A 57,671-nucleotide genomic window follows, 5' to 3' on the forward strand; every position below is an offset into this window, starting at 1 on the left:
AACATGCACATTCTCATTGGGATTATTGGAATTATTTTCTTCTTAGCACTCGCGTACTTATTTAGTTCAGATAGAAAGAATATTCGTTGGCAATATGTTGGACTATTATTAGTTATTCAATTAATTTTCGCCTTCATTTTATTAAAAACAAACATTGGTATTACAGTCATTGGTGGTATTGCTAATGGTTTTGGTTATTTGCTATCTAAAGCAGCAGAAGGCGTTAACTTCGTTTTCGGTGGTTTTAAATATGTAGATCCTAAAAATCCACCATTTTTCTTTAACGTTTTATTACCAATTGTATTTATTTCAGCATTAATTGGGATTCTACAATACACTAAAATTTTACCATTTATAATTAACGTATTAGGTTTCCTTATTTCAAAAATCAATGGTATGGGACGTTTGGAATCATACAATGCAGTAGCAGCAGCAATTTTAGGTCAATCTGAAGTGTTTATTTCTTTAAAACAACAACTTCCTTATATACCTAAACAACGTTTGTATACTTTAACAGCATCTGCAATGTCTACAGTATCTGCTTCAATTATAGGTGCTTATTTCACATTAATTGAACCGAAATACGTTGTAACAGCTGTTGTATTAAACTTATTCGGTGGTTTCATCATCGCTTCAATCATTAACCCTTATCAAGTTAATGAAGAGGATGATAAATTATTAGTAGCCGAAAGTGAAACGAAAAATCAATCTTTCTTTGAAATGCTTGGGGAGTATATTCTAGATGGATTTAAAGTGGCAGTCATTGTAGGTGCGATGCTTATCGGATACATCGCAATTATCGCGTTACTAAATGGCTTAGTAAGTGGTACTTTCAGTTTACTTTCACATGGCGCAATCAAATGGGATTTCCAAACTTTAATTGGATTTGTATTTGCTCCATTTGCATTCTTAGCAGGTGTCCCATGGAACGACGCAGTACAATCAGGTTCTGTTATGGCAACTAAATTATTATCAAATGAATTCGTTGCAATGCAGGCATTAGGTAAGTTAAATGGCATTTCAGAACACGCTAAAGGTGTTACTTCAGTATTCTTAGTATCATTTGCTAACTTTAGCTCGATTGGTATTATTTCTGGTGCTATTAAATCATTAAATGATAAAAAAGGTGACGTTGTTGCAAGATTCGGATTAAAATTATTATTCGGTGCGACATTAGTATCATTTATTTCAGCAGCAATTGCTGGATTCTTCATCTAATGAACAAAGGCAATGTATGAAAGAGCATTTAAACTCAATCATACATTGCCTTATTTTTATTTTTGAATCATATGGTTTATAAAATAATCAGTTACACGATAACCATCTGTTAATTCTGGATGAAATGATACACCTAAATATTCACCTTGTTTAACTGCAACGATTTTATCGCCAACTTTACTTAATATTTCAACATTGTCAGCTACCTTCGCAATTTGAGGTGCTCTAATAAAAACACCTTCTATATCCTTAGCTATGCCTTTGATATCTAATTCCGATTCAAAGCTATCGACTTGTCTACCAAACGAATTACGTTCAACTGTAATATCTAATTTATTTAAATAGCCTTCTTCACCTTCAACATCACTAGCCAATACGATTAAACCTGCACAAGTACCAAACATAGGTAAATCTGATTGCTGTAACTTTTCTTTAAAACCATATAAATCCATTAACCTTCTTAATGTTGTTGATTCGCCACCAGGTAAGATTAAACCATCGATATCATCTAGTTGTTCTACTTTTTTAATTGGGATACCTTCATGGCCACTTAATTCTATATGACGAATATGTTCACGAACTGCACCTTGAAGTGCTAATACACCTATTTTCATATATTACCAACCACGCTCTTGCATACGTTCTTCTAATGAAATTTGATTAATATCTAACCCTTTCATGGCTGTTCCTAATTCTGCAGCTAATTTACCAATTAGCTCATAATCTTGATAGTGTGTTGTAGCTTGAACAATTGCTTTAGCGAATTTTTCTGGATCTTCAGATTTAAAAATACCTGATCCAACAAATACGCCATCTGCACCTAATTCCATCATTAAAGCAGCGTCTTGAGGTGTTGCAACGCCACCTGCTGCAAAGTTAACAACCGGTAATCTACCATTATCTTTGATTTGTTTTAATACTTCATATGGTGCTCCAATATCTTTAGCAAATGTCATAATTTCATCATCATTCATAACAGTCAAACGACTGACTTCAGCATTAACTCTTCTCATATGTCTTACTGCTTCGACAATATTACCTGTTCCTGGTTCACCTTTAGTTCTTAACATAGCAGCACCCTCGCCAATACGACGAGCAGCTTCACCTAAATTACGACAACCACATACAAAAGGTACAGTGAATTGATCTTTGCGTAAATGATATTCTTCATCAGCAGGTGTTAATACTTCTGATTCATCAATATAATCCACACCCATTGCTTCTAATACACGTGCTTCTGTAATATGACCAATTCGTGCTTTAGCCATTACTGGAATAGATACAGCATTCATTACCTCTTCAACAATTTTAGGATTAGCACTACGTGCAACGCCACCTGCTGCACGGATGTCAGAAGGTACTCTTTCTAATGCCATAACTGCAACAGCACCAGCTTCTTCTGCAATTTTAGCTTGTTCTGCATTGACAACATCCATAATAACGCCGCCTTTTTGCATTTCAGCCATTCCTCGTTTAACTCTTTCAGATCCAACTATTTTAGACATAAATTCTACCCCTTTACTTCTTGATTAAATTTATTGTAAAGGATAAACTGATATTTAAAAAGGTTCAATTTATTTATTATAAAGGGGGTCAGATAAATGAGAGAGACACAATCACTCTATATTGATTTATACGAAAAATTAAAAAAGCAAATTATAGAAGGTCAGTATCAGTCAAATGACAGGTTTCCTTCAAAACGCCAATTAAGTGAACATTTATCTTTAAGCCAAACAACAATTGAGCATGCCTATCAATTGCTATTGGATGAAGGGTTTATTTACTCTAAACCCCGATCAGGTTATTACGTATCCGATATCGAATCATTACCTGTACTTCCCAAACAATATGTTTTGCCCACAACTACATACATCAATAATGACAATACGGAGATAGAGAAAACAAATTATAATTATTCTTTCAACTTATCTGAAATCGATGCAGAATATTTTCCCACACATTTATTTAGAAAATATGCAAAAGATGTATTTGAAGATAATCAGTTTGATCTGTTACAAAGAGGAGACAATCAAGGAGAATTTGAATTAAGACAACAAATTGCGCATTACTTATTCAATAGTAGAGGAGTAACATCTCATCCAGATCAAATCGTAATAGGGTCTTCAACAGAGCAATTATTAAATATGTTGACTGATATACTTGAAGATGCGTCATTTGCTATAGAAAAACCCAGTTATCCTCCGATTAAACAAGTATTAGATAAAAAGAAATTCAACTATTTACAAGTCCCAGTCGAGAAAAATGGAATACAAACTCATCCTATTTTATCATCAGAACATAACATTATTTATATTACACCTTCACACCAGTTTCCTACTGGCCATGTCATGAATCTAAAAAAAAGAACTCAACTCATCAATTGGGCTCAACAACAAGATAATAGATACATTATCGAAGATGACTATGATTCAGAATTTAGATATTTTGGTAAACCTATCCCTGCATTACAGAGTCTTGATTCCCAAGATAAAGTCATTTATTTAAGTACCTTTTCAAAATCTATTTATCCAAGTTGTAGGATCGCATATATTGTATTACCACCGAAATTGTTAGAACAATATCATCATTATCATTATAAAGAAGCCAATACAGCTCCAGTTCATATCCAAAGAATGATTGCACAGTTTATGAGTAGTGGTAGTTTTGAGCGTCATTTAAATAAAATGAGAAAAATTTATAAAGAAAAATTGCAATTTATTTTAAATGCTTTGTCACCATACGAAAATCAATTGAAAGTTGACGGTGCACTCACGGGCATGCATTTTACTCTAACTGTTTTAAACGGATTAAACATGGAAGAATGCTTACAACGCGCTAAAGAACATTCACTGAAATTACATCCATATGAATTTGAAGAAAACTCAAATTTGAATCCTCCAAAATTTATTATAGGTTTCGGTGGTATTCCTAAAAAACGATTAGCTTCTCATACGGAAGCACTCATCAATTCGTTAATTATAAAGTAACACTTCTTTTTCTTTTGAAAAAGTTAGTGTTACTTATGCAATTGACGCTAGTCTATTGTATTCATAATTAACTTGAGGAATATAATTAAAGATAAATGGATAAACTGACTCTTTCTTATTTTAAACATAAAAAAAGAGACCTTGCGGTCTCAATTAGATTGCCTGGCATGGGCTATTGATCTTAATAGCTCATGCTATTAAGTAAGTAAAACATGTGATTTTCAATCACTGTTTTGCTTTAGAACGTTAGTCTGCTACCTTCGACGCTAAGGACCTTTTTCAACTTGAGAGAAATACGCTTATACTTCTTCATTTTCATCTCTCACTTACTCACTTAGCTCGACTAAGCTCGTTGCACTCATTCTTCAATTCATCGTCTAAACGCATTTGCTCTGCGTTGACTTTCTTATTTTAAACATAAAAAAAAGAGACCTTGCGGTCTCAATGCGGCTCATCGCATCCTATTATTTGCCTGGCATGGGCTATTGATCTTAATAGCTCATGCTATTAAGTAAGTAAAACATGTGATTTTCAATCACTGTTTTACTTTAGAACATTAGTCTGCTACCTTCGGCGCTAAGGACCTTTTTCAACTTGAGGGAAATACGCTTATACTTCTTCATTTTCATCACTCACTTACTCACTTAGCTCGACTAAGCTCGTTGCACTCATTCTTCAATTCATCGTCTAAACGCATTTGCTCTGCGTTGACTTTCTTATTTTAAACATAAAAAAAGAGACCTTGCGGTCTCAATTAGATTGCCTGGCAACGTCCTACTCTAGCGGAACGTTAGTCCGACTACCATCGGCGCTAAGGAGCTTAACTTCTGTGTTCGGCATGGGAACAGGTGTGACCTCCTTGCCATTGTCACCAGACAAATGGAATGTATTATACATTCAAAACTAGATAGTAAGTAAAATGATTTTGCTTCGCAAAACATAAATTTTGATTAAGTCTTCGATCGATTAGTATTCGTCAGCTCCACGTGTCACCACGCTTCCACCTCGAACCTATTAACCTCATCATCTTTGAGGGATCTTATAACCGAAGTTGGGAAATCTCATCTTGAGGGGGGCTTCATGCTTAGATGCTTTCAGCACTTATCCCGTCCATACATAGCTACCCAGCTATGCCGTTGGCACGACAACTGGTACACCAGAGGTATGTCCATCCCGGTCCTCTCGTACTAAGGACAGCTCCTCTCAAATTTCCTACGCCCACGACGGATAGGGACCGAACTGTCTCACGACGTTCTGAACCCAGCTCGCGTACCGCTTTAATGGGCGAACAGCCCAACCCTTGGGACCGACTACAGCCCCAGGATGCGATGAGCCGACATCGAGGTGCCAAACCTCCCCGTCGATGTGAACTCTTGGGGGAGATAAGCCTGTTATCCCCGGGGTAGCTTTTATCCGTTGAGCGATGGCCCTTCCATGCGGAACCACCGGATCACTAAGTCCGTCTTTCGACCCTGCTCGACTTGTAAGTCTCGCAGTCAAGCTCCCTTATGCCTTTACACTCTATGAATGATTTCCAACCATTCTGAGGGAACCTTTGAGCGCCTCCGTTACCTTTTAGGAGGCGACCGCCCCAGTCAAACTGCCCACCTGACACTGTCTCCCACCACGATAAGTGGTGCGGGTTAGAAAGCCAACACAGCTAGGGTAGTATCCCACCAATGCCTCCACGTAAGCTAGCGCTCACGTTTCAAAGGCTCCTACCTATCCTGTACAAGCTGTGCCGAATTTCAATATCAGGCTACAGTAAAGCTCCACGGGGTCTTTCCGTCCTGTCGCGGGTAACCTGCATCTTCACAGGTACTATGATTTCACCGAGTCTCTCGTTGAGACAGTGCCCAAATCGTTACGCCTTTCGTGCGGGTCGGAACTTACCCGACAAGGAATTTCGCTACCTTAGGACCGTTATAGTTACGGCCGCCGTTTACTGGGGCTTCGATTCGTAGCTTCGCAGAAGCTAACTACTCCTCTTAACCTTCCAGCACCGGGCAGGCGTCAGCCCCTATACATCACCTTACGGTTTAGCAGAGACCTGTGTTTTTGATAAACAGTCGCTTGGGCCTATTCACTGCGGCTCTTCTGGGCGTTAACCCTAAAGAGCACCCCTTCTCCCGAAGTTACGGGGTCATTTTGCCGAGTTCCTTAACGAGAGTTCGCTCGCTCACCTTAGAATTCTCATCTTGACTACCTGTGTCGGTTTGCGGTACGGGCACCTGTTATCTATCTAGAGGCTTTTCTTGGCAGTGTGAAATCAACGACTCGAGGAAACAATTTCCTCTCCCCATCACAGCTTGACCTTATGAGTGCCGGATTTGCCTAACACTCAGTCTTACTGCTTGGACGTGCAATCCAATAGCACGCTTCGCCTATCCTACTGCGTCCCCCCATCGATTAAAACGATACTAGGTGGTACAGGAATATCAACCTGTTATCCATCGCCTACGCCTGTCGGCCTCAGCTTAGGACCCGACTAACCCAGAGCGGACGAGCCTTCCTCTGGAAACCTTAGTCAATCGGTGGACGGGATTCTCACCCGTCTTTCGCTACTCACACCGGCATTCTCACTTCTAAGCGCTCCACATGTCCTTGCGATCATGCTTCGACGCCCTTAGAACGCTCTCCTACCATTGTCCTACGGACAATCCACAGCTTCGGTAATATGTTTAGCCCCGGTACATTTTCGGCGCAGTGTCACTCGACTAGTGAGCTATTACGCACTCTTTAAATGATGGCTGCTTCTAAGCCAACATCCTAGTTGTCTGGGCAACGCCACATCCTTTTCCACTTAACATATATTTTGGGACCTTAGCTGGTGGTCTGGGCTGTTTCCCTTTCGAACACGGACCTTATCACCCATGTTCTGACTCCCAAGTTAAATTAATTGGCATTCGGAGTTTGTCTGAATTCGGTAACCCGAGAAGGGCCCCTCGTCCAAACAGTGCTCTACCTCCAATAATCATCACTTGAGGCTAGCCCTAAAGCTATTTCGGAGAGAACCAGCTATCTCCAAGTTCGATTGGAATTTCTCCGCTACCCTCAGTTCATCCGCTCACTTTTCAACGTAAGTCGGTTCGGTCCTCCATTCAGTGTTACCTGAACTTCAACCTGACCAAGGGTAGATCACCTGGTTTCGGGTCTACGACCAAATACTAAACGCCCTATTCAGACTCGCTTTCGCTACGGCTCCACATTAGCTGCTTAACCTTGCATCAAATCGTAACTCGCCGGTTCATTCTACAAAAGGCACGCCATCACCCATTAACGGGCTCTGACTACTTGTAAGCACACGGTTTCAAGTTCTCTTTCACTCCCCTTCCGGGGTACTTTTCACCTTTCCCTCACGGTACTGGTTCACTATCGGTCACTAGAGAGTATTTAGCCTTAGGAGATGGTCCTCCCAGATTCCGACGGAATTTCACGTGCTCCGTCGTACTCAGGATCCACTCAAGAGAGTATATATTTTCGACTACAGGATTATTACCTTCTTTGATTCAACTTTCCAGATGATTCGTCTAATATATACTTTTGTAACTCCGTATAGAGTGTCCTACAACCCCAACAAGCAAGCTTGTTGGTTTGGGCTCTTCCCGTTTCGCTCGCCGCTACTCAGGGAATCGATTTTTCTTTCTCTTCCTCCGGGTACTAAGATGTTTCAGTTCTCCGGGTCTGCCTTCTGATATGCTATGTATTCACATATCGATAACATGACATAACTCATGCTGGGTTTCCCCATTCGGAAATCTCTGGATCAACGCTTACTTACAGCTCCCCAAAGCATATCGTCGTTAGTAACGTCCTTCATCGGCTTCTAGTGCCAAGGCATCCACCGTGCGCCCTTAATAACTTAATCTATGTTTCCATCCTACAGGAAACGCGTTATTAATCTTGTGAGTGTTCTTTCGAACACTAGCGATTATTTCTTATGAATTCAAGCTTTAAAACTCTAATTCACTCGGTTTTGCTTGGTAAAATCTATTTTACTTACTTATCTAGTTTTCAATGTACAAATAAATGAATGGTGGGCCTAAGTGGACTCGAACCACCGACCTCACGCTTATCAGGCGTGCGCTCTAACCAGCTGAGCTATAGGCCCATCACGTTGAATGTTATATAAACATTCAAAACTGAATACAATATGTCAATGTTATTCCTTCATCTTCTACGAAGATGTTCCGAATATATCCTTAGAAAGGAGGTGATCCAGCCGCACCTTCCGATACGGCTACCTTGTTACGACTTCACCCCAATCATTTGTCCCACCTTCGACGGCTAGCTCCATAAATGGTTACTCCACCGGCTTCGGGTGTTACAAACTCTCGTGGTGTGACGGGCGGTGTGTACAAGACCCGGGAACGTATTCACCGTAGCATGCTGATCTACGATTACTAGCGATTCCAGCTTCATGTAGTCGAGTTGCAGACTACAATCCGAACTGAGAACAACTTTATGGGATTTGCTTGACCTCGCGGTTTAGCTGCCCTTTGTATTGTCCATTGTAGCACGTGTGTAGCCCAAATCATAAGGGGCATGATGATTTGACGTCATCCCCACCTTCCTCCGGTTTGTCACCGGCAGTCAACTTAGAGTGCCCAACTTAATGATGGCAACTAAGCTTAAGGGTTGCGCTCGTTGCGGGACTTAACCCAACATCTCACGACACGAGCTGACGACAACCATGCACCACCTGTCACTTTGTCCCCCGAAGGGGAAGACTCTATCTCTAGAGCGGTCAAAGGATGTCAAGATTTGGTAAGGTTCTTCGCGTTGCTTCGAATTAAACCACATGCTCCACCGCTTGTGCGGGTCCCCGTCAATTCCTTTGAGTTTCAACCTTGCGGTCGTACTCCCCAGGCGGAGTGCTTAATGCGTTAGCTGCAGCACTAAGGGGCGGAAACCCCCTAACACTTAGCACTCATCGTTTACGGCGTGGACTACCAGGGTATCTAATCCTGTTTGATCCCCACGCTTTCGCACATCAGCGTCAGTTACAGACCAGAAAGTCGCCTTCGCCACTGGTGTTCCTCCATATCTCTGCGCATTTCACCGCTACACATGGAATTCCACTTTCCTCTTCTGCACTCAAGTTTTCCAGTTTCCAATGACCCTCCACGGTTGAGCCGTGGGCTTTCACATCAGACTTAAAAAACCGCCTACGCGCGCTTTACGCCCAATAATTCCGGATAACGCTTGCCACCTACGTATTACCGCGGCTGCTGGCACGTAGTTAGCCGTGGCTTTCTGATCAGGTACCGTCAAGATGTGCACAGTTACTTACACATTTGTTCTTCCCTGATAACAGAGTTTTACGATCCGAAGACCTTCATCACTCACGCGGCGTTGCTCCGTCAGGCTTTCGCCCATTGCGGAAGATTCCCTACTGCTGCCTCCCGTAGGAGTCTGGACCGTGTCTCAGTTCCAGTGTGGCCGATCACCCTCTCAGGTCGGCTACGTATCGTTGCCTTGGTAAGCCGTTACCTTACCAACTAGCTAATACGGCGCGGATCCATCTATAAGTGACAGCAAAGCCGCCTTTCACTATTGAACCATGCGGTTCAATATGTTATCCGGTATTAGCTCCGGTTTCCCGAAGTTATCCCAGTCTTATAGGTAGGTTATCCACGTGTTACTCACCCGTCCGCCGCTAACGTCAAAGGAGCAAGCTCCTTATCTGTTCGCTCGACTTGCATGTATTAGGCACGCCGCCAGCGTTCATCCTGAGCCAGGATCAAACTCTCCATAAAAAATTATGATGTTTGATTAGCTCATAAAACTAAATTAATTGTTGTAACTTTCGTTACATTATTGGAATTAACGTTGACATATTGTCATTCAGTTTTCAATGTTCATTTCTTTTACCGACAAGAATTAATTATACGCCTTATCAACTCGAAAGTCAATAACTTTTTATAAATAATTTTTAATCGTATATACCTCACAAAAAAATGACCTCACGGCCAAATATAGGTATTGCCTGGCAACGTCCTACTCTAGCGGAACGTTAGTCCGACTACCATCGGCGCTAAGGAGCTTAACTTCTGTGTTCGGCATGGGAACAGGTGTGACCTCCTTGCCATTGTCACCAGACAAATGGAATGTATTATACATTCAAAACTAGATAGTAAGTAAAATGATTTTGCTTCGCAAAACATAAATTTTGATTAAGTCTTCGATCGATTAGTATTCGTCAGCTCCACGTGTCACCACGCTTCCACCTCGAACCTATTAACCTCATCATCTTTGAGGGATCTTATAACCGAAGTTGGGAAATCTCATCTTGAGGGGGGCTTCATGCTTAGATGCTTTCAGCACTTATCCCGTCCATACATAGCTACCCAGCTATGCCGTTGGCACGACAACTGGTACACCAGAGGTATGTCCATCCCGGTCCTCTCGTACTAAGGACAGCTCCTCTCAAATTTCCTACGCCCACGACGGATAGGGACCGAACTGTCTCACGACGTTCTGAACCCAGCTCGCGTACCGCTTTAATGGGCGAACAGCCCAACCCTTGGGACCGACTACAGCCCCAGGATGCGATGAGCCGACATCGAGGTGCCAAACCTCCCCGTCGATGTGAACTCTTGGGGGAGATAAGCCTGTTATCCCCGGGGTAGCTTTTATCCGTTGAGCGATGGCCCTTCCATGCGGAACCACCGGATCACTAAGTCCGTCTTTCGACCCTGCTCGACTTGTAAGTCTCGCAGTCAAGCTCCCTTATGCCTTTACACTCTATGAATGATTTCCAACCATTCTGAGGGAACCTTTGAGCGCCTCCGTTACCTTTTAGGAGGCGACCGCCCCAGTCAAACTGCCCACCTGACACTGTCTCCCACCACGATAAGTGGTGCGGGTTAGAAAGCCAACACAGCTAGGGTAGTATCCCACCAATGCCTCCACGTAAGCTAGCGCTCACGTTTCAAAGGCTCCTACCTATCCTGTACAAGCTGTGCCGAATTTCAATATCAGGCTACAGTAAAGCTCCACGGGGTCTTTCCGTCCTGTCGCGGGTAACCTGCATCTTCACAGGTACTATGATTTCACCGAGTCTCTCGTTGAGACAGTGCCCAAATCGTTACGCCTTTCGTGCGGGTCGGAACTTACCCGACAAGGAATTTCGCTACCTTAGGACCGTTATAGTTACGGCCGCCGTTTACTGGGGCTTCGATTCGTAGCTTCGCAGAAGCTAACTACTCCTCTTAACCTTCCAGCACCGGGCAGGCGTCAGCCCCTATACATCACCTTACGGTTTAGCAGAGACCTGTGTTTTTGATAAACAGTCGCTTGGGCCTATTCACTGCGGCTCTTCTGGGCGTTAACCCTAAAGAGCACCCCTTCTCCCGAAGTTACGGGGTCATTTTGCCGAGTTCCTTAACGAGAGTTCGCTCGCTCACCTTAGAATTCTCATCTTGACTACCTGTGTCGGTTTGCGGTACGGGCACCTGTTATCTATCTAGAGGCTTTTCTTGGCAGTGTGAAATCAACGACTCGAGGAAACAATTTCCTCTCCCCATCACAGCTTGACCTTATGAGTGCCGGATTTGCCTAACACTCAGTCTTACTGCTTGGACGTGCAATCCAATAGCACGCTTCGCCTATCCTACTGCGTCCCCCCATCGATTAAAACGATACTAGGTGGTACAGGAATATCAACCTGTTATCCATCGCCTACGCCTGTCGGCCTCAGCTTAGGACCCGACTAACCCAGAGCGGACGAGCCTTCCTCTGGAAACCTTAGTCAATCGGTGGACGGGATTCTCACCCGTCTTTCGCTACTCACACCGGCATTCTCACTTCTAAGCGCTCCACATGTCCTTGCGATCATGCTTCGACGCCCTTAGAACGCTCTCCTACCATTGTCCTACGGACAATCCACAGCTTCGGTAATATGTTTAGCCCCGGTACATTTTCGGCGCAGTGTCACTCGACTAGTGAGCTATTACGCACTCTTTAAATGATGGCTGCTTCTAAGCCAACATCCTAGTTGTCTGGGCAACGCCACATCCTTTTCCACTTAACATATATTTTGGGACCTTAGCTGGTGGTCTGGGCTGTTTCCCTTTCGAACACGGACCTTATCACCCATGTTCTGACTCCCAAGTTAAATTAATTGGCATTCGGAGTTTGTCTGAATTCGGTAACCCGAGAAGGGCCCCTCGTCCAAACAGTGCTCTACCTCCAATAATCATCACTTGAGGCTAGCCCTAAAGCTATTTCGGAGAGAACCAGCTATCTCCAAGTTCGATTGGAATTTCTCCGCTACCCTCAGTTCATCCGCTCACTTTTCAACGTAAGTCGGTTCGGTCCTCCATTCAGTGTTACCTGAACTTCAACCTGACCAAGGGTAGATCACCTGGTTTCGGGTCTACGACCAAATACTAAACGCCCTATTCAGACTCGCTTTCGCTACGGCTCCACATTAGCTGCTTAACCTTGCATCAAATCGTAACTCGCCGGTTCATTCTACAAAAGGCACGCCATCACCCATTAACGGGCTCTGACTACTTGTAAGCACACGGTTTCAAGTTCTCTTTCACTCCCCTTCCGGGGTACTTTTCACCTTTCCCTCACGGTACTGGTTCACTATCGGTCACTAGAGAGTATTTAGCCTTAGGAGATGGTCCTCCCAGATTCCGACGGAATTTCACGTGCTCCGTCGTACTCAGGATCCACTCAAGAGAGTATATATTTTCGACTACAGGATTATTACCTTCTTTGATTCAACTTTCCAGATGATTCGTCTAATATATACTTTTGTAACTCCGTATAGAGTGTCCTACAACCCCAACAAGCAAGCTTGTTGGTTTGGGCTCTTCCCGTTTCGCTCGCCGCTACTCAGGGAATCGATTTTTCTTTCTCTTCCTCCGGGTACTAAGATGTTTCAGTTCTCCGGGTCTGCCTTCTGATATGCTATGTATTCACATATCGATAACATGACATAACTCATGCTGGGTTTCCCCATTCGGAAATCTCTGGATCAACGCTTACTTACAGCTCCCCAAAGCATATCGTCGTTAGTAACGTCCTTCATCGGCTTCTAGTGCCAAGGCATCCACCGTGCGCCCTTAATAACTTAATCTATGTTTCCATCCTACAGGAAACGCGTTATTAATCTTGTGAGTGTTCTTTCGAACACTAGCGATTATTTCTTATGAATTCAAGCTTTAAAACTCTAATTCACTCGGTTTTGCTTGGTAAAATCTATTTTACTTACTTATCTAGTTTTCAATGTACAAGTTCTATTTCCAGTCAAGCGTTTGCATACTGTTTTGTTATCATTACTTTAAATACTCATTTACTCTAGTAAACTTCGCTTTAAAGTAACTCAACGCATTGTCTACGAATCGCTTTCTTTGAAAAAGAAGATATGTTGAATGTTATATAAACATTCAAAACTGAATACAATATGTCAATGTTATTCCTCATCTTCTACGAAGATGTTCCGAATATATCCTTAGAAAGGAGGTGATCCAGCCGCACCTTCCGATACGGCTACCTTGTTACGACTTCACCCCAATCATTTGTCCCACCTTCGACGGCTAGCTCCATAAATGGTTACTCCACCGGCTTCGGGTGTTACAAACTCTCGTGGTGTGACGGGCGGTGTGTACAAGACCCGGGAACGTATTCACCGTAGCATGCTGATCTACGATTACTAGCGATTCCAGCTTCATGTAGTCGAGTTGCAGACTACAATCCGAACTGAGAACAACTTTATGGGATTTGCTTGACCTCGCGGTTTAGCTGCCCTTTGTATTGTCCATTGTAGCACGTGTGTAGCCCAAATCATAAGGGGCATGATGATTTGACGTCATCCCCACCTTCCTCCGGTTTGTCACCGGCAGTCAACTTAGAGTGCCCAACTTAATGATGGCAACTAAGCTTAAGGGTTGCGCTCGTTGCGGGACTTAACCCAACATCTCACGACACGAGCTGACGACAACCATGCACCACCTGTCACTTTGTCCCCCGAAGGGGAAGACTCTATCTCTAGAGCGGTCAAAGGATGTCAAGATTTGGTAAGGTTCTTCGCGTTGCTTCGAATTAAACCACATGCTCCACCGCTTGTGCGGGTCCCCGTCAATTCCTTTGAGTTTCAACCTTGCGGTCGTACTCCCCAGGCGGAGTGCTTAATGCGTTAGCTGCAGCACTAAGGGGCGGAAACCCCCTAACACTTAGCACTCATCGTTTACGGCGTGGACTACCAGGGTATCTAATCCTGTTTGATCCCCACGCTTTCGCACATCAGCGTCAGTTACAGACCAGAAAGTCGCCTTCGCCACTGGTGTTCCTCCATATCTCTGCGCATTTCACCGCTACACATGGAATTCCACTTTCCTCTTCTGCACTCAAGTTTTCCAGTTTCCAATGACCCTCCACGGTTGAGCCGTGGGCTTTCACATCAGACTTAAAAAACCGCCTACGCGCGCTTTACGCCCAATAATTCCGGATAACGCTTGCCACCTACGTATTACCGCGGCTGCTGGCACGTAGTTAGCCGTGGCTTTCTGATCAGGTACCGTCAAGATGTGCACAGTTACTTACACATTTGTTCTTCCCTGATAACAGAGTTTTACGATCCGAAGACCTTCATCACTCACGCGGCGTTGCTCCGTCAGGCTTTCGCCCATTGCGGAAGATTCCCTACTGCTGCCTCCCGTAGGAGTCTGGACCGTGTCTCAGTTCCAGTGTGGCCGATCACCCTCTCAGGTCGGCTACGTATCGTTGCCTTGGTAAGCCGTTACCTTACCAACTAGCTAATACGGCGCGGATCCATCTATAAGTGACAGCAAAGCCGCCTTTCACTATTGAACCATGCGGTTCAATATGTTATCCGGTATTAGCTCCGGTTTCCCGAAGTTATCCCAGTCTTATAGGTAGGTTATCCACGTGTTACTCACCCGTCCGCCGCTAACGTCAAAGGAGCAAGCTCCTTATCTGTTCGCTCGACTTGCATGTATTAGGCACGCCGCCAGCGTTCATCCTGAGCCAGGATCAAACTCTCCATAAAAAATTATGATGTTTGATTAGCTCATAAAACTAAATTAATTGTTGTAACTTTCGTTACATTATTGGAATTAACGTTGACATATTGTCATTCAGTTTTCAATGTTCATTTAATGAAATAAATAATGGTGGAGACTAGCGGGATCGAACCGCTGACCTCCTGCGTGCAAAGCAGGCGCTCTCCCAGCTGAGCTAAGCCCCCATTTATTAAGAAGTCGGGAAGACAGGATTCGAACCTGCGACCCCTTGGTCCCAAACCAAGTGCTCTACCAAGCTGAGCTACTTCCCGTATGTAGTTATATTCTTTAAAAATGGCGCGCCCGATAGGAGTCGAACCCATAACCTCTTGATCCGTAGTCAAACGCTCTATCCAGTTGAGCTACGGGCGCTTATTAAAGATGGTGCCGAGGACCGGAATCGAACCGGTACGGTGATCTCTCACCGCAGGATTTTAAGTCCTGTGCGTCTGCCAGTTCCGCCACCCCGGCAAAATAATGGAGCAGAAGACGGGATTCGAACCCGCGACCCCGACCTTGGCAAGGTCGTATTCTACCGCTGAACTACTTCTGCATTATTTCGCTTAGAAAATTTAAATAAAATCGTAATGAGCCATAGAGGATTCGAACCTCTGACCCTCTGATTAAAAGTCAGATGCTCTACCAACTGAGCTAATGGCTCAAAAGATGGTGCCGGCCAGAGGACTTGAACCCCCAACCTACTGATTACAAGTCAGTTGCTCTACCAATTGAGCTAGGCCGGCTATTAAATGGTGGAGAATGACGGGTTCGAACCGCCGACCCTCTGCTTGTAAGGCAGATGCTCTCCCAGCTGAGCTAATTCTCCTGTTATCTATTGCCTGGCAACGTCCTACTCTAGCGGAACGTTAGTCCGACTACCATCGGCGCTAAAGAGCTTAACTTCTGTGTTCGGCATGGGAACAGGTGTGACCTCTTTGCTATTGCCACCAGACAAATTAACTTACTTTATTAATAATACACGTTTGTTAATGACTTTTCAATAGTTAATTTTACACTTTGTTAAAATTAATTTTACATTCTGTTAACTGAACTACGTGTTTTTGACGACTTTTATATATTACTTCATTAACTTAAGAAAGTCAATAGTTTGTTTTGATTTTTTTCGAAAGACGTAATTTCAATTCCTTCGCCTTTTCCACTTGATCTATTCTACCACACATCATTTTCCTTAACTATAGGTATTATTACTTTCTATCAGTAAATAAGTTACTTTTATTTATCAAAAGTAACATTAATTTAAGAGGAAAATTAATTTCATCTCACTTTTTCAACAATTAGATTACATAAAAACACCAATCACAATTGTGATTGGTGTTTCTCGATAAATTATTTTTGTCTCATATAAGGGAATAATAATACGTCTCTAATTGATGGTGAATCAGTTAATAACATAACTAATCTATCAATTCCGATTCCTAGACCACCTGTAGGAGGCATACCATATTCTAATGCTTCGATATAATCTTCGTCCATTTCATGCGCTTCGTCATTACCTTGCTCTTTTTCGACTAATTGAGCTTCAAAACGTTCTTTTTGATCGATAGGATCATTAAGCTCAGTAAAGGCATTAGCATGTTCTCTTCCTACGATAAACAATTCAAATCTATCTGTAAATCTAGGATCTTCTGGGTTTTTCTTAGCTAATGGTGATATATCAATTGGATGACCGTATATGAATGTTGGTTGGATTAATGTCTCTTCTACTTTTTGCTCAAAGAATTCATTTAAAATATGACCATATTTCATATTGTCAGTGATTTCAATTCCATGTTCTTTCGCTAGTGCTTTGGCTTCTTCATCAGATTTCACATTATAGAAATCTACACCTGTAGCTTCTTTCACAGCATCAACAATGTGCAATCTTTTCCATGATGATTCTAAATCAATCTCAGTTCCGTTATATTGAACCTTAGCTGATCCAAGTACTTCTTGAGCAATATGTCTAACCATTGATTCTGTTAAGTCCATAATATCATGGTAATCTGCATAAGCTTCATACAATTCAATCATTGTAAATTCAGGGTTATGTCGTGTAGATACACCTTCATTACGGAATACGCGACCAATTTCATATACTTTTTCTAATCCGCCTACGATTAAACGTTTTAAATGCAATTCGATAGCTATACGCATATACAAAGTAGCGTCTAGTGCATTATGGTGTGTCACAAATGGTCTAGCAGCAGCTCCTCCAGCAATTTGATGCATCATTGGTGTTTCTACTTCTAAGAAACCTTTTTGATTTAGATAATTACGCATTTCTTGAATGATTTTACTACGATTAATAAATGTTCGTGTACTATCTTGATTTGTGATTAAGTCTAAATAACGTTGACGATAACGTTGTTCTATATCTTGTAATCCGTGGAATTTATCTGGTAATGGTCTTAAAGCTTTAGTTAATAGTGTAAATGATTTTGCTTTAACTGATAATTCACCAGTATTAGTTTTAAACATTACACCTTCAACACCGACAATATCTCCTAGGTCGGCATGTTTCCACAAATCAAATTGTTCTTCTCCAATTTGATCTTTTCTAACATAAATTTGAATTTGTCCTGAAAGATCTTGCACATGTGCAAATCCTGCTTTACCCTTTCCACGTTTAGTCATAATACGACCTGCTATCGCAACATGACTTTCTTCTTCTTTTTCATGTAATTCTTCTTTTGAGAATTCGTCCCAAGCCGCTTTTAATTCAGCTGCTGAAGCAGAACGATCGTATCGTTGACCAAATGGATCAATTCCTAAATCTCTTAATTCTTGTAGTTTTTGTCGGCGTACCTGCATTTGGTCGTTCATTTCTTCTGACATAACTTTCTCTCCTTTTGCTTCTTGTTTTTCAATTATTTATTTTATACATTTTGTTAGAAATGTTTAGGTATATCAATCATTTCTCTTTGTTATCTTAGAGTCACTTTTATCTACTCTAAATATAGCGATGCCAAGAAGCGTGCTAAATCTTTTCATAACATCTATCTTCTCACCATATCATTTTACTAAACGGTAATGTTCTAATAAAGTATTTACTACTTTATCTTTAACTGTTAAAACTTAATCAATTTTCAAAAACAACTAGAATTAAATAATTTAAGTCACTATGTAGTGTCTCACATCATCAATCTCTTCGTTACTCATTAAGACATATATCTTTTAACAGTACTATCTGCTATTACTAAGTTTTCAATCAATTTTTGGGAACGGGGTTCAATGTGTTTCGATGCGATATCATTCAATGGAATAAGCACAAAAGCGCGTTCTGTCATTCTCGGGTGAGGAATGATTAAATTATCTTCTTCAATGATTTCATTTCCATACAGTAAAATATCTACATCTAGTGTTCTAGGCCCCCATCGAATCTTCCTTACACGGTGAAGTGCTTCTTCCGTTTCTAAACATCTCTTTAATAATTCCTGAGGATTTAATGTTGTCTCTATTTCTATACATAAATTAAGAAACTGTGGTTGATCAGTGTAACCAACTGGCTCTGTTTCATAGATAGGAGATATAGAGGTAACATCAATGTATTGGTATTGGTCAATAATTCGGATGGCTTGTTGTAATTGATGTGCTCTATCACCTATATTACTTCCTAAGCCTAAATATGCTTTAACCATTTAATTACGCTCCCTCACTATTTCTATACCTACCCCATCGTAATGTCCTGGTATTGGAGGATTTTCTTTAGTTATTCTAACTTTCGTTTCCATTACACGATTATAGTGTGAATTTATACGTTTGGCAATACGTTCTGCTAGACGTTCTAGTAAATTAGAGGGTTCTCCTTCAACAATCTCTTTAACATCTTCAAAGACTTCTCCATAATGTACCGTATCTTTCACATCGTCTGATTGACCAGCATCATGTAAATCTACTTTCAAAGTAATATCTACTATGAATATTTGACCTATTTCATTTTCTGCCGGCAATGCACCGTGATAACCATAAAATCGCATTCCATTAAGAAATATGATGTCGTTCATTTTCATTCTCCTTTAGAAAATCCATGCTTTGTGCAATACGTGAATTAAGTTTAACATTGTGTACTCTCACAGCTTGAACGCCCTTCATTATACCATAAGCAGTTGTTGCTGCTGTAGCTTCGTCCCTTTCAATGGCTTTTGAATCTCCACCCATCATTTCTTTAATGAATCTTTTACGACTAGTAGCCAATAAAATCGGATAATCTGTTGCAACTAACTCATCAAGTCGAGCCATCACTTCGTTTTCTTCATCTCTAGTTTTAGCAAACCCTATACCAGGATCTAGCCAAATTTTAGAATGTGGGATGCCTGCCATTTCAGCTTTATTAGCTTGTGCTAATAAGGTAACAAGCATTTCATCTACAACTGGCTTATCTCTTTCACCATCCCCATTATGCATTAGAACAATTTCTGCATCATATTGAGCAACTACTTTCAATATTTTAGGATCGTACAAACCAGCCCATTGATCATTAATCATTGTAGCGCCTAACTTCAAACAAGCTTCTGCTACTTCACTTCTATATGTATCAATTGATATTTGTACATTAAGCCCTATCAATGCTTCAACAACTGGTATAACTCTATCCAACTCTTCTTCTAGAGTAACTTCTTGATATCCAGGCCGAGTTGAAACACCACCTACATCAACTATATCAACACCTTCATCAATCATTTCTTTCGCTCGTGAAACTGCTTTTTCAACAGAATTATATTTCCCACCATCTGAAAATGAATCTGGCGTCACGTTAAGTATGCCCATAATTTTAGTTTTTGACATTTAATCACCTTTTCTATTTTGAAATATTTCATGCTTTTTCATATCACTTATAATGATATCACTACTTTCAATATAATTTCAGTGGTAAAAATTAAATAAACTACTCTAAATAATAGTAAAAATGAATTGGCTATACTCATACGTATGTAACCAATAAAAAAGCGAAGTCGATTTATACGACTTCGCTTTGGTAGCTTATATAATTAGTCATCAAATGAGTATAAAGGTGTAGATAAGTAACGTTCACCATTACTTGGTAATACTGTTACTACTGTTTTACCTTTACCTAATTCTTTAGCTTTTTGAATAGCTGCATGAATAGCGGCACCAGAAGAAATTCCTGATAAAATACCTTCTTCTTTTGCAACACGACGTGCCATTTCCATAGCAGTTTCATTGCCTACTTTAATAATACTATCGTAAATGTCTGTATTTAACGTATCCGGAACAAATCCAGCACCTAAACCTTGTAATTTATGTGGCCCTGGTTCTCCACCACTTAGAACTGGTGATGCTTCTGGTTCGATAGCAACTATTTCAATATCAGGGTATTGTTGTCTTAAAACTTTACCGACACCAGATAATGTGCCACCAGTACCTACGCCAGCTAAGAATGCATCGATTGTTTTACCTTCAAACTGTTCAACTAATTCTGGACCAGTTGTAAGTTCATGAACTTCAGGGTTTGCTGGGTTTTCGAATTGTTGAGGTTCAAAGTAACCATGCTCTTCTTTAAGTTCTTTGGCTTTTTTAATTGCACCCTTCATTGCTTCTGATCCAGGTGTTAATACTAATTCTGCACCATATGCTTTTAATAAGTTACGACGTTCTTGACTCATTGTTTCAGGCATAGTGAACACTGCTTTGTATCCTTTGGCTGCACATACAAATGCTAAACCAATACCTGTGTTACCACTTGTCGGCTCCACAATAGTATCTCCAGGTTTGATTTTACCTTCTTTTTCAGCTTTTTCAATCATAGCTAAAGCTATACGGTCTTTAACTGAACCACCTGGATTTTGATATTCTAATTTAACGTAAATATCTGCCGCATCTTCATCAACAACATTTCTCAATTTAACTACTGGTGTGTTTCCAATAATTTGCGTAATGTTTTCTACTGGTTTTTGTGCCATTCCAAACACTCCTTATAGATAGAATTAATAAAACTTAGTCTTTTTATCGGATATTTATATTCTATCAGAATTTTCTAAAAAAACAAATATATCCTACAAAATCTTGTGCATATTTATCGACATACATTTAATAAATTCCCTAATTTAATTTGTAATAAACTTCTGTTGAATTTATGCCATTGATTCTAATAATTGGTTAAGCTCAGCTTCACTATAATTATATTTATTTCCACAGAAGTGACAAACTGCTTCCGCACCATGATCTTCTTTAATCATATCTGTGATTTCTGCTTCCCCTAAACCTTTAATAGCATTCAAGAATTTTTCATGACTACAATTACATTCAAATTGTGCAGGTGAAGTTTCTAAAATTTGGACATGTTCTTCTCCAAGAATTTCATTTAAAATTCCTTCCGGTGTCAATCCTTGCTCAATGAGTTTAGATACTGGTGTCATTTGATTAATTGCTTCTTCTAATTTACTGATTGTTTCTTCTTTGGCACCAGGCATCACTTGGATAATGAATCCGCCTGCTGCTTTAATCGTATTATCTGGATTAACAAGTACTCCTAAACCAACAGAAGATGGTGTTTGTTCACTTGTCGCATAATAGTACGTAAAATCTTCTCCTAGTTCACCAGATACTATTGGACTTGAACCGGAAAAATAATCTTTCATTCCTACATCCTTAACTACTTGTATAGAACCTTCTGTCCCTACTGCTCGTCTAACATCTAATTTTCCTTGTTCGTTTAATGGAAAATGTGTTTGTGGATGATCCACATAAGCGCGTACATTACCTTTAGCATCTGCATCTGCGATAATTCTGCCAATAGGACCACGACCATCAACCGTTACAGTTAATTTCTGATCTCCCTTTAGCATTGCTCCCATCATTACAGTAGCAGTCATCGTTCTTCCCATTGCAGCTGAAGCTGTTGGCCACGTATAGTGTCTTGTTTGAGCTTCCTGTACTGATTCTGTTGTTAATGTTGCATATGCTCTAATTTCACCATCAAAGGCTAGTGCTTTAACAATATAGTCATGTGTCATTATTTAATTACTCCTTTTATATATCTTTACGATGCTTCGTTTCTTTTAATAAATATCATTTTCGAATAACTATTATACATCTGTTGTTTATTTTCATGAAATGATTTGTTTTTAGATAAATTTGGTTGTTTGTTTATACAAACATTATTTACAAAAATACACATTGCTTTATTTATACAAAAATATCTCCCTACTATATGTGTGATAGTAGGGAGATTAAACTATGTGCTTCTTTACTCTCTATGATTTGGATCGTTAGGATTATATGGTTTGTCTATATTCGGTGATTGTTCATGACCAGTTGGTTCATCTTCTGACTCATCTTCATTATGTTTGTCTTCACCTTTATGATCTAACGATTGCTCTTTACGAACATCTTCGTATGATTTGCCATATTTACCTTCATCAAATTCTGAATTAGTTTCTTTAACGACTTCAGCTGAATCGTAGTCAACCTCAGGTAATTTACCTTCATGGAATAATGATTGGATTTGTTCAGCAACCAATGTTTCTTCTGTAAGTAAAGTTTTAGCAATAAGTTTTAATTGTTCTTGATGCTCTAATAAGATTTCTTTACAACGCTCATATTGTTCTTTAACGATACGTTGTACTTCTTTATCAATTTCGTAAGCGATTTGGCCAGAATAGTTAGGTTCACCTTGCATGTCTTTACCTAAGAATACTTGACCGCCACCGCTACTAGAGAATTGTAATGGTCCAAGCTTTTTACTCATACCATATTCAGTAACCATAGAACGTGCAATTTGAGTTGCTCTTTCAAAGTCGTTAGAAGCTCCAGTTGATACTTCACCAAAGTTAATATCTTCTGAAACTCGACCACCTAATAAACCACAGATTTTGTCTAATAGTTCTGGTTCAGTCATTAAGAAACGATCTTGTTTAGGTAGCATCATTGCATAACCGCCAGCTTGTCCTCTTGGAACAATTGTTACTTTGTGTACAACTTCTGCTTCATCAAGCACCATACCGATAATTGTATGACCTGCTTCATGGTGTGCAACAATGTTTCGTTCTTTATCAGAGATGACACGTGATTTTTTAGCAGGACCAGCAATAACTCGGTCTGTTGCTTCCTCGATATCACGCATATCAATTTTGTTCTTACCTTCACGAGCTGCGATTAACGATGCTTCATTTAATAAGTTTTCTAAATCCGCACCAGAGAATCCTGGTGTTCTTTGAGAAATAGCTTTTAAATCAACAGTTTCATCAAGTGGTTTGTTTTTCGCATGAACATGTAAAATTGCTTCACGACCTTTAACATCTGGACGACCTACTTGAATTTGTCTATCGAAACGACCTGGACGTAATAACGCTGGGTCTAAAATATCAGGACGGTTTGTTGCAGCAATCATAATAATACCTTCATTTTCACCAAAGCCATCCATTTCGACTAATAATTGGTTCAATGTTTGTTCACGTTCATCGTGTCCACCACCGACACCAGCACCACGTTGACGACCTACTGCATCAATTTCATCTATGAAAATAATACATGGTGCATTTTTCTTCGCATTTTCAAATAAATCACGCACACGGCTAGCACCAACACCAACAAACATCTCAACAAAGTCTGAACCACTAATTGAGAAGAATGGTGCACCAGCTTCACCTGCAACTGCACGTGCAAGTAATGTTTTACCAGTACCTGGAGGACCTACAAGTAAAACACCTTTCGGAATTCTAGATCCCATTTGTTTGAATTTCTTGTTGTCTTTTAAGAAATCTACTATTTCAACAAGTTCTTGTTTCTCTTCATCTGCGCCTGCAACATCTGAGAAACGAACACGGCGTTTACTACTATCGTACATTTTCGCTTTGGATTTACCAAAGTTCATCATACGACCACCGCCGCCCCCACCTTGGGCTTGGCTAAGGAAGAAAATAAATAATAAAGCAATGATTAAAACTGGAATCAATGTTGTTAAGATACTAACAAATACACTTTGTTCTTCTTCTTCTTTAACTGTAAATTTCAATCCATCTTGTTTTTTCGCTGTATCAGTGATTTTTTGTAAATCTTTTTCATTATTAAATAATATTGTTGATGAATAATCTTCACCATTTTTTGTTTTACCACTTACCATGTATACATTTTGCTCAGGTTGGATTTCTAATGATTTTAAATCGCCTTTATCCAATTTATTAACAAACTGCGTATATGTAAGCTGTTTTGGCATATTTCCATTACCATTTAAGAAAGAAAACAGGCCAAATATGATAACGCCTATAATTGCGATAACTAGCACATTGCGAAACGCTTTCTGCATGTGACATTTCCTCCTACTTCCAATAATAAAACTAACAAAAATTGTAACACAATACATCTTTAGCAGGCTACTATTTCAACTTTAGTATTGGTTTATCAATTTTAGTCAATTTCCACTATAGAGATTTTTATTTTTCATAATATCGTGATTGCAAAATATCTAATTTAATTAGATTTTTACGATTTAAATCGAGTCTACACTATATTGATGTTGAATCATAGCAAAAAAAACATCGTGTCCAACGTATCGATTTAATCTAATCTATATTTTATGAATAAACTTCAGGTTTTAAAGTACCAATATAAGGTAAGTTTCTGTAATGCTCACCATAATCCAATCCATATCCGACTACGAATTCATCTGGGATTTTTTTGCCGACGTATTTAGCTTCAATATCAGCTTTTCTACGATTTGGTTTATCTAATAGAGTAACAATTTCTAATGAGTTGACTTTACGTGATTCTAATAATTCAGTGATGGATTTTAATGTAGTTCCAGTTTCTAAAATATCTTCGATAATGAGTACATCTTTATTTTCAATTGATGAACCTAAATCTTTGATAATTTGAACTTCACCTGTAGATTCAGTACCCCCGTGGTAACTTGAAACATCCATAAAGTCGATTGATAAGTGTGTATCAATTCGCTTAATTAAGTCTGCCATAAACATAACTGACCCTTTTAAGATACCCACACAAACAAGTGGCTTATCTTGGTAATCTTTAGTTAACTGTTGTCCTAAATCCTTGCAAATCGTTTGAATATCTTCTTCACTTAATACAATACTTTTTATATCCTCGTGCATTTGTTATTCATCTCCAATATTTCTAATATTTATATAATGTTTATAGTCTTTGTTCATAAACAATTGACCTACAGCAATTATTTTACCTTCTGCATTGATAACAACTGGTAAACGATTTCGTTCAATAGCATCGATTTTTTTATCTATTAACAATCGACTTACTTTTTTATGTTTGCCAGCATATCCATTTAATAAAAAACGATCGCCATTTTGACGTTGTCTTATTGTTAATGGGAACTGATTTAATGGAAAGTCAGGTTGTATTTCAATCTCATAATCACCAAAACGATATGTATGAGGTACTTCGATGACTTGTGTTGAATTCACGTCGTTCATTTCTGTATTAGCCATTATTATTAATGTATCATATGCAATTTGAATTATCCATTTATCTGTTATATCAATTGTGAATTGTGATTTTTGATTTGAAATTTGATTAAACCATGTTTGATACATTTTATCAGATATCGTTTTAGACAGTGTTGTCTTTTCAAACAATTGATCAAGCACATGTACTTTCATATTATCTGTCAATCGATTAAATCGTCCTCTAGGAATCACTATTTTATCTTGCTTCTCTGATACTTGTACTGCTTCTTTGATAAAGTGATGTGCCGATTTTCTAAGTGTAGCTAATTCTTGATCATGCCATGATTTTAATTTTAATAAGTGTGCTACGTCTAGTTGTTGATTATCCATTACTGCTGGTATGATACGATTTCTTATATCATTTCTGACGTATACATTTTTATGATTAGATACATCCTCAAAAAACGGAATGTTATATTGATTTTGATAAGATTTGATAGCAGCTTTTGAGATGTCTAGCATTGGACGAATAAGTTGGTAACTACTACGTTGAGAAGTATAGGCAATACCTAAATGACTACGTGTAAATCTACCAGTAAACAATCTATAAAAGATGGTTTCGATTTGATCATCTTGATGATGTGCAGTCAGTAACACATTGGCCCCAAGTTGTTTCATGATACTATCAAACCAATCATACCTGTATTGGCGAGATACATTTTGAATACTGTTCCCCGCTTCAACTGTTTCTGATAAATCTAATCGTTTGATAAAATACTCGATTTGATGTTCTTCACAATACGTTTTAAAAAATGCCTCTTCTTCTATGGATGCTTGTCTTAACCCGTGATTTACATGAATACATGTCAGTTTGCTATATGTATGTTGATATTCATTTAATAAAAGATGTAGTAAACACATACTATCTATACCTGTTGATACGGCTAATACAATATGATCCTGTTTGGACCACCCTGTAGCATCAAGTTCCATCATACCTTTCACCTCCAAGCATTTAAATAACCTATCATCAATACATTGTTACAATAAAAATAGACTGCTCCTTCATCAAGAAACAGTCTTAGATTGTCTGTTATTCAAAGTAATTAGCAATACAAAAGCTATGTTAAGTTATTACAACAGACTTGGTTTATGAAATTAACGTCTTGAACCTTTACCACCACGTCTAGATTCAGTTTGACGTTTAATAGAAGTTAATTTATCTTCACTATCTTTTAAGAAGTTACTTAATTTCTTTTCAAAGTCTTCGCCTTTTGGAGCAGGTTTACTTTGATGTGATTTATTATTGTGCTGTGGTTTACGTTGTGGACGATCTTTCGCTTTTTTAATTGAAAGACTAATTTTGCCATCATCCGCAATTGAAAGTACTTTAACTTCTACTTCATCACCTAAAGATAAATGATCTTCCACATTTTCAACATAGTTGTCAGCCACTTCACTAATATGGACTAAGCCACTTTTTCCTTCAGGTAACTCAACGAATGCACCGAATTTTTTAATACCAGTGACTTTACCTTTAAGCTTATTTCCTACTTCGATTGACATATTCTAAATAAATCCTCCCGATTTCATTCGATTTTAACTTTATTATATTCCTGTTGAAGCAATTTCACAATGCTATAATGCGATTATTTTATTTCTCTTTAATTAATTATTCTCATCTGAAGATTTAGCCTTAGAGGATTTATTATCATTTGGCAATCTAAAAATCACTTCGCCTTTATTACTTAAATAATAATCATCTCGCGCCACTTTTTCGATATAATCTTTATCATTCAAATTATTTAACTTTTCTTTCAATGCGATTTCTTCATCTTGTTGCTTTTGAAATTGCTCTTCTTTATGTTTTCTTTCGACTGCATCTTTTTCGTTACTGTGTTTTTGGAAGACAAGCATAATGCATAATAAAATGATAATCGCTAGCATGATACCACCAAACAACGTGATTCTTCGACGTACTACACGCATCTTTTTACGTTGTCGTTGCTTTTTTTGGTTCTCTTTAGATGTATAATGATTACCGATATTTTCAACTTTATTATTCATAGCTTGTCACCTCACTTTGTCTATTCAGATTCATTAATACGCTCTTCTTTTACTAATTCATACATACCTTTAGCATTTTCTTTAGATGCATGTTCATTTAATCCGGTTACATTGACGGTTACAAGTTTTTGGCCGAAACGAATAACGAGTTCATCTCCAACTTTAACATCTGTACCTGCTTTTGCTACATTACCATTAATCGTAATACGTCCTTGGTCACTAATTTCCTTAGCTAATGTACGACGTTTAATTAATCTAGACACTTTTAAAAATTTATCTAATCTCATTGATGAGTCTCTCCTTGCTCTAAAAATTGTTTAAGAGCCACTTCGTCAAAATCTTTATTTTTTGTTTTATCATACAATGACATGAAATGGTCTGCAAATACTTTCTCGAATTTCACACGTGGTTTTTTACCTTCATTAGATTTAGCAGTTGCCCATATCGTTTTTAAATCCTCTATGGATTCAGCAGATTCATCACTAAATATATGTGGGTGACGACGAATCATTTTAGCATTTAAACTTGCGACTACTTCTTTTAAATCAAAATAACCTTCTTTTTTACCGATACTTGTATGCAATAATACCTGTAATAGTATATCTCCTAATTCTTCCACCATGTGCCAGTCGTCTTCATTATCAATAGCCTCAAATAGTTCAAACGTCTCTTCTAACAGATAACGTTTTAATGATTGATGTGTTTGAACTTTATCCCAAGGACAACCTTTTTCATCATCAACAAGTAAATCAATCGTTTGTTCAGCAAAATTAAAATCATTATATAGTGATTCATTTGCTACTATTTTAGGCACAAAGACACTTGTTAAATTATTAAAAGCAGTGTCAAAATGATCTAGCTCAAATAAAGCACATTCAGTTACTTGTGCTTCACCACTACGTGCACCTGTAACAATTTTTACAATATGATCATCGGGATAACGTTCCATCAACGTCAACTTGATATCTGCTGCTACCATTGCGCTATATACTTGAGTTATCAAAGTATTAGTGCGAACATTTAGTTTCGCTTCTTCTAGTGCGGTACCATCTAGTAAGGTAAACCCATCATTAGGTTCAACTGCAACCGCTTCGAATACATCATCAATGAAGCTTTTTCCACCTAATACCTTCACTTCTATATCCTCATTCTGATTATGATACGCCATTAACTTAGCAGTCGTCGTTTCAGCAACACGAGGATGTCCAGGCACAGCGTATACAATATCCGATTGGTGTGCTTTATTAATCAACTGTTCTACAATATGATCGTAAACAGCTTCAAACTGATCATTTGCTTCGTATATATCATCAAAGCCCTCAAAATCAATTTCATTTTTAAGTGACTTAATTACAGGGTGTTCAAGAGTGCGTGCATATATTTTATCTTGCTTTTGAATAAATCGATATATACCTAAAGGCAAATCATCGATGTCATAGTTCCCTAAACCAATAATCGTAATCGTATGCGTCATGAACGTCTTCCTTTCTTAAAGTGATATAACTTGTCTCCTAAAGGTAAAAATTTCAATTCCCTATAACTTAGGACATTAAAAATACCGACGTATATCATAAATACACCTACACCAACTATGGCACTGATTAATAAAGATATTAATCCAATTAAACGTCCGCTAGAAGGTAAGATAGTCATCATCAGTTGGACAATAACTGACATTATAAACAACCCGCCTACTAATTTTATAATAAATTTGTTCATTTGATTAAAATGATAAGATTTCAAGACGGCGCGGTGAAGTATACTCGCAAAAATAATCAACGATAATACTGTACTTATACTAGCGCCTAAAATGTGAAGTTGATATATGAAAACTATATTGAATATAGCTTTAGATAATAAACCTAATGTAAAGCCAATCACTATCGGTTTGATTTGATTGAGTACTTGTAATAATGCAATATCCATCATAATCAATGATACACCAATAACCGTCAACATATAAACGCATAACGTTACTGTCTCGCTATCTGTCTTGAAAAACACTTTATTCATAAGCGGTAAGACATTCATCAAACCAATGCCTGCTGCCGAACTAATCAATATTGTAATTTTTAATGAGGCGTTCGCATATCTATACATTTGAATCGATTGCTTATTTTGAATGGCTTCGGTTAATAAAGGAATTAGGACAAAACTAAACGTTGTTGTTACAATTAAGCCCATTTGAATAAAAGAAGCCCCTCTATCATATACACCTTTTTGTTTAATAGCCTCTTCAAATGGCAGGCCTGTCATTTTCAAAGTATGGATGACAGTAAAACTATCTGCGACTTGCCACAAAATAACAATTAACTGACTCAAAGCAAAAATAAGAATAGCAATAAGTAACTGGGTCCATTGAATTTTGGTTCCTTTAGAAGCTAATTTCAACTTAAACGGTCGTTTAGATACTAGATAAAGTGTTGAACCTAAAAATCCGATTGAAGAAGCAATGATTGATAACGAGCCAGCTTGGTATATCGTCCAATGTTGTGTCAAAAATAGGAAAATAGCTACCATAATAAATCCCACTCGAATGAATTGTTCTATAACCTGGGAAATAGCTGGCACATTCATTTCTTGTCTAGATTGAAAATATCCTCTTAATACACCTAACACACCAACAAATGCGAAACTAAAACTAGACATTCTAATCATAGGTGCTAAATGTCCATCACCCATTAAGCGGGAAATAATGCCTGCACTCGCAAATACAACTAAACATATACCAATACCTACACTTTGTATAATAAGTAGCACTTTAGAATAGTATTGTGAACGGTGGTCCAAACCTAAGTTTTGCGTCACTGCACTTGGAATAGCATTCATAGATAAAATCATACCTAAAGCAACAATAGGATAAACTTGTTGATAAGCATACAATCCTTCATCACCAAGTATATTTTGATAGGGTACTCTATATATCGCACTTAATACTTTAACGATGACTAACGCAAGCGTTAATATCACTACACCATTAAATGCCGCTTTATGCTTCATCTTTAATGCTCATACTTTCTTCAATACATTTCACTAAGAATTTTAAGTTGTCTAGCCATTGTTTAGATTTAGTGAGTGTCACTTTCATTGCACCATTCTCTACGCCGACCTTCATCGTTCTTCCAAGCGGTTGTGTATTTTTAAATAATGCCTCTCCGTCAATATCAGCAGTTGATTTCTCAGATAAGAATATTTGAATTTGTTTACCCATATCTTTAATTTTTGTAATACCTGCATGAAGTGCATGCGTTTTGATTTCTACAATATCTAATAAACGTTCAACTTCAGTTGGATAATCGTTGAAGCGATCGATGAGTTCATCTTTAATATCCATGAGTTGATCTTCTGTTTCCACTTTGCGTAGTTTTTTATAAATTTCAATTTTAGCTTGTTCATTTTGAATATATTCCGCCGGTAAATAGGCATCTAAATTCAGTTCGACTTCTACATCAGGAACATCTGGCGCTTCCTCTTTGATACCCCGTTTTTCATTGACCGCTTCTTCAAGCATTTGAGAGTATAAGTCGAAACCAACTGAATCTATAAATCCATGTTGTTGTTTCCCAAGTAAATTACCTGCCCCTCTAATATTCAAGTCGCGCATCGCTATTTTAAATCCTGAACCTAATTCGGTAAATTCTTTAATGGCTTGTAGTCTTTCCTCAGCTGTTTCATTTAATACCTTATTTGCAGGATGAAGGAAATAAGCATACCCTATTCTACTTGAACGACCTACACGTCCACGTAATTGGTACAATTGACTTAAACCGAAGCGATCCGCTTCTTCAATAATCAATGTATTCGCATTTGGTACATCGACACCAGTTTCAATGATTGTCGTAGTCACTAAGATATCGTATTCATGATTGATGAAACTGAGCATTGTTTCCTCTAAATCTCGTTCAGTCATTTGTCCATGTGCGACAGCTATGTTGGCATCTGGCATTAACATTTGAAGTTGCTCTCTCTTTTCATAGATGGACTGAACTTTATTATATAAATAGAATACTTGACCATCACGAGATAGTTCTCGTTCTAATGCTTCTTTAATAAAGTTGGTATTTTGTTCTAAAACATAAGTTTGCACTGGGAAACGATTTTCAGGTGGTGTTTCGATGACTGATAAATCACGCACACCAAGCATACTCATATGCAATGTTCTTGGTATCGGCGTAGCTGTTAACGTTAACACATCTACATTATTTTTCAGCGTCTTAATTCTTTCTTTATGACGCACACCAAAACGTTGTTCTTCATCGACAATGAGTAAGCCTAAATCTTTGTAATGGATATCCTTACCTAATAACTTATGTGTACCTACAACAATATCTACATAACCAGATTTGAGTCCTTCTTTAGTTTCTTTCACTTCTTTAGTTGAGCGGAATCTACTAATCAATTGAATTTCAACTGGAAAATCTTGCATACGTTCAATTAATGTTTCGTAATGTTGTTGAGCTAATATCGTCGTAGGTACAAGGAATGCGACCTGTTTACCTTCCATGACAGCTTTGAAAGCGGCACGAACAGCAACCTCAGTCTTACCATAACCTACATCACCACATAATAAGCGATCCATTGGACGTTCACGTTCCATGTCCCCTTTTATTTCATCAATAGATTTACTTTGGTCTGGTGTTAGCTCATATGGGAAGTCTAATTCAAACGTAGACTGTTCTTCAGTGTCTGGACCAAATTGATAGCCAACTGACATTTCTCTTTGTTTATATAAATCGATTAATTCATCTGCTATGTCTTCAACACTTTGTTGAACTTTAGCTTTCGTCTTTTTCCATTCAGTTCCACCTAGTTTATTTAAGCGAGGTGATTTGTCTTCGGAAGCAACATATTTTTGAACTTGATCCATTTGATCAACCGGAACGAACAATTGGTCTGTACCTTTGTACTGTAACTTGATATAGTCCCTATGTTGTTCTCCAACTTCTAAAGTTTCTACACCTAAATATCGTCCTACACCGTGATGAACGTGAACAACATAATCTCCAACATTTAAATCTTGGTATGACTTAATTTTTTCTGCATTCGACATTGTTTTAGTACGTTTACGTTGCTTTTTCTGCTTGGTCTTAAATAATTCCCTTTCTGTAATAACCACTAACTGCATATAGGGTAATTCAAAACCTTCAGACAGACTGCCTTCTACAACAACTGCTTGGCCACTTGTTGAAGCCTGATCAATATGTGTTACGACTGGTATATGCATTTCATTAAGCATTGATTGTATACGTTCAACCTTCGTCTCTGTTTCGACCAATACTACAATCGCATAGTCATTATGGATAAATCTTTGGAACTCTGAACGCATAATGTCGTATTGACCATAGAACTGCTGTACTGGTTTACATGAGAATTTAATAATATGATCTAATTCAACAGGCATTGAAGAAGTGAAAAGTGTAAAATAAGCCACAGGTCGTTCTTCTAATAAAGTTTCAAAGCCATCATATTGCATAAAACTTTGACCAATAAATCCATTACCACTTTCAATTAAGTTATTAATAAAATCATCAACTTCAGTCGTTAACGTTTCTTCTGTTTCTTTAATACGATTATATTCATCAACAGCTATCACAACATCATTCGCAAAATAATCAATAATCGTTGATGGTTGGTCATACATAAATGCCACTAATCGTCGTAATAATTGATGATCAAAGAACGTAGATTCAAAAAGTTTGAAACTTTCATATGTCTCTTTTAAGTCATTTCTCACAGATTTTTCAATTTTTGGTCTTGTATCTTCATAAGCGGTCTTTAATTGTGTTTGTAGATGATTAATCACTTCATCAGTAATAATATAGTCACTTGCCGTAGTAATTTCTACTGATTCTAAGTTATCGTTAGAGCGTTGTGTTTCCACATCGAAATCACGAATTGAATCTATTTCTGTATCAAATAATTCAATTCTAACAGGGGCTCCAATTAAAGGATAAATATCTATAATGCCACCTCTAAGTGAGAATTCACCAATGTGAGAAACAACACTTTCTCTACGATATCCCATATTGACTAATTTATTCAGAAAATCGTCAACATCCATATCATCACCAACATTTAACGTCATTTGATGATTGCGCCACATTTCTACTGGTGTTAACCACTTTTTCAATCCATTTAACGGAACAATAAATAACCCTTTTTCCCCATGAGCAAGAGCGGTTAGCGTTCTAACACGCTCACTCATAAGTTGAGGGCTTTGTGTAGAAAATTCTTCGGTCATGATATCTTGAACTGGGTATTTATAAATTTCTTCACCACTGACATATTGTAATATATCCACTTCGATTTTATCTGCTTGATACAGATTATTAGTTACTAACAACATTTGTTTTTGATCAGCTAAATATTTTTCAGCAATAATGGTTGCTTTTGCTGAAGGTGATAGACCCGTAACTAAAATATTATCTTGGCCAAAAACCTGGTCTAATTCCTGAAAACGTTTATCTTCTTTTACATAATTAGAAATAACTTGTCTCAATTCACTTCACCATTATATTCATTCATCACATTGTCAAATCGAGATGTTTCAATGAATGCTTCTACAGCATTAGCTGAATGTTCAATAACTTTCTCCATTGTAGTCATTTCTTCTTTAGAAAAACGTTGAAGTACATAATCAGGAACAGACATACCATTCGTTGGTCGACCAACACCAATACGAATTCTCTTAAATTGGTCAGTGCCAAGCATTTTGATAATTGATTTCATACCATTATGACCGCCTGCACTACCTTTTTGACGTAAACGTACTTGTCCTTGTTCTAAGTCTAAATCGTCATATAATACAATTAAATCGTCTACGTCAATATTGTAGTAATCCATCAATGGCGCTACAGCTTCACCAGACAAGTTCATCATTGTCATAGGTTCAATAAGCAGAACTTTGTCACCATTCATCCTTTCAATTGTATATGCACCTTTGAATTTTTGTTTATCCAAGGTGAAATTATGTCGTTCTAGTATATAGTCAATGACTTCGAAGCCAATATTGTGTCTTGTTAATTCAAATCGTTTACCAATATTCCCAAGACCTACAATACATTTCATATGTCGTTACCTCCATGTTTATTCTTTATTTATTAAGTGACTTCTTTAATTTACATACTCAATCATTTCATTTATCTGTCATTTTACGTATGCTTTATCTCCTAATATCTTAGCCACAAATTTATAATCATCCCCTATAATAACACAAAAAGCACTATGCTTATTAGTATAAGCATAGTGCCCGTTAAGAAAGTTAAGAAACTTTATAAAACCTTATTCGTTAAAATAAAATCTTATTCTTCTTCTTTATTTTCTTCTTCTTCGTCGTCGTTTTCTTCACCAACACGTTCAGGTTCTTCAGTAGCTGCTTCGCCTTCCATAGCTTCTACTTCTTCTTCAGTAGGCTCATCTGTTGGAGGTACTACAGTTACGATAGAATCTTCTGGTTCGTTTTCAATAGTGAAGTCACCAGATACTTTAATATCAGCAACTGAATAGCTATCGTTGATATTTAATTCAGTGATATCAACTTCAATTACTTCTGGGATATTATCTGGAGTTGCAGTAACTTCTAAGTTGAATAATGGTTGTTCAACTACGCCGCCTTCTTTAGCGCCTACTGCTTCACCAACTAATTGAACTGGTACTTCTACAGTACGTTCTTCAGTCATGTTGATAGCTAAGAAATCGATATGAGTGATTTGGTTTTTCAATGGATCATATTGATAATCTGATACCATTACTTTGATTGATTTAGAACCAACACCTAATTCGATAACACCGTTACGTCCTACTTCACGGATAACTTTGATAAATTCAACTTCATCAACTTTAACTGAAGTATTTTTTGTTCCGTAACCATATACAACTGCAGGTACTTTACCAGCGTTTCTTAATTGTTTAAGGTCAGAACGTGTTTGTTTACCTTGACGGATGATTGACTTTAATGAAGTCATTCTATTTCCACCTTTCATTTTTCGCTCTTTTACGAGCTCCTCACTTACCCATCAACATCATTCGTTGCTTGCAAGTGTTTATTTATTCGTATAATCACGAACGAATGTATTATACACGCTTATATTGCTTTCGTCAAACTCATTTAACAATTTTAGTCGAATAATACACTTACTGATTCTCTTTCGTATACTCGGATAATGGCTTTACCAATTAAACCAGCAACTGAAAGTTCTTTAGTATTTGTAGGTTTACGACTTTCTTCTAATTGAATTGAATTTGTTACGATAAGTTCTTTAATAGCTGAATTCTCTATACGTTCTTTAGCTGGACCTGATAATACAGGGTGTGTACAACATGCATATACCTCTTTAGCACCTTTATCTTTTAATGCTTGTGCTGCTAATGTAATAGTTCCAGCTGTATCAATAATATCATCAATAATAATGGCTGTTCTGCCCTCAATATCGCCCACAATATTCATTACTTCAGCTACGTTTGGTTTAGGACGACGTTTATCAATAATTGCAATTGGAGTTTTTAAAATGTCTGCCAATTTACGTGCTCTTGTTACACCACCATGGTCAGGAGAAACAACAACACATTCTTCCGGATTAATGGCAGGATCATTTTGGAAATGTTGCGCTAAAATAGGTACGCCCATTAAATGATCAATTGGAATATCAAAGAAACCTTGGATTTGAGGTGCATGTAAATCTAAAGCAATCATGCGATTAGCCCCTGCAGTTTCAATTAAATTAGCTACTAACTTAGCAGTAATCGGTTCACGACTACGTGCTTTTCTGTCTTGACGAGCATACCCATAATAAGGTACTACGATGTTAATATTTGCCGCTGATGCACGTTTACAAGCGTCAATCATAATAAGTAATTCCATTAGATGTAGATTAACTGGGTATGAAGTAGGTTGGATAATAAAGACATCGCAACCACGAATACTTTCTTCGATATTGATTTGAATTTCTCCATCACTGAAACGCTTAACAGAACACTTACCTAATTCAATCCCTACATGATCTGCAACTTCCTGTGCTAAAGGTTCATTACCTTTGAGTGAAAAGATCTTTAGCGATGAATTCTTATATTCATTATTTAACATTTATAGTCCTCCAATTATTTACTTACACAACTACTATTATATAGAAAATTAAACTTGATTACTATGCCAAAGTCTAAATACTAATTTTACATATTCATTTCAGCTATTTATTTTTGTTGCTTAAATAACCATCTTTATTAACTTGTCTTGCTCGTGCCAGTGCTAAACTTTCATTTGGGATATCATCAGTGATTGTTGATCCTGCTGCTATAAGCGAATGATCTCCAACTGTTACCGGTGCAATTAAGTTTGTATTACATCCAATAAACGCATCTTTACCAATCACAGTTTTGAACTTATTCACACCATCATAGTTAACAGTAATAGAGCCACAACCAATATTTGTACGTTCGCCAATAACCGCATCGCCAATATAACTTAAATGTGATACTTTAGCTCCGTCTTTAAGTTCAGCTTTTTTCACTTCTACAAAGTTGCCTACTTTAACCTCTGCACCTAGTTGAGACCCTGGTCTTAACTGTGCAAATGGACCAACATTCGTGTGCTCGCCCACTTCCGAATCGTTGATTACTGATTGTTTAATATGTGCATGTGATGCAATCACACTATTATTAATTTCTGAATACTGTCCAACTGTAACTTCTTCTCCAATTACAGTCGAACCATTAATTCTTACGCCAGGTTCAATGATTGTATCCATACCAATTTTTACATCTGGTCCAATAAATGTGCTATCTGGATCAATGATTGTCACACCATTTCTCATATGAAATAGATTGATACGTTTCTGTAATGCCTTTTCAGCTTGGCTTAACATTACTCTATCATTCACACCCATAATCTCTTCGAAATCATCAGTGTGATATGTACTTGCTCTACCATTTTCATTAATAATTAAAGAAATGACATCTGGTAAATAATATTCTCCTTGTGCATTATCATTATTAACTTGTTCTAACTTTTCAAATAAAGTTTTGTTATCGAACGCAAAGATTCCGGAACTTATTTCAGTAATTGCCTTTTCTTCTGTGTTAGCATCTTTTTCTTCTACAATTCGTAATAAATGTCCTTCGCTATCTTTGACAATTCTGCCATAACCTGTTGGATGGATTGCTGTGGCAGTTAGAACTGTTGCATGAGACTGAGATGTTTCATGTCTCTCGATTAAAGATGTAAGTGTTTCTGATGTAATAAGTGGTGTATCGCCACACACAACTAGTGTTGTTCCCTCATTATTTATCAAATGAGATTGTGCCATTTTTACTGCATGTGCCGTCCCAAGTTGCTCTTCTTGAAAACTATATAGTGATTGATCACCCAATGTGTCTTTTACACTTTCAGCACCGTGACCAACAATTGTAATTAATTGGTTCACACCTGATTGTTGAACATTTTCAACCACATGTTCTATCATAGTTTTGCCAGCGATTTCATGTAGCACCTTGTATTTTTTTGATTTCATCCTAGTGCCCTTACCCGCTGCCAATATTATTGCATGTCTTTGCATGAATGCTAACCCTCCATTAAATATACACTTCGTTATTATTATAATTTAACCGCTATCACTCTTTCAACATATAACCTACCAAGTCTTAATCACCCAATCATATGACTATTTTATATTTTTATTATATGCAAGATGACTCGATTTATTTAAATTCATATTTATTACTTTTGACAAATCGCGTTCAAAATTTGAGAAATCAATTCAACTTAATGAGAAAAGGGGGATTAGGGGCTCATTTAAAAGATGACGAAAATGTAAAAACAGAGTCAACACATACTGTTATGTCGACTCTGCAATGTAATTTTTATATTTAAGCTTCGTTAGATTCGTCAGACTCGCCTGATGTAGCATTTTTATCTGGAATCACTTCATCAGTTTCATCATATACTTTCATCACTGCATCTTGAATCTCTTGTCTCATGTCTGAGTTGATTGGATGCGCGATATCGCGGAATTCACCATCTGGTGTACGTTTACTTGGCATTGCGACGAATAGACCTGAATTTCCTTCAATCACACGTAAATCGTGGATTACGAATGCCTCGTCTAGCGTGATAGAAACAAGTGCTTTCATTCTACCATCTGTATCTATTTTTCTAAGTCTTACATCTGTCACTTTCATGTAGTGAGCCCCCCTAGTATATCTTTGTTTTATTAGAAGCTTGACAATTGCTTAAAAGAAAAATTATATCCTTTATTTAACTTTACTAATCAATTCAATTTCTACTTTAACATCTTTAGGTAGTCGCGCTACTTCGACACAACTACGTGCTGGTTGATGTTTATCAAAATAATTTCCATATACCTCATTTATATATTGAAAATCATTCATATCAGAAATAAAAATAGTTGCTTTAACAACGTTTTCTAAATCTGAACCTGCTTCTTTAAGTACCACAGATAAATTTTCTAAAACTTGTTTAGTTTGATCTTTTACATCATCGCTTACAATTTCCCCTTCTAAATTAAGTGGAATTTGACCTGATGTGTATACTAGACCATTTACTACTGTAGCATGTGAATAAGGTCCTAATGCTTCCGGTGCTTTGTTTGTGTTAATAATTTCCATGATGTGATTCGCTCCTTTAAGAAAATTTAGACAAGCTGTTGCCTGGCTCTACTTTAAATTTCTGATTATATTCATCGACATCTGATAGTCTTACCAAGGAAGTATAATCTTCTATTAATCTTTGCTTTACTTCTTTCGATTCTACAAGTACTGATACCCCTTTTACGTGTGCTTTAAACTCATTCATTAAATTCATAACACCGTTGATTGAGCCACCTGCTCTCATAAAATCATCAACAACGAGAACATTAGAATTCTCAGCTAATGTGCGCTTGGATAATACCATCGTTTCTATTTTTCGAGATGAACCTGAAACATAATTAATAGAAACCGTAGATCCTTCAGTTACTTTATTGTCTTTTCTAATAACCACTACAGGTAAATTTAATACGTTTGCAACTGCATTGGCAAGCGATATACCTTTAGTAGCAATCGTTACAACTGCATCTAATTGTTCATCCATATATATACTTGCTATCATCTTACCTACTTTGTTTAATAGTGTAGGATTACCAACCAAGTCAGATAAGAATAAATAGCCACCAGGCAGAAGTCTATCCTTTTCATCTAATAGGGAGATAACTTCGTTAACCACTTCTGTTGCTTCTTCTTTACTCATCATCGGTTTGTACGTTACCCCACCGCTTGCGCCAGCAGTAGTAATGACCGTACCTAATGCTTCTTTTTGGAAAGTACTTTTAATAATTTGAACATCTTCGCTGATTGACGATTTCGCTTGTTGAAATTTATCTACAAAGAATGTTAAAGGAATCAGTTTGTTTGGGTGATTCATCAAATACTGTGTCATAAACACAATCCGTTCACTTCTTTTATACCTCATTATTTTCAACCCTTCTATCCTAATAATCTAACTAAATATACTTCATTACAACAACCATTCACTGCGTTATAAATATTTTTAGCCTGACTTTCTTTTTGTGCTAATCCATAAACTGTTGGGCCACTACCACTCATCAATGCACCATCTGCGCCACATTGGATCATATTTTCCTTGATTTTTTTGATTTCTGGATGCATCTCCATAGAAATCGGTTCTAATCTATTAGATAAACTTGTACATAACTTCTTATAATCTGATTTTTTTAAAGCTTCTATACAGTTTTGAGTAAATACTTTATGCGTGAAATTTAAATCCAAGGCTTTAAATACGTCCGGTGATGAGATACCTAAATTAGGCTTAGCTAAAACAACCCAAGCAGAAGGAGGTTTGTTCAAAAACTTCACTTTTTCACCACGTCCTGTACAATAGGCAGTCTTATTGTATATACAAAATGAAACATCTGTCCCAATTTGACTACCAAGTGCACATAATTCATCTAAAGATAAATTTAAATTAAATAAGCGATTCATACCTCTCATCGTAGCTGCCGCATCTGCTGAGCCACCTGCTAAACCAGCCGATACTGGAATATCTTTATCAATTGTAATCGTTACACCTTGTTTCAAATCATATGTCTTCGTCATTAATTCAGCAGCTTTATATGCTAAATTTTTATGATCGTCAGTTACAAAGTTGTGTTCGATTTCAACAACGATCTTCCTATCATCTCTTTTTTGAAAAGATAATCGATCGTTTAAATCTACGGTAGTCATTATCATTTCAATCTCGTGATATCCATCGTCTCTTTTAAAAAGTGTATCGAGCGTAAAATTTATTTTGGCAGGTGCCGTTTCATATATCATTTTTCCGCCCTCTCTTCGTAATCTTAATAAGATGATTTTAACATAAAGGGATAAAAGATTTGATAGATAATGTTCATTTTTTTCACAAATAATTATATCATTCATTATTGAAATATAATAAAAAACTATTAAATTACAGTTTGTTAGTTATTAATGTATTTTTTCCTATAGCTCTAAAATGTGTTTTCACTTAAAAGTACAAAAAAAAGAGTATTGAACATGTTGCTCAATACTCACCTTAATATGATATAAAACTTAAATTGATAGAGTAGATATATCTACATCTATGCCATATGTCTTATTAGTGTGCAATTGCTTCTTGATGATTATCTTCTTCAAATGAAACTTGTACGTTCTCAGTTAACACATCAGTGTATGTATAAGATACTCTTTCGAAGTTATGCTTGTCTTGGTCAAGTTCAACGACAAATACTGATGGGTATGTTTCTTTTAAAACACCAGAACGTTCGATTGTTTTCTTACGACCACCATTGGCTTTAAGTACAATACGATTTCCTAAATGACAATCAATAGAATTTTTGATGTCCAAAATTGATTTTGGCATATTGCTCCACCTCGCTACAAGTGTTATATTACCATGTTTATAGCGATTTTGTCAAATAAAACTAAAATTTTATCAAGGTAATTGGGGTTTGTCAACAATTTAATTTATTAATTCAGGGAAATTATTTAATTCTTTGTAAAGTTGAGCGAAATCTTGAATTGACAATGTTTCACCTCTTCGTCTAGGATCAATATTCGCTTTTTCTAACCAACTCAATATACTTTCTTTATGTTGTTTTCCCTCTTTAAAGAAATTTTGATAATTGTTATTAATCGTCTTTCGTCGTTGTGCAAATGCAGCTTTTGCTAATTTAAAGAATGCTTCTTCATCATCGATATCTACTAACGGTGTTGATCTTTGCATTAATTTAACCACTATGGAATCTACATTAGGTGGTGGCATAAATACAGTTTTAGGCACTGTTAGGACTTTACTTGTTTCAGTATAATACTGCGTCACAATCGATAACGAGCCATAAGCTTTCGTACCTACCTCTGCATTTAAACGCTCTCCAACTTCTTTTTGCATCATCACAACATAACCATCTATCGGTATGTCTTGTTGCATTAAATTAAGTAATATAGGTGTAGTTATATAATATGGTAAATTAGCCACAACCATAATTTTATCGCAGTCTTTTAAATGTTCAGTTACTGCTGTAGCGATATCAGCCTTTAAAATATCTTCGTTGATAATTGTGACATTATCGTATGGTGCCAAAGTATCTTTCAATACTGGTATTAATCGATGATCAATTTCAAATGACATTACTTTTTTAGCATGTTTTGCTAATTGTTCAGTTAATGAACCCATACCTGGTCCTACTTCTATTATGCCTGTAGTTTCATCAATATCACTAGCATCGATGATCTTATTAATAATGTTAACGTCTACTAGGAAGTTTTGTCCCAAACTTTTTTTGAAATCAAATCCATATTGGTCTAATAATGCTCTTGTACGCGATGGTGTAGCTATATCTTTATGTTCCATATCTTTACTCACTTCCCTTATCTTCGTTTAATGCACGTCGTACATCTTCTTCTGTGTATCCAAAGGCATTCAATTTTTTCAAAAGTTGTTTACCGTTAGAATGTCCAATATGTAATTTTCGACCTAGAATTTCTCGCCGTCTACGAGCATCACGTCCTATAATGAGTCCTAATTCGATTAATACATTTTTATCAATGGATTCTTCAGCTTCTTCAAAAGGAGAACTAACATGCATGAGTGCTTCTTTTATATCATCTACATGTGCATGCTCAACACCTATTTTCCCTCTTTTGTTTTTAGCTTTTTCTCTGTCTATATATGCATGTTTTACACCAGGTACACGGTCTTTTATCGTATTTCTTATTTTGTCGCCTGGAAAATCTGGGTCGGTTAAGATAATAACACCACGTGTCTCTTGTGCCTGTTTAATAACAGCTATCACATCATCATCAACAGCACTACCATTCGTTTCTATTGTATCGCATTCAACCGCAGATTTAACTCGTTGTGTATCATCTCTACCTTCTACGATTATAAATTCATTTATTTTCATATTTTTAATTCCTTCTTCATTTTAATGAAAATCTTGATTCATCTTATTCTAACAAAATTTCATTAATAACACTGCCTTCAGTCTTAATTTAATAAAAAATGAGAAAGATATCCAATAAATGATACCTTTCTCAATCTAGTAATTATGCTTAATTTAAATTAAATAATCTCTCTGCATTTTCTGTTGTCTGACGACATACCTCTTCATAACTCATATCACGTAATTCAGCGATTTGTTGTGCTACTAATGTTACACGTTGGGGTTCATTACGCTTACCTCTAAATGGATGTGGTGATAGATAAGGCGCATCTGTTTCGACTAATAATCGATCCATCGGTACATGTTTAGCAACCTCTTTGGGTTGTTTCGCATTTTTAAATGTGACTGGGCCACCTAAAGAAACGTAAAAGTTTAGCTTATTGATGACAACATCAGCGATTTCTGGAGATGCACTAAAGCTATGCATAATGCCTCCAACTTCTTCAGCATGCTCTTCCATCAGAATATCTATACAGTCTTGTGTTGCTTCACGATTGTGAATAATAATTGGTAATTGTACACGTTTAGCTAAAGCAATTTGCTTTCTAAAGACTTCTTTTTGAACATCGGCAGGTGACTTATCCCAGTGATAATCTAATCCCATTTCACCGATGCCAATAATTTTTGGATGTTTTGATAAGTTTTCTATCCATTCTAATCTTTCTTCAGTACAATCGATGGCATCTACAGGGTGCCAACCGATGATACCATAAACAAAATCATATTTATCAATTAATTCCATTGTACGTTCAATTGTTGGTGTATCAAAACCAACTACAAACATACGATCAACACCATCTTCTCTTGCACGAGTGATGACGTCATTTAAATCTTCATCATATTGCTCATCGTTTAAATGTACATGTGTATCAATTAACATGATTATCCTCCTAATTTAAAGCATGATTACTTAATAATTGCGCCATTTGGAATAGCATTTGGCAAGCTAATCAACGTTAACACACCATCTTTTTCAGCTGATAAAATCATACCTTCAGATTTTTGTCCCATTAGTTTCGCAGGTTTTAAGTTAGTTACTACAGCAACTTTTTTACCAATGATATCTTCAGGACGATAGAATTTCGCAATACCAGAAACAATTTGTCGTTGTTCATTGTCTAAATCTACTTGAATTTTTAATAGTTTATCTGATTTCTTAACATTTTCAGCATCAATCACTGTTGCAGCTTTAATTTCCACTTTATCAAAGTCTTTAATATCAATGATGTCTTTACTTGGAACGTCTTCTTTTCCCTCAGATTTTGGTGGTTGCATTGATTCTTTAATATAAGCAATTTCCGCTTCAGTATCCAATCTAGGGAATATTGGTGTTGGTTTAGCTATTACAGTAATAGGTTCTGTTAAGGCACCATAAGTCTCTAAACTTGAGAATTCCATTAATTCTGGATTATTAATATTTAATTGTTTAAATATTTCTTTTGGTGCATGTGTAATAAATGGTCGTAATAATACAGTTGCAAAGCGGATGTTTTCAACGAGATGTGCCATCACATTGCCCAACATATCTTTTTGACTTTCATCTTTCGCTAAAACCCATGGTGTTGTTTCATCAATATATTTATTAGTACGGCTAATAAATTTCCAAACTGTTGATAAAGCTACAGAGAATTGTAAACTCTCCATATTTTCATGGAACTCTTTAACTGTATCTAAAGCCATAGCTTCCATGTCTTCGTCTAATTCATGTTTAGGACCTTGATATGCAGGAAGTTCACCTTGGAAATATTTATTAATCATTGAAATGGTACGATTCACTAAGTTACCTAAATCATTAGCTAAATCATAGTTAGTACGTTCAACAAACGCTTCTGGTGTAAACACACCGTCTGAACCAAATGGTAATTCTCGCATTAAATAATAACGTGTAGCATCTAAGCCATAACGATCAATTAATACATTAGGGTCAACAACATTGCCTTTCGATTTACTCATTTTACCGTCTTTCATTAGTATCCAACCATGTGCAAAGACTTTCTTAGGTAATGGTAAATCTAATGCCATTAATAAAATTGGCCAAATAATTGAATGGAATCGTACGATTTCTTTGGCCATCAAGTGGATATCTGCTGGCCAATATTTGTTAAATAACGTTTCGTCATCTGATAAATAACCTAGAGAAGAAATATAATTTACTAACGCGTCTATCCATACATAAACAACATGTTTAGGATTGGAAGGCACACTAACGCCCCAGTTAAATGACGTACGTGAAACAGCTAAATCTTCTAAACCTGGTTTAATAAAGTTGTTAATCATTTCATTTTTTCTTGAAGGTGGTTGAATAAAGTCTGGATTTTGATCATAGAATTCAAGTAAGCGATCAGTATATTTTTTAATATTAAAGAAATAACTTTCTTCTTTTACTAATTCTACTTCATGGCCTGAATCAGGACTTTTCCCTCCAACAATCTTGCCATTTTCATAAATAGGCTCAACTAATTGTGACTCTGTGTAATACGTTTCGTCTGGTACTGAATACCATCCCTCATATTCGCCAAGATAAATGTCACCTTGTTTTAATAAACGTTCGAATACTTTTTCAACGACTTGCTTATGTCGTTCTTCAGTAGTTCGAATGAAATCATCATTTGAGATTTCTAACTTATCCCATAAACTTTTAATTCCAGCAATCATCTCATCTAAATATTCTAATTCAGTTTTACCAGCTTTTTGTGCTTTTTCTTGAATTTTTTGACCATGCTCGTCTGTACCTGTTAAATAACGAACGTCATATCCTTGCATTCGTTTATATCTAGCAATCACATCACCTGCTACAGTTGAGTATGCATGCCCAATATGCAAGTTACCACTTGGATAATAAATTGGGGTTGTTATATAAAATGTATCTTTAGCCATCAAAGGTCCTCCTCATTTCTTACATGTTAAATGATATCTAAATTTATTTTGCTTTTCAATTGTGTACCGTTCTTACTGTACCTTACTTATTACAATACATTATTACTATTAGTTGCTTGTAATATTATCTTTACTACAATACCATAATTTAAGACGTTATGGGGTTGAAAGTCTGCATTAATTCACTTGATGCACATAACATTGTTCAAGTTTTAAATTTATGCAACTTTAATCCACTTGATGATAAATATTATATATTTCACTAGTTCTGCTTTGGCGATCTTCTGCAACCATTTTAATCGCTGCTTTCGGTTTGATATTTTTTTCTTTGATATAATAGTCGACATGTTCTTCAATTGACATATCATCAAACCATGTTGTAGAAATTTCAGCTTCAGCGCCTTCAATTAATATGACAAATTCTCCCTTTAATGGAATCTCACTATTTTGCAACATAGTTAATAATGTATTTACATCTGCAGTTACAATTTGTTCGAATTTCTTTGTTAATTCTCGTCCCAATGATACTCTTCTTTGTGAATCTATTTTATCAATCACTTTTAGCGTATCGGTCACTCTATGAGGCGACTCATATATAATAAGTGTACTACTTTGGAACATTCGTTCTGACAACACATTTTGTTTTTCTTTATCTTTTCTAGGTAAAAATCCTAAAAATGTATACGTATATGAAGGTAATCCACTTGCCATTAAAGCGGTCAAACCTGCATTAGGTCCTGGTATTGTTTCAACTTTGATATCATGTTGACGTGCCTCTACTACTAATTCATATCCTGGATCACTAATCAATGGTAAACCTGCATCCGAAACCAATGCAATATCTATACCAGACAATAACTGTTCAATCATATAGTCTGTCTGTTGGTCTTTATTGTGCTCGTGATAGGATTTAAGTGGCGTCTTAATATCATAATGATTACATAATTTACGTGTAACACGTGTATCTTCACATGCGATTAGATCTACTTGTTGAAGTGTATCTATAGCACGATATGTAATATCAGCTAAATTGCCGATCGGTGTTCCTACTAAAAATAATGTAGTCATACTATCCCTCTTTAATTAATTTTAATTTCTTTTGCCGTGTAAAGGTCTTAATTTCATACTCTCGTTTCAATGCTTCTGACTTAGTAGAATACGTTTCTTGATAAACTAACTCTACCGGACGTCTTATTTTTGTATATTTAGCACCTTTTCCTTCATTATGTTTCGCCACACGTGCTTTTATATCTTTGGCATAACCTGTATAAAGACTTCCATCTTTACATTTTACGATATACACAAAATGTTTATCCATAATATATACCCTTCATTTCTTTTGAGTACGTGCCATCTTCTTGATAAATATAAAATGGCTTTGTAATATCTAAGCCTTGATTTCCTGACTTTCTGCCTTCTATTAAAATCGTTTGTGCATCTCTATCATGCTTACTATAAACAAACGTTAGTCGCTTCGGTTCAATATTAACACGTCTCATTTCAGTTAGTACATCCATCATTCTTTCAGCTCTATGCACCATATATAATCTTCCACCTTGCTTTAATAAGTGCCTAGCAGCCATTAAGCAATCTTCTAATTTACATAAGATTTCATGTCTAGCAATTTTATGTGCTTCTTTTTGATGTTGATGCAACTGATTATCTTTAAAATATGGCGGGTTACATGTAACAACCGTATATTGTGAGGGTTTGAAATAATGATATACATTTTTGACATCCATATGATGCATGAGTAATCGGTCACCTAATTGATTATACTTAAAACTTCTCTGTGCCATATCCACAAGTTGTTGTTGAATTTCGATACCTTCAATAGTTTGGCTCCCTTTATGGGAAAGTATCAATGGTATAACGCCGTTACCAGAACATATATCGATAATTTTGTCTTTCTTTCTAATTTCGGTAAAATCCCCTAATAACAAAGCGTCAGTTGAGAATGAAAATACATCATCATTTTGAATAATCTTCAAATCTTCTTTGATTAGTAAGTCTAACCTCTCATTATCTTTTAACATTTATCTTTCTCCTAAAAAAGGGACGCTGTTATAACGTAGTCTCTATCATCGTCTACTCATAACACATCCCTATCATCTTTCTTATATCAACATAGTTCAATCACTTAATACATTTAAACAAAGTAAACAATCTTCACCTTGTCTATGTTTGCCAAATAACTCACCTTTGCAAATATGAAATCCTTCTTTATATAACATTGCTAAGTTATCTTTACTAGGCAGTGGCTTCTTCACATGTTTCATATGGTGTGGGTTTACAGTTTCAGAATTTGAACTTTCGCTCTTATCCATTAATTGTTTTAAATTATCATTTTCTACTTGAAGCGCTACATTTTCTTCAACCAATGCTACAGCTAAATCTTTTAAATCTAACATATCTTGATTAAGCTGGTTCATGTTAGTTTCTAAGCGCATTAATTTTTCAAATAACTCATTACGATTCAAAGGTGGTTAAACCTCCTTAATTAAATGCTTCAATTTCTTCCATTTTATATTCTAATGGTTGTTCCATACCGTCTATTTTAACTTGCATAGATATATCTAAGATATTTAATCCAACTACTTGGCCATTACCATCAGGCGTTTCAATTGAGTCACCTACGTCTGGTAATTGAGCACGTGCTTCTTCATAATAATCGTTTTCATATTTTAAGCAACACATCAAGCGCCCACATGCGCCCGAAATTTTAGCAGGGTTGAGTGACAAGTTTTGGTCTTTAGCCATTTTAATAGACACAGGTTCGAAATCGCCTAAAAAAGTTGAACAGCATAAAGAGCGTCCACATGGCCCTATACCACCTAATAATTTAGCTTCGTCTCGCACACCGATCTGTCTTAATTCTATTCTTGTTTTCAAGTTTTGTGCTAATACTTTTACTAACTTTCTAAAGTCAATACGATCGTCAGCAGTAAAATTGAAAATGACTTTTGATTTGTCTAATGTATATTCACAATTAACTAATCTCATATCCAATTCCTGTTGTGCTACTACCTCTTTACATAGTGCAAGTGCCTTCTCAGCATCCATTGCATTATTATTGTAGGTATCAATATCTTGTTGTGTCGCTATTCTCATTACTTCTTTTAATGGAAGAGAAACATCACCATCATCTACAGCTCTCGTAGGCATTTTTACTAATCCTATTTCTATGCCTCGCTTAGATTCCACTACTACCCAATCGTCCATTTCAATTTGTAAATCTTTAGGTGCATAATATTCTAACTTTCCAGCTTTTTGAAACTGGACACCTATTACATCTGGCATCTATCTCACACCTTTAATCACTATTTGTTCGAATACAAGTGTTGGGTTTACATTTTGATTTAACTTTTTATGTGCCTCTGTCAATTGATCATACATCAATATAAGTTGGTTATATGTTAAATGCTTTGCATACTTTTCTATCTCAACACTCAAATCACTATATATATATTCACTATTTGCTTCTACTTTTGCGTGCATGATATCCTCAAAAATTCCATTCACGGCCGATAATGTTAACAACTGTAATTTACGATTTTTCGCCTGTTTTAACAAATCGATAATCCCAATTAATGCCATCGAACGATTTGTCAATAACAACTCACACCATCTTATAATTGTCTTTCTCAAACTAGTAAGGTCATATTCTTCATTTAATGATAATGCAGTCTCTACTTGCGTTGTATATGTACTTAGCATTTCCGCTACAGGACGTGTCAAAGACTCATCAACTAAATGATTGATGAACTGACCTTTATCAATAGGTTTAAAATAGACATGTTGGCATCTTGAATGTATGGTGTCTAAAATCTGTTCTGGTTTAGTTGATAATAAAATTGCTATCGTATTTTGAGGTGGTTCCTCTAAGAATTTTAATATACTATTTTCACCTTGAACAGTTAATTTTTCAAAATCTTCTACAATATATACCTTATAATTACCTTCTATCGGTAGTTGATTCATATGATGAACGAGTTGTTCAACCTTTTCTTTTTTTATTGTACTTTCTTCACTAGAGACATACATAAAATCAGGATGATTCAACGTATTTACTTTAGCTTCACATTGTTCATCATTGTTACATAAGATGAGTTTAGCAAAATTAATAGCGACCTTTTGCATTGATTGTGCATCATCACCCTCAAAAAGATAAGCATGTGACAATTTATTAGACGCATAAGCATTAGCTAATTGTTGTTGTTCATCCATCTGGATATCTCTCCTATATCTACTTATATAAAAAGACTGCTAAAAGAGCAGTCTCAAATTGTTAAATACTGTATATTACAATTCATCAATAAACGAATGTCTCGTGCAATAAACATTAGTTATATTTAAAATTGATGGAAAGCTTCAATAGGCATTACGAATACCGTTGCGCCGCCAACTTCCACTTCAACTGGATATGGTATGTAAGAATCTGCACTACCACCCATTGGTGTAATAGGAGACACAAGTTGTTCTCTATTACCACAAGTATTGTTTATAACTGATAATAAATCGTCTACACGGTCATCATTAACACCACATAAGAACGTTGTATTACCGGCTTTTAAGAAACCACCTGTTGTTGCTAATTTTGTTGCTCTAAAATCATTTTTGACAAGTTGGTCTGAAAGTTCTTGGCTGTCTTGGTCTTGGACGATTGCTATAATCATCTTCATTTCTATAACACCTCTTTCGTCTATTATATCACATTTATTTTAAATATTTGATGATAGATTGATATGTAGCTAACACAACTTCTTCAATTGATTGATCTGCATCTATCTGAACAAAACGTTCTGGTTCATTATGTATCACTTGATGATATCCCTCAATGACTTTTTCATGAAAATCAATATCCTCTTGATCTAAGCGATTCTGATCTCTTTGATTACTGAGGATTCTCTCACGACCTACTTCAGCAGAAACATCTAAATAAATCGTTAAATCTGGATATAGTCCATTAATTGCAAATTCGTTTAAAGCTTTCACTTCTTCAATTCCGATACCTCTCGCGTACCCTTGATATGCTAATGAACTATCAATATATCTATCACAAAGAACAATTTGGTTGTTTCTCAAAGCAGGTATTACTTTTTCTACTAAATGTTCTCGTCTCGATGCCGCAAATAGCATTGCTTCAGTTCTAATATCCATTTGATTGCCTTCTAGTACGACTTTTCTTATCTCTTCGCCTGTTGGAACACCACCAGGTTCACGGGTCGATATAACATCATAGTGCTGAGCTAACTTTTCAGCCACTGCTTTTAAAACCGTTGTTTTCCCTGAACCTTCTGGCCCTTCAAATGTTATAAATGCTGACATTTTTATTCATCCTTAATTAATATTTGATTATTCTTTATTCCTTCAACTTTCATATTTGAATGTTGATATTGATTTATTAATTTTATCATATTTAAAGTGATTTTTTCTCCTTTAAACAGAATCGGTACACCTGGTGGATAAGGTATAACGTGTTGAGCTAACAATTTTCCTTCTGAATGACTAATATCAATCCATTTAACTTTGTTATATATCATAGGTAAAAATGTACCACTTTCTGTCATAAGCTGTGGGTATATCAACACATCTTTCTTTACTTTCGGTAAGACCATACTTTTAATTTTATCTATTAATATCTCAAAAGGATATTTATCATCTTTATGCCATAACGGTAATACAAATAAGATTTGATATTCGTCTGCTAACTCTACAAATATATGTTCCTTCTCAAACCATTTTTGAATTTCATACCCCGAATAACCTGGGTAAGAAATCAACATTTTTAATGGGTCATCAACCTCTTTAACAACAAAACTTTTACGTTTTAAAACATTCGAGAGTATATGTCTTTTCTCAAAAAATAAGTCACTATCATAATTTTGATAAAATGTTTGTGCTAACTCCAAACTTGCCATGACTAAATATGATGGGCTAGACGTTTGAAAATAAGATAAATATTGTTTGATGCTTTCTTTATAAGGGGCATCTTTATGTATAAATAACACTGACCCCATTGTAAGTGCAGGTAATGTTTTATGATAAGACTGAACTACATAATCAGCACCATAATTTAATGTAGAATCAGGAAATCCATCTAAACCGAAATGTGCACCATGTGCCTCATCAACGAGTACTGGAACATTATTAGAATGCAATAAGTCTATATCAGTTTGAATTGAGTAAGTTTCTCCATAATAATTGGGATAAGTCATAATCGCTAATTTATGTTGACTCAAATCTAATCCTTTAAAGTTAGGAGCTATATAATGATAGGATGTTGAACTTACCTTCATGTTTGTTAAAGTCGCTTTTTGATTCGCTAATTCCAATCCGTGAAAAACTGACTTATGTACATTTCTAGGTATCAAATAGTTTCCAGATTCATATGCCAAGGCTTGGATTACAGATAAAATACCAGAAGTAGTACCATTGACTAATAGATAAGCATCGTAATCTCTATGTTTATTAAAGTTTGACATACTTTCTAAAATGATATCTTCTGGATGATGTAAATCGTCCAATCCAGTGATTTCTGTCATATCCATTTTCAAATCCAATGATTCCAACTTACCTATAGTCATATTTTTGTGACCAGGCACATGCATGGAAATACTTTGTTGTGATATTAATTCATGTAATTTTTTTGATATTGGTAAACTCAAATCATCACTCTCTTCACTATTATAATCGTCTTATCTAACCTAGACTATCTTATATGAGATAAATCATCATCTTGTTGATTAACCCAATTTCGTTTTAATAGTCCCATGACATAGCAGTCTCTATATTCTCCTCTTGTATAGAAGTGTTCTTTTAATTTTCCTTCAATTTCAAAGTTATTACTTTTATAAATATGTACTGCCTTCTCATTATTTACATCTACATATAAATATACTTTATGCATGTTAAGCACTAAAAACGCATAATCTACTGCCATCTTAAACGCTTTTTTCGCATAACCTCTATTCGCAAATTGCGGGTCAACTATAATCAACACTTCACAAGTTCTATGTATAAAATTAATTTCTAATAACTCAACAACACCAATGGATTGTTGATCCTCTTCAATAACAAATCGTCTTTCTGATTCATCTAAAATATGCTTTTGGTATAACGATTCTAATTCACTTAATGATTGATAAGGCTCTTCAAACCAATAAGACATAATTGAATATTCATTATTCAAATTATGTAAATATTGTAAATCTGTTTTTTCTAAAGCTCTAATGATCATTTTAAAGCACTCCTTTAAATACGATAGTATTGAATTTTGTTTTAAATGTAAATCATTTCAAGCTTTTTCACATTAAATTTAATTATTAAGTTAAGTGTTAGACATAAAAAAAAGAGGCCATTAAGGCCTTGGGGTATTTACCACTATTCAAAAATTTAAAAATACCTCACTGTTTTGCTTTAGAACGTTAGTCTGCTACCTTCGGCGCTAAGGACCTTTTTCAACTTGAGAGAAATACGCTTATACTTCTTCATTTTCATCTCTCACTTACTCACTTAGCTCGACTAAGCTCGTTGCACTCATTCTTCAATTCATCGTCTAAACGCATTTGCTCTGCGTTGACTTTCTTATTTTAAACATAAAAAAAGAGACCTTGCGGTCTCAATGCGGCTCATCGCATCCTATTATTTGCCTGGCAACGTCCTACTCTAGCGGAACGTTAGTCCGACTACCATCGGCGCTAAGGAGCTTAACTTCTGTGTTCGGCATGGGAACAGGTGTGACCTCCTTGCCATTGTCACCAGACAAATGGAATGTATTATACATTCAAAACTAGATAGTAAGTAAAATGATTTTGCTTCGCAAAACATAAATTTTGATTAAGTCTTCGATCGATTAGTATTCGTCAGCTCCACGTGTCACCACGCTTCCACCTCGAACCTATTAACCTCATCATCTTTGAGGGATCTTATAACCGAAGTTGGGAAATCTCATCTTGAGGGGGGCTTCATGCTTAGATGCTTTCAGCACTTATCCCGTCCATACATAGCTACCCAGCTATGCCGTTGGCACGACAACTGGTACACCAGAGGTATGTCCATCCCGGTCCTCTCGTACTAAGGACAGCTCCTCTCAAATTTCCTACGCCCACGACGGATAGGGACCGAACTGTCTCACGACGTTCTGAACCCAGCTCGCGTACCGCTTTAATGGGCGAACAGCCCAACCCTTGGGACCGACTACAGCCCCAGGATGCGATGAGCCGACATCGAGGTGCCAAACCTCCCCGTCGATGTGAACTCTTGGGGGAGATAAGCCTGTTATCCCCGGGGTAGCTTTTATCCGTTGAGCGATGGCCCTTCCATGCGGAACCACCGGATCACTAAGTCCGTCTTTCGACCCTGCTCGACTTGTAAGTCTCGCAGTCAAGCTCCCTTATGCCTTTACACTCTATGAATGATTTCCAACCATTCTGAGGGAACCTTTGAGCGCCTCCGTTACCTTTTAGGAGGCGACCGCCCCAGTCAAACTGCCCACCTGACACTGTCTCCCACCACGATAAGTGGTGCGGGTTAGAAAGCCAACACAGCTAGGGTAGTATCCCACCAATGCCTCCACGTAAGCTAGCGCTCACGTTTCAAAGGCTCCTACCTATCCTGTACAAGCTGTGCCGAATTTCAATATCAGGCTACAGTAAAGCTCCACGGGGTCTTTCCGTCCTGTCGCGGGTAACCTGCATCTTCACAGGTACTATGATTTCACCGAGTCTCTCGTTGAGACAGTGCCCAAATCGTTACGCCTTTCGTGCGGGTCGGAACTTACCCGACAAGGAATTTCGCTACCTTAGGACCGTTATAGTTACGGCCGCCGTTTACTGGGGCTTCGATTCGTAGCTTCGCAGAAGCTAACTACTCCTCTTAACCTTCCAGCACCGGGCAGGCGTCAGCCCCTATACATCACCTTACGGTTTAGCAGAGACCTGTGTTTTTGATAAACAGTCGCTTGGGCCTATTCACTGCGGCTCTTCTGGGCGTTAACCCTAAAGAGCACCCCTTCTCCCGAAGTTACGGGGTCATTTTGCCGAGTTCCTTAACGAGAGTTCGCTCGCTCACCTTAGAATTCTCATCTTGACTACCTGTGTCGGTTTGCGGTACGGGCACCTGTTATCTATCTAGAGGCTTTTCTTGGCAGTGTGAAATCAACGACTCGAGGAAACAATTTCCTCTCCCCATCACAGCTTGACCTTATGAGTGCCGGATTTGCCTAACACTCAGTCTTACTGCTTGGACGTGCAATCCAATAGCACGCTTCGCCTATCCTACTGCGTCCCCCCATCGATTAAAACGATACTAGGTGGTACAGGAATATCAACCTGTTATCCATCGCCTACGCCTGTCGGCCTCAGCTTAGGACCCGACTAACCCAGAGCGGACGAGCCTTCCTCTGGAAACCTTAGTCAATCGGTGGACGGGATTCTCACCCGTCTTTCGCTACTCACACCGGCATTCTCACTTCTAAGCGCTCCACATGTCCTTGCGATCATGCTTCGACGCCCTTAGAACGCTCTCCTACCATTGTCCTACGGACAATCCACAGCTTCGGTAATATGTTTAGCCCCGGTACATTTTCGGCGCAGTGTCACTCGACTAGTGAGCTATTACGCACTCTTTAAATGATGGCTGCTTCTAAGCCAACATCCTAGTTGTCTGGGCAACGCCACATCCTTTTCCACTTAACATATATTTTGGGACCTTAGCTGGTGGTCTGGGCTGTTTCCCTTTCGAACACGGACCTTATCACCCATGTTCTGACTCCCAAGTTAAATTAATTGGCATTCGGAGTTTGTCTGAATTCGGTAACCCGAGAAGGGCCCCTCGTCCAAACAGTGCTCTACCTCCAATAATCATCACTTGAGGCTAGCCCTAAAGCTATTTCGGAGAGAACCAGCTATCTCCAAGTTCGATTGGAATTTCTCCGCTACCCTCAGTTCATCCGCTCACTTTTCAACGTAAGTCGGTTCGGTCCTCCATTCAGTGTTACCTGAACTTCAACCTGACCAAGGGTAGATCACCTGGTTTCGGGTCTACGACCAAATACTAAACGCCCTATTCAGACTCGCTTTCGCTACGGCTCCACATTAGCTGCTTAACCTTGCATCAAATCGTAACTCGCCGGTTCATTCTACAAAAGGCACGCCATCACCCATTAACGGGCTCTGACTACTTGTAAGCACACGGTTTCAAGTTCTCTTTCACTCCCCTTCCGGGGTACTTTTCACCTTTCCCTCACGGTACTGGTTCACTATCGGTCACTAGAGAGTATTTAGCCTTAGGAGATGGTCCTCCCAGATTCCGACGGAATTTCACGTGCTCCGTCGTACTCAGGATCCACTCAAGAGAGTATATATTTTCGACTACAGGATTATTACCTTCTTTGATTCAACTTTCCAGATGATTCGTCTAATATATACTTTTGTAACTCCGTATAGAGTGTCCTACAACCCCAACAAGCAAGCTTGTTGGTTTGGGCTCTTCCCGTTTCGCTCGCCGCTACTCAGGGAATCGATTTTTCTTTCTCTTCCTCCGGGTACTAAGATGTTTCAGTTCTCCGGGTCTGCCTTCTGATATGCTATGTATTCACATATCGATAACATGACATAACTCATGCTGGGTTTCCCCATTCGGAAATCTCTGGATCAACGCTTACTTACAGCTCCCCAAAGCATATCGTCGTTAGTAACGTCCTTCATCGGCTTCTAGTGCCAAGGCATCCACCGTGCGCCCTTAATAACTTAATCTATGTTTCCATCCTACAGGAAACGCGTTATTAATCTTGTGAGTGTTCTTTCGAACACTAGCGATTATTTCTTATGAATTCAAGCTTTAAAACTCTAATTCACTCGGTTTTGCTTGGTAAAATCTATTTTACTTACTTATCTAGTTTTCAATGTACAAGTTCTATTTCCAGTCAAGCGTTTGCATACTGTTTTGTTATCATTACTTTAAATACTCATTTACTCTAGTAAACTTCGCTTTAAAGTAACTCAACGCATTGTCTACGAATCGCTTTCTTTGAAAAAGAAGATATGTTGAATGTTATATAAACATTCAAAACTGAATACAATATGTCAATGTTATTCCTCATCTTCTACGAAGATGTTCCGAATATATCCTTAGAAAGGAGGTGATCCAGCCGCACCTTCCGATACGGCTACCTTGTTACGACTTCACCCCAATCATTTGTCCCACCTTCGACGGCTAGCTCCATAAATGGTTACTCCACCGGCTTCGGGTGTTACAAACTCTCGTGGTGTGACGGGCGGTGTGTACAAGACCCGGGAACGTATTCACCGTAGCATGCTGATCTACGATTACTAGCGATTCCAGCTTCATGTAGTCGAGTTGCAGACTACAATCCGAACTGAGAACAACTTTATGGGATTTGCTTGACCTCGCGGTTTAGCTGCCCTTTGTATTGTCCATTGTAGCACGTGTGTAGCCCAAATCATAAGGGGCATGATGATTTGACGTCATCCCCACCTTCCTCCGGTTTGTCACCGGCAGTCAACTTAGAGTGCCCAACTTAATGATGGCAACTAAGCTTAAGGGTTGCGCTCGTTGCGGGACTTAACCCAACATCTCACGACACGAGCTGACGACAACCATGCACCACCT

General features: G+C 37.3%; 42 protein-coding genes, 9 tRNA genes and 10 rRNA genes (1 of these 61 cut by a window edge). 2 read left to right on the forward strand and 59 right to left on the reverse strand.

Features of this window, described 5'->3' with window-relative positions; translation table 11 throughout:
- The first annotated feature begins 3 nt into the window (after positions 1–3).
- A complete protein-coding gene (locus tag P7F85_RS11060) occupies positions 4–1,218 on the forward strand; it encodes a NupC/NupG family nucleoside CNT transporter (protein ID WP_002465580.1) in 1,215 nt (404 codons plus the stop codon).
- 56 nt (positions 1,219–1,274) lie between these two features.
- Here the strand turns inward: P7F85_RS11060 and pdxT are convergent, their stop codons facing one another.
- Together pdxT and pdxS are read right to left on the reverse strand one after the other, a co-directional pair.
- The gene (pdxT, locus tag P7F85_RS11065) at positions 1,275–1,832 is read right to left on the reverse strand and encodes a pyridoxal 5'-phosphate synthase glutaminase subunit PdxT (protein WP_046464277.1); all 558 of its coding nucleotides are present in this window, start codon (positions 1,830–1,832) and stop codon (positions 1,275–1,277) included.
- Positions 1,833–1,835: 3 nt separating this feature from the next.
- The gene (gene pdxS, locus P7F85_RS11070) at positions 1,836–2,723 is read right to left on the reverse strand and encodes a pyridoxal 5'-phosphate synthase lyase subunit PdxS (protein ID WP_002451194.1); all 888 of its coding nucleotides are present in this window, start codon (positions 2,721–2,723) and stop codon (positions 1,836–1,838) included.
- Positions 2,724–2,819: 96 nt separating this feature from the next.
- Here pdxS and pdxR point away from each other — a divergent pair, with 96 nt between their 5' ends.
- Complete coding sequence (gene pdxR, locus P7F85_RS11075; RefSeq protein ID WP_002465559.1) at positions 2,820–4,205, forward strand: MocR-like pyridoxine biosynthesis transcription factor PdxR; 1,386 nt, start codon at positions 2,820–2,822, stop codon at positions 4,203–4,205.
- A 761-nt stretch (positions 4,206–4,966) separates the two neighbouring features.
- Here pdxR and rrf (P7F85_RS11080) read toward each other — a convergent pair.
- The 57 genes from rrf (P7F85_RS11080) to P7F85_RS11360 form a co-directional block, all read right to left on the reverse strand.
- Positions 4,967–5,081 (reverse strand): 5S ribosomal RNA (gene rrf / locus P7F85_RS11080).
- 70 nt (positions 5,082–5,151) lie between these two features.
- Positions 5,152–8,073: ribosomal RNA gene (locus tag P7F85_RS11085) — 23S ribosomal RNA — on the reverse strand.
- 166 nt (positions 8,074–8,239) lie between these two features.
- Positions 8,240–8,316 (reverse strand) — tRNA-Ile (locus P7F85_RS11090).
- Positions 8,317–8,411: 95 nt separating this feature from the next.
- Positions 8,412–9,964 (reverse strand): 16S ribosomal RNA (locus P7F85_RS11095).
- Positions 9,965–10,192: 228 nt separating this feature from the next.
- Positions 10,193–10,307, reverse strand: a 5S ribosomal RNA gene (rrf, locus tag P7F85_RS11100).
- A gap of 70 nt (positions 10,308–10,377) precedes the next feature.
- Positions 10,378–13,299 (reverse strand): 23S ribosomal RNA (locus P7F85_RS11105).
- Positions 13,300–13,678: 379 nt separating this feature from the next.
- Positions 13,679–15,231: ribosomal RNA gene (locus P7F85_RS11110) — 16S ribosomal RNA — on the reverse strand.
- Between the two features lie 122 nt (positions 15,232–15,353).
- Positions 15,354–15,429, reverse strand: a tRNA-Ala gene (locus P7F85_RS11115).
- Positions 15,430–15,442: 13 nt separating this feature from the next.
- A tRNA-Pro gene (locus P7F85_RS11120) sits at positions 15,443–15,516 on the reverse strand.
- Positions 15,517–15,539: 23 nt separating this feature from the next.
- Positions 15,540–15,616, reverse strand: a tRNA-Arg gene (locus tag P7F85_RS11125).
- A gap of 10 nt (positions 15,617–15,626) precedes the next feature.
- Positions 15,627–15,715, reverse strand: a tRNA-Leu gene (locus P7F85_RS11130).
- Positions 15,716–15,722: 7 nt separating this feature from the next.
- A tRNA-Gly gene (locus tag P7F85_RS11135) sits at positions 15,723–15,797 on the reverse strand.
- A gap of 35 nt (positions 15,798–15,832) precedes the next feature.
- A tRNA-Lys gene (locus tag P7F85_RS11140) sits at positions 15,833–15,905 on the reverse strand.
- Between the two features lie 6 nt (positions 15,906–15,911).
- Positions 15,912–15,987 (reverse strand) — tRNA-Thr (locus tag P7F85_RS11145).
- A 7-nt stretch (positions 15,988–15,994) separates the two neighbouring features.
- A tRNA-Val gene (locus P7F85_RS11150) sits at positions 15,995–16,070 on the reverse strand.
- 11 nt (positions 16,071–16,081) lie between these two features.
- Positions 16,082–16,196 (reverse strand): 5S ribosomal RNA (rrf, locus tag P7F85_RS11155).
- The 16S, 23S and 5S rRNA genes sit together here with 9 tRNA genes alongside, the layout of an rRNA operon.
- A gap of 395 nt (positions 16,197–16,591) precedes the next feature.
- Entirely contained in the window at positions 16,592–18,079 is a 1,488-nt protein-coding gene (lysS, locus tag P7F85_RS11160) for a lysine--tRNA ligase (protein ID WP_002465701.1), read from the reverse strand.
- Positions 18,080–18,402: 323 nt separating this feature from the next.
- Entirely contained in the window at positions 18,403–18,882 is a 480-nt protein-coding gene (gene folK / locus P7F85_RS11165; protein WP_002465702.1) for a 2-amino-4-hydroxy-6-hydroxymethyldihydropteridine diphosphokinase, read from the reverse strand.
- Positions 18,883–19,248: a dihydroneopterin aldolase gene (gene folB, locus P7F85_RS11170; RefSeq protein WP_046464275.1), complete on the reverse strand. Its 366-nt coding sequence runs from the start codon at positions 19,246–19,248 to the stop codon at positions 18,883–18,885.
- Positions 19,226–20,029 (reverse strand): dihydropteroate synthase, encoded by an 804-nt coding sequence (gene folP / locus P7F85_RS11175; RefSeq protein WP_002465690.1) that lies wholly within the window; start codon positions 20,027–20,029, stop codon positions 19,226–19,228. The genes folB and folP overlap by 23 nt, the downstream gene beginning before the upstream one ends.
- A 203-nt stretch (positions 20,030–20,232) precedes the next feature.
- Entirely contained in the window at positions 20,233–21,165 is a 933-nt protein-coding gene (cysK, locus tag P7F85_RS11180) for a cysteine synthase A (RefSeq protein ID WP_002465696.1), read from the reverse strand.
- 171 nt (positions 21,166–21,336) lie between these two features.
- Positions 21,337–22,218, reverse strand: coding sequence for an Hsp33 family molecular chaperone HslO (hslO, locus tag P7F85_RS11185; protein ID WP_002465687.1), 882 nt, complete (start codon positions 22,216–22,218; stop codon positions 21,337–21,339).
- 233 nt (positions 22,219–22,451) lie between these two features.
- The gene (ftsH, locus tag P7F85_RS11190) at positions 22,452–24,509 is read right to left on the reverse strand and encodes an ATP-dependent zinc metalloprotease FtsH (RefSeq protein WP_002465716.1); all 2,058 of its coding nucleotides are present in this window, start codon (positions 24,507–24,509) and stop codon (positions 22,452–22,454) included.
- 268 nt (positions 24,510–24,777) lie between these two features.
- On the reverse strand, positions 24,778–25,314 hold the full coding sequence (gene hpt, locus P7F85_RS11195) for a hypoxanthine phosphoribosyltransferase (protein WP_015365363.1): 537 nt from the start codon (positions 25,312–25,314) through the stop codon (positions 24,778–24,780).
- Positions 25,315–25,317: 3 nt separating this feature from the next.
- Positions 25,318–26,616: a tRNA lysidine(34) synthetase TilS gene (tilS, locus tag P7F85_RS11200; protein WP_026088887.1), complete on the reverse strand. Its 1,299-nt coding sequence runs from the start codon at positions 26,614–26,616 to the stop codon at positions 25,318–25,320.
- Positions 26,617–26,781: 165 nt separating this feature from the next.
- Positions 26,782–27,189: a S1 domain-containing RNA-binding protein gene (locus P7F85_RS11205; protein WP_002451742.1), complete on the reverse strand. Its 408-nt coding sequence runs from the start codon at positions 27,187–27,189 to the stop codon at positions 26,782–26,784.
- A gap of 102 nt (positions 27,190–27,291) precedes the next feature.
- Positions 27,292–27,690 (reverse strand): cell division protein DivIC, encoded by a 399-nt coding sequence (divIC, locus tag P7F85_RS11210; RefSeq protein WP_002465694.1) that lies wholly within the window; start codon positions 27,688–27,690, stop codon positions 27,292–27,294.
- Between the two features lie 20 nt (positions 27,691–27,710).
- A complete protein-coding gene (locus P7F85_RS11215; RefSeq protein WP_002451740.1) occupies positions 27,711–27,977 on the reverse strand; it encodes an RNA-binding S4 domain-containing protein in 267 nt (88 codons plus the stop codon).
- Complete coding sequence (locus P7F85_RS11220; RefSeq protein ID WP_002465717.1) at positions 27,974–29,164, reverse strand: MazG nucleotide pyrophosphohydrolase domain-containing protein; 1,191 nt, start codon at positions 29,162–29,164, stop codon at positions 27,974–27,976. The genes P7F85_RS11215 and P7F85_RS11220 overlap by 4 nt, the downstream gene beginning before the upstream one ends.
- The gene (locus tag P7F85_RS11225; protein WP_031464187.1) at positions 29,161–30,690 is read right to left on the reverse strand and encodes a polysaccharide biosynthesis protein; all 1,530 of its coding nucleotides are present in this window, start codon (positions 30,688–30,690) and stop codon (positions 29,161–29,163) included. The genes P7F85_RS11220 and P7F85_RS11225 overlap by 4 nt, the downstream gene beginning before the upstream one ends.
- Positions 30,680–34,189 (reverse strand): transcription-repair coupling factor, encoded by a 3,510-nt coding sequence (gene mfd, locus P7F85_RS11230; RefSeq protein ID WP_031464188.1) that lies wholly within the window; start codon positions 34,187–34,189, stop codon positions 30,680–30,682. Before mfd ends, P7F85_RS11225 begins: the two co-directional genes overlap by 11 nt.
- Complete coding sequence (pth, locus tag P7F85_RS11235; protein ID WP_002465692.1) at positions 34,186–34,758, reverse strand: aminoacyl-tRNA hydrolase; 573 nt, start codon at positions 34,756–34,758, stop codon at positions 34,186–34,188. The genes mfd and pth overlap by 4 nt, the downstream gene beginning before the upstream one ends.
- 233 nt (positions 34,759–34,991) lie before the next feature.
- Entirely contained in the window at positions 34,992–35,654 is a 663-nt protein-coding gene (locus P7F85_RS11240; protein ID WP_002465710.1) for a 50S ribosomal protein L25/general stress protein Ctc, read from the reverse strand.
- Between the two features lie 152 nt (positions 35,655–35,806).
- Entirely contained in the window at positions 35,807–36,772 is a 966-nt protein-coding gene (locus P7F85_RS11245; protein ID WP_002451734.1) for a ribose-phosphate diphosphokinase, read from the reverse strand.
- A gap of 103 nt (positions 36,773–36,875) precedes the next feature.
- On the reverse strand, positions 36,876–38,240 hold the full coding sequence (glmU, locus tag P7F85_RS11250) for a bifunctional UDP-N-acetylglucosamine diphosphorylase/glucosamine-1-phosphate N-acetyltransferase GlmU (RefSeq protein WP_002465705.1): 1,365 nt from the start codon (positions 38,238–38,240) through the stop codon (positions 36,876–36,878).
- Between the two features lie 310 nt (positions 38,241–38,550).
- Positions 38,551–38,862, reverse strand: coding sequence for a septation regulator SpoVG (gene spoVG / locus P7F85_RS11255; protein ID WP_002465704.1), 312 nt, complete (start codon positions 38,860–38,862; stop codon positions 38,551–38,553).
- A gap of 72 nt (positions 38,863–38,934) precedes the next feature.
- Complete coding sequence (locus P7F85_RS11260) at positions 38,935–39,309, reverse strand: RidA family protein (RefSeq protein ID WP_002451731.1); 375 nt, start codon at positions 39,307–39,309, stop codon at positions 38,935–38,937.
- A 16-nt stretch (positions 39,310–39,325) separates the two neighbouring features.
- Positions 39,326–40,150, reverse strand: coding sequence for a pur operon repressor (purR, locus tag P7F85_RS11265; protein ID WP_002451730.1), 825 nt, complete (start codon positions 40,148–40,150; stop codon positions 39,326–39,328).
- 14 nt (positions 40,151–40,164) lie between these two features.
- Complete coding sequence (gene ispE / locus P7F85_RS11270; RefSeq protein ID WP_002465703.1) at positions 40,165–41,013, reverse strand: 4-(cytidine 5'-diphospho)-2-C-methyl-D-erythritol kinase; 849 nt, start codon at positions 41,011–41,013, stop codon at positions 40,165–40,167.
- 301 nt (positions 41,014–41,314) lie between these two features.
- Complete coding sequence (gene veg / locus P7F85_RS11275; protein WP_002451728.1) at positions 41,315–41,578, reverse strand: biofilm formation stimulator Veg; 264 nt, start codon at positions 41,576–41,578, stop codon at positions 41,315–41,317.
- Positions 41,579–41,677: 99 nt separating this feature from the next.
- On the reverse strand, positions 41,678–42,568 hold the full coding sequence (gene rsmA, locus P7F85_RS11280; protein WP_002465706.1) for a 16S rRNA (adenine(1518)-N(6)/adenine(1519)-N(6))-dimethyltransferase RsmA: 891 nt from the start codon (positions 42,566–42,568) through the stop codon (positions 41,678–41,680).
- A 4-nt stretch (positions 42,569–42,572) separates the two neighbouring features.
- Positions 42,573–43,121 (reverse strand): ribonuclease M5, encoded by a 549-nt coding sequence (gene rnmV, locus P7F85_RS11285; RefSeq protein WP_046464273.1) that lies wholly within the window; start codon positions 43,119–43,121, stop codon positions 42,573–42,575.
- A gap of 148 nt (positions 43,122–43,269) precedes the next feature.
- Positions 43,270–44,040 carry a TatD family hydrolase gene (locus tag P7F85_RS11290; protein ID WP_002465689.1) on the reverse strand — a complete coding sequence of 257 codons (771 nt, stop codon included), beginning with the start codon at positions 44,038–44,040 and terminating at the stop codon, positions 43,270–43,272.
- Between the two features lie 26 nt (positions 44,041–44,066).
- Entirely contained in the window at positions 44,067–46,037 is a 1,971-nt protein-coding gene (gene metG, locus P7F85_RS11295) for a methionine--tRNA ligase (protein WP_002465697.1), read from the reverse strand.
- 228 nt (positions 46,038–46,265) lie between these two features.
- Positions 46,266–47,105, reverse strand: coding sequence for a 16S rRNA (cytidine(1402)-2'-O)-methyltransferase (gene rsmI / locus P7F85_RS11300; protein ID WP_002465700.1), 840 nt, complete (start codon positions 47,103–47,105; stop codon positions 46,266–46,268).
- Position 47,106: 1 nt separating this feature from the next.
- On the reverse strand, positions 47,107–47,355 hold the full coding sequence (locus tag P7F85_RS11305; protein WP_002465713.1) for a GIY-YIG nuclease family protein: 249 nt from the start codon (positions 47,353–47,355) through the stop codon (positions 47,107–47,109).
- Complete coding sequence (locus tag P7F85_RS11310; RefSeq protein WP_270251686.1) at positions 47,348–48,073, reverse strand: tRNA1(Val) (adenine(37)-N6)-methyltransferase; 726 nt, start codon at positions 48,071–48,073, stop codon at positions 47,348–47,350. Before P7F85_RS11310 ends, P7F85_RS11305 begins: the two co-directional genes overlap by 8 nt.
- A gap of 96 nt (positions 48,074–48,169) precedes the next feature.
- The gene (gene yabA, locus P7F85_RS11315; protein ID WP_002465715.1) at positions 48,170–48,517 is read right to left on the reverse strand and encodes a DNA replication initiation control protein YabA; all 348 of its coding nucleotides are present in this window, start codon (positions 48,515–48,517) and stop codon (positions 48,170–48,172) included.
- A gap of 16 nt (positions 48,518–48,533) precedes the next feature.
- A complete protein-coding gene (locus tag P7F85_RS11320) occupies positions 48,534–49,337 on the reverse strand; it encodes a PSP1 domain-containing protein (RefSeq protein ID WP_002465695.1) in 804 nt (267 codons plus the stop codon).
- Entirely contained in the window at positions 49,338–50,264 is a 927-nt protein-coding gene (locus tag P7F85_RS11325; RefSeq protein WP_002465709.1) for a DNA polymerase III subunit, read from the reverse strand.
- Positions 50,265–50,389: 125 nt separating this feature from the next.
- Entirely contained in the window at positions 50,390–50,719 is a 330-nt protein-coding gene (locus P7F85_RS11330; RefSeq protein WP_002451717.1) for a cyclic-di-AMP receptor, read from the reverse strand.
- Positions 50,720–50,753: 34 nt separating this feature from the next.
- Positions 50,754–51,365: a dTMP kinase gene (gene tmk / locus P7F85_RS11335; protein ID WP_002465698.1), complete on the reverse strand. Its 612-nt coding sequence runs from the start codon at positions 51,363–51,365 to the stop codon at positions 50,754–50,756.
- 2 nt (positions 51,366–51,367) lie between these two features.
- Positions 51,368–52,705 carry an Orn/Lys/Arg family decarboxylase gene (locus P7F85_RS11340; protein WP_002465708.1) on the reverse strand — a complete coding sequence of 446 codons (1,338 nt, stop codon included), beginning with the start codon at positions 52,703–52,705 and terminating at the stop codon, positions 51,368–51,370.
- Positions 52,706–52,749: 44 nt separating this feature from the next.
- Entirely contained in the window at positions 52,750–53,277 is a 528-nt protein-coding gene (locus P7F85_RS11345) for a GNAT family N-acetyltransferase (protein ID WP_002465699.1), read from the reverse strand.
- Between the two features lie 410 nt (positions 53,278–53,687).
- Positions 53,688–53,802 (reverse strand): 5S ribosomal RNA (rrf, locus tag P7F85_RS11350).
- Positions 53,803–53,872: 70 nt separating this feature from the next.
- A 23S ribosomal RNA gene (locus P7F85_RS11355) occupies positions 53,873–56,794 on the reverse strand.
- 379 nt (positions 56,795–57,173) lie between these two features.
- Positions 57,174–57,671 (reverse strand): 16S ribosomal RNA (locus P7F85_RS11360) (it continues 1,055 nt past the right edge of the window).

It is taken from the genome of Staphylococcus sp. aM, assembly GCF_052975125.1.

Bases quoted from the DNA above. Each gene is read 5' to 3' on its own strand.
- P7F85_RS11060 (WP_002465580.1), top strand. From the start codon at position 4: ATGCACATTCTCATTGGGATTATTGGAATTATTTTCTTCTTAGCACTC.
- pdxT (WP_046464277.1), bottom strand. From the start codon at position 1,832: ATGAAAATAGGTGTATTAGCACTTCAAGGTGCAGTTCGTGAACATATT.
- pdxS (WP_002451194.1), bottom strand. From the start codon at position 2,723: ATGTCTAAAATAGTTGGATCTGAAAGAGTTAAACGAGGAATGGCTGAA.
- pdxR (WP_002465559.1), top strand. From the start codon at position 2,820: ATGAGAGAGACACAATCACTCTATATTGATTTATACGAAAAATTAAAA.
- lysS (WP_002465701.1), bottom strand. From the start codon at position 18,079: ATGTCAGAAGAAATGAACGACCAAATGCAGGTACGCCGACAAAAACTA.
- folK (WP_002465702.1), bottom strand. From the start codon at position 18,882: ATGGTTAAAGCATATTTAGGCTTAGGAAGTAATATAGGTGATAGAGCA.
- folB (WP_046464275.1), bottom strand. From the start codon at position 19,248: ATGAACGACATCATATTTCTTAATGGAATGCGATTTTATGGTTATCAC.
- folP (WP_002465690.1), bottom strand. From the start codon at position 20,029: ATGTCAAAAACTAAAATTATGGGCATACTTAACGTGACGCCAGATTCA.
- cysK (WP_002465696.1), bottom strand. From the start codon at position 21,165: ATGGCACAAAAACCAGTAGAAAACATTACGCAAATTATTGGAAACACA.
- hslO (WP_002465687.1), bottom strand. From the start codon at position 22,218: ATGACACATGACTATATTGTTAAAGCACTAGCCTTTGATGGTGAAATT.
- ftsH (WP_002465716.1), bottom strand. From the start codon at position 24,509: ATGCAGAAAGCGTTTCGCAATGTGCTAGTTATCGCAATTATAGGCGTT.
- hpt (WP_015365363.1), bottom strand. From the start codon at position 25,314: ATGCACGAGGATATAAAAAGTATTGTATTAAGTGAAGAAGATATTCAA.
- tilS (WP_026088887.1), bottom strand. From the start codon at position 26,616: ATGGAACTTGATGCTACAGGGTGGTCCAAACAGGATCATATTGTATTA.
- P7F85_RS11205 (WP_002451742.1), bottom strand. From the start codon at position 27,189: ATGTCAATCGAAGTAGGAAATAAGCTTAAAGGTAAAGTCACTGGTATT.
- divIC (WP_002465694.1), bottom strand. From the start codon at position 27,690: ATGAATAATAAAGTTGAAAATATCGGTAATCATTATACATCTAAAGAG.
- P7F85_RS11215 (WP_002451740.1), bottom strand. From the start codon at position 27,977: ATGAGATTAGATAAATTTTTAAAAGTGTCTAGATTAATTAAACGTCGT.
- P7F85_RS11220 (WP_002465717.1), bottom strand. From the start codon at position 29,164: ATGACGCATACGATTACGATTATTGGTTTAGGGAACTATGACATCGAT.
- P7F85_RS11225 (WP_031464187.1), bottom strand. From the start codon at position 30,690: ATGAAGCATAAAGCGGCATTTAATGGTGTAGTGATATTAACGCTTGCG.
- pth (WP_002465692.1), bottom strand. From the start codon at position 34,758: ATGAAATGTATTGTAGGTCTTGGGAATATTGGTAAACGATTTGAATTA.
- P7F85_RS11240 (WP_002465710.1), bottom strand. From the start codon at position 35,654: ATGACTTCATTAAAGTCAATCATCCGTCAAGGTAAACAAACACGTTCT.
- P7F85_RS11245 (WP_002451734.1), bottom strand. From the start codon at position 36,772: ATGTTAAATAATGAATATAAGAATTCATCGCTAAAGATCTTTTCACTC.
- glmU (WP_002465705.1), bottom strand. From the start codon at position 38,240: ATGCAAAGACATGCAATAATATTGGCAGCGGGTAAGGGCACTAGGATG.
- spoVG (WP_002465704.1), bottom strand. From the start codon at position 38,862: ATGAAAGTGACAGATGTAAGACTTAGAAAAATAGATACAGATGGTAGA.
- P7F85_RS11260 (WP_002451731.1), bottom strand. From the start codon at position 39,309: ATGGAAATTATTAACACAAACAAAGCACCGGAAGCATTAGGACCTTAT.
- purR (WP_002451730.1), bottom strand. From the start codon at position 40,150: ATGAGGTATAAAAGAAGTGAACGGATTGTGTTTATGACACAGTATTTG.
- ispE (WP_002465703.1), bottom strand. From the start codon at position 41,013: ATGATATATGAAACGGCACCTGCCAAAATAAATTTTACGCTCGATACA.
- veg (WP_002451728.1), bottom strand. From the start codon at position 41,578: ATGCCAAAATCAATTTTGGACATCAAAAATTCTATTGATTGTCATTTA.
- rsmA (WP_002465706.1), bottom strand. From the start codon at position 42,568: ATGGAACATAAAGATATAGCTACACCATCGCGTACAAGAGCATTATTA.
- rnmV (WP_046464273.1), bottom strand. From the start codon at position 43,121: ATGAAAATAAATGAATTTATAATCGTAGAAGGTAGAGATGATACACAA.
- P7F85_RS11290 (WP_002465689.1), bottom strand. From the start codon at position 44,040: ATGTTAATTGATACACATGTACATTTAAACGATGAGCAATATGATGAA.
- metG (WP_002465697.1), bottom strand. From the start codon at position 46,037: ATGGCTAAAGATACATTTTATATAACAACCCCAATTTATTATCCAAGT.
- rsmI (WP_002465700.1), bottom strand. From the start codon at position 47,105: ATGACTACATTATTTTTAGTAGGAACACCGATCGGCAATTTAGCTGAT.
- P7F85_RS11305 (WP_002465713.1), bottom strand. From the start codon at position 47,355: ATGGATAAACATTTTGTGTATATCGTAAAATGTAAAGATGGAAGTCTT.
- P7F85_RS11310 (WP_270251686.1), bottom strand. From the start codon at position 48,073: ATGTTAAAAGATAATGAGAGGTTAGACTTACTAATCAAAGAAGATTTG.
- P7F85_RS11320 (WP_002465695.1), bottom strand. From the start codon at position 49,337: ATGCCAGATGTAATAGGTGTCCAGTTTCAAAAAGCTGGAAAGTTAGAA.
- P7F85_RS11325 (WP_002465709.1), bottom strand. From the start codon at position 50,264: ATGGATGAACAACAACAATTAGCTAATGCTTATGCGTCTAATAAATTG.
- P7F85_RS11330 (WP_002451717.1), bottom strand. From the start codon at position 50,719: ATGAAGATGATTATAGCAATCGTCCAAGACCAAGACAGCCAAGAACTT.
- tmk (WP_002465698.1), bottom strand. From the start codon at position 51,365: ATGTCAGCATTTATAACATTTGAAGGGCCAGAAGGTTCAGGGAAAACA.
- P7F85_RS11345 (WP_002465699.1), bottom strand. From the start codon at position 53,277: ATGATCATTAGAGCTTTAGAAAAAACAGATTTACAATATTTACATAAT.